Origin of the sequence: Microbacterium sp. GCS4 (assembly GCF_001262495.1) — a bacterium.
Classification (GTDB): Bacteria; Actinomycetota; Actinomycetes; order Actinomycetales; family Microbacteriaceae; genus Microbacterium.
The window spans coordinates 677018-730891 of sequence record NZ_LGYE01000002.1; the positions used below are offsets into that span (position 1 = coordinate 677018).

The 53874-nt window shown below is 69.9% G+C and carries 58 protein-coding genes and 3 tRNA genes (2 of these 61 only partly in view); 27 read left to right on the forward strand and 34 right to left on the reverse strand.

Annotated elements, in window-relative coordinates:
- A protein-coding gene (locus tag AKH00_RS10495) for an ABC transporter ATP-binding protein (protein ID WP_050722642.1) crosses the window boundary here: on the reverse strand, positions 1–335 show its 5' end (the start). It extends 769 nt beyond the left edge of the window; only the first 335 of its 1104 coding nucleotides appear in the window; it begins with the start codon at positions 333–335; its stop codon lies off the left edge, out of view.
- A 230-nt stretch (positions 336–565) separates the two neighbouring features.
- Here AKH00_RS10495 and AKH00_RS10500 point away from each other — a divergent pair, with 230 nt between their 5' ends.
- From AKH00_RS10500 to AKH00_RS10510, 3 genes are all read left to right on the forward strand, one after another.
- Entirely contained in the window at positions 566–1519 is a 954-nt protein-coding gene (locus AKH00_RS10500) for a DsbA family protein (RefSeq protein ID WP_050722643.1), read from the forward strand.
- 42 nt (positions 1520–1561) lie between these two features.
- Positions 1562–1634, forward strand: a tRNA-Thr gene (locus tag AKH00_RS10505).
- An 84-nt stretch (positions 1635–1718) separates the two neighbouring features.
- Entirely contained in the window at positions 1719–2672 is a 954-nt protein-coding gene (locus AKH00_RS10510) for an aldo/keto reductase (protein WP_050722644.1), read from the forward strand.
- A 7-nt stretch (positions 2673–2679) separates the two neighbouring features.
- Here AKH00_RS10510 and AKH00_RS10515 read toward each other — a convergent pair whose 3' ends face one another.
- The 5 genes from AKH00_RS10515 to AKH00_RS10535 form a co-directional block, all read right to left on the reverse strand.
- A complete protein-coding gene (locus AKH00_RS10515; protein WP_050722645.1) occupies positions 2680–3378 on the reverse strand; it encodes a response regulator transcription factor in 699 nt (232 codons plus the stop codon).
- The gene (locus tag AKH00_RS10520; RefSeq protein WP_050722646.1) at positions 3375–4661 is read right to left on the reverse strand and encodes a sensor histidine kinase; all 1287 of its coding nucleotides are present in this window, start codon (positions 4659–4661) and stop codon (positions 3375–3377) included. Before AKH00_RS10520 ends, AKH00_RS10515 begins: the two co-directional genes overlap by 4 nt.
- Before the next feature lie 37 nt (positions 4662–4698).
- Positions 4699–5511: an integral membrane transport protein gene (locus tag AKH00_RS10525; protein WP_050722647.1), complete on the reverse strand. Its 813-nt coding sequence runs from the start codon at positions 5509–5511 to the stop codon at positions 4699–4701.
- The gene (locus tag AKH00_RS10530; protein WP_050722648.1) at positions 5508–6419 is read right to left on the reverse strand and encodes an ABC transporter ATP-binding protein; all 912 of its coding nucleotides are present in this window, start codon (positions 6417–6419) and stop codon (positions 5508–5510) included. Before AKH00_RS10530 ends, AKH00_RS10525 begins: the two co-directional genes overlap by 4 nt.
- 113 nt (positions 6420–6532) lie before the next feature.
- A complete protein-coding gene (locus AKH00_RS10535) occupies positions 6533–7159 on the reverse strand; it encodes an SOS response-associated peptidase family protein (RefSeq protein ID WP_050722649.1) in 627 nt (208 codons plus the stop codon).
- Positions 7160–7280: 121 nt separating this feature from the next.
- Here AKH00_RS10535 and AKH00_RS10540 point away from each other — a divergent pair, with 121 nt between their 5' ends.
- On the forward strand, positions 7281–8192 hold the full coding sequence (locus AKH00_RS10540; RefSeq protein WP_050722940.1) for a DMT family transporter: 912 nt from the start codon (positions 7281–7283) through the stop codon (positions 8190–8192).
- 1 nt (position 8193) lies between these two features.
- Here AKH00_RS10540 and AKH00_RS10545 read toward each other — a convergent pair whose 3' ends face one another.
- Together AKH00_RS10545 and msrB are read right to left on the reverse strand one after the other, a co-directional pair.
- Positions 8194–8841 carry a nitroreductase family protein gene (locus tag AKH00_RS10545; RefSeq protein ID WP_050722650.1) on the reverse strand — a complete coding sequence of 216 codons (648 nt, stop codon included), beginning with the start codon at positions 8839–8841 and terminating at the stop codon, positions 8194–8196.
- Positions 8838–9242, reverse strand: coding sequence for a peptide-methionine (R)-S-oxide reductase MsrB (gene msrB, locus AKH00_RS10550; RefSeq protein ID WP_050722651.1), 405 nt, complete (start codon positions 9240–9242; stop codon positions 8838–8840). The genes AKH00_RS10545 and msrB overlap by 4 nt, the downstream gene beginning before the upstream one ends.
- Before the next feature lie 67 nt (positions 9243–9309).
- On the opposite strand from msrB, the gene AKH00_RS10555 reads away from it, so the two are divergent.
- The 4 genes from AKH00_RS10555 (at position 9310) to groL (ending at position 12959) form a co-directional block, all read left to right on the forward strand.
- Complete coding sequence (locus tag AKH00_RS10555; RefSeq protein ID WP_050722652.1) at positions 9310–10302, forward strand: DUF2332 domain-containing protein; 993 nt, start codon at positions 9310–9312, stop codon at positions 10300–10302.
- Positions 10303–10311: 9 nt separating this feature from the next.
- The gene (locus AKH00_RS10560; protein ID WP_050722653.1) at positions 10312–10569 is read left to right on the forward strand and encodes a DUF3263 domain-containing protein; all 258 of its coding nucleotides are present in this window, start codon (positions 10312–10314) and stop codon (positions 10567–10569) included.
- A 69-nt stretch (positions 10570–10638) separates the two neighbouring features.
- Complete coding sequence (locus AKH00_RS10565; protein ID WP_327037267.1) at positions 10639–11217, forward strand: LytR C-terminal domain-containing protein; 579 nt, start codon at positions 10639–10641, stop codon at positions 11215–11217.
- Positions 11218–11339: 122 nt separating this feature from the next.
- Positions 11340–12959 carry a chaperonin GroEL gene (gene groL, locus AKH00_RS10570; protein ID WP_050722654.1) on the forward strand — a complete coding sequence of 540 codons (1620 nt, stop codon included), beginning with the start codon at positions 11340–11342 and terminating at the stop codon, positions 12957–12959.
- Between the two features lie 110 nt (positions 12960–13069).
- Here groL and AKH00_RS10575 read toward each other — a convergent pair whose 3' ends face one another.
- The 6 genes from AKH00_RS10575 to AKH00_RS10600 all read right to left on the reverse strand — a co-directional run bounded on the left by AKH00_RS10575 (position 13070) and on the right by AKH00_RS10600 (position 19675).
- The gene (locus tag AKH00_RS10575; RefSeq protein WP_050722655.1) at positions 13070–13357 is read right to left on the reverse strand and encodes a WXG100 family type VII secretion target; all 288 of its coding nucleotides are present in this window, start codon (positions 13355–13357) and stop codon (positions 13070–13072) included.
- A 137-nt stretch (positions 13358–13494) separates the two neighbouring features.
- Complete coding sequence (locus AKH00_RS10580) at positions 13495–15192, reverse strand: sensor histidine kinase (protein WP_082297546.1); 1698 nt, start codon at positions 15190–15192, stop codon at positions 13495–13497.
- A 58-nt stretch (positions 15193–15250) separates the two neighbouring features.
- A complete protein-coding gene (locus AKH00_RS10585; RefSeq protein ID WP_050722656.1) occupies positions 15251–15937 on the reverse strand; it encodes a response regulator transcription factor in 687 nt (228 codons plus the stop codon).
- 56 nt (positions 15938–15993) lie between these two features.
- Entirely contained in the window at positions 15994–17634 is a 1641-nt protein-coding gene (locus AKH00_RS10590) for a DNA repair helicase XPB (RefSeq protein ID WP_050722657.1), read from the reverse strand.
- Positions 17635–17679: 45 nt separating this feature from the next.
- Positions 17680–19392: a helicase-associated domain-containing protein gene (locus tag AKH00_RS10595; protein WP_050722658.1), complete on the reverse strand. Its 1713-nt coding sequence runs from the start codon at positions 19390–19392 to the stop codon at positions 17680–17682.
- Between the two features lie 10 nt (positions 19393–19402).
- Positions 19403–19675 (reverse strand): hypothetical protein, encoded by a 273-nt coding sequence (locus AKH00_RS10600; RefSeq protein WP_050722659.1) that lies wholly within the window; start codon positions 19673–19675, stop codon positions 19403–19405.
- 159 nt (positions 19676–19834) lie between these two features.
- On the opposite strand from AKH00_RS10600, the gene AKH00_RS10605 reads away from it, so the two are divergent.
- Both AKH00_RS10605 and AKH00_RS10610 read left to right on the forward strand, forming a co-directional pair.
- Complete coding sequence (locus AKH00_RS10605) at positions 19835–20215, forward strand: cold-shock protein (RefSeq protein WP_050722660.1); 381 nt, start codon at positions 19835–19837, stop codon at positions 20213–20215.
- The gene (locus AKH00_RS10610) at positions 20199–20978 is read left to right on the forward strand and encodes a DUF3027 domain-containing protein (RefSeq protein WP_082297547.1); all 780 of its coding nucleotides are present in this window, start codon (positions 20199–20201) and stop codon (positions 20976–20978) included. The genes AKH00_RS10605 and AKH00_RS10610 overlap by 17 nt, the downstream gene beginning before the upstream one ends.
- 87 nt (positions 20979–21065) lie before the next feature.
- Here AKH00_RS10610 and serC read toward each other — a convergent pair whose 3' ends face one another.
- The gene (gene serC, locus AKH00_RS10615) at positions 21066–22178 is read right to left on the reverse strand and encodes a phosphoserine transaminase (RefSeq protein WP_050722661.1); all 1113 of its coding nucleotides are present in this window, start codon (positions 22176–22178) and stop codon (positions 21066–21068) included.
- Positions 22179–22276: 98 nt separating this feature from the next.
- Here serC and AKH00_RS10620 point away from each other — a divergent pair, with 98 nt between their 5' ends.
- The 4 genes from AKH00_RS10620 to AKH00_RS10635 all read left to right on the forward strand — a co-directional run bounded on the left by AKH00_RS10620 (position 22277) and on the right by AKH00_RS10635 (position 24972).
- Complete coding sequence (locus AKH00_RS10620) at positions 22277–22978, forward strand: metal-dependent transcriptional regulator (RefSeq protein ID WP_050722662.1); 702 nt, start codon at positions 22277–22279, stop codon at positions 22976–22978.
- A gap of 315 nt (positions 22979–23293) precedes the next feature.
- On the forward strand, positions 23294–24037 hold the full coding sequence (locus AKH00_RS10625) for a M23 family metallopeptidase (protein ID WP_050722663.1): 744 nt from the start codon (positions 23294–23296) through the stop codon (positions 24035–24037).
- Between the two features lie 327 nt (positions 24038–24364).
- Complete coding sequence (locus tag AKH00_RS10630; protein WP_050722943.1) at positions 24365–24862, forward strand: HNH endonuclease; 498 nt, start codon at positions 24365–24367, stop codon at positions 24860–24862.
- A gap of 36 nt (positions 24863–24898) precedes the next feature.
- A tRNA-Arg gene (locus AKH00_RS10635) sits at positions 24899–24972 on the forward strand.
- 18 nt (positions 24973–24990) lie between these two features.
- Here the strand turns inward: AKH00_RS10635 and AKH00_RS10640 are convergent.
- From AKH00_RS10640 to idi, 8 genes are all read right to left on the reverse strand, one after another.
- A complete protein-coding gene (locus AKH00_RS10640) occupies positions 24991–27177 on the reverse strand; it encodes an MMPL family transporter (RefSeq protein WP_050722664.1) in 2187 nt (728 codons plus the stop codon).
- 91 nt (positions 27178–27268) lie between these two features.
- Positions 27269–28144, reverse strand: a complete 876-nt coding sequence (locus AKH00_RS10645) for a prenyltransferase (RefSeq protein ID WP_050722665.1) — start codon at positions 28142–28144, stop codon at positions 27269–27271.
- Positions 28141–28509: a lycopene cyclase domain-containing protein gene (locus tag AKH00_RS10650; protein WP_050722666.1), complete on the reverse strand. Its 369-nt coding sequence runs from the start codon at positions 28507–28509 to the stop codon at positions 28141–28143. The genes AKH00_RS10645 and AKH00_RS10650 overlap by 4 nt, the downstream gene beginning before the upstream one ends.
- A complete protein-coding gene (locus AKH00_RS10655; protein WP_050722667.1) occupies positions 28506–28850 on the reverse strand; it encodes a lycopene cyclase domain-containing protein in 345 nt (114 codons plus the stop codon). Before AKH00_RS10655 ends, AKH00_RS10650 begins: the two co-directional genes overlap by 4 nt.
- Positions 28850–30445 (reverse strand): phytoene desaturase family protein, encoded by a 1596-nt coding sequence (crtI, locus tag AKH00_RS10660; protein ID WP_050722668.1) that lies wholly within the window; start codon positions 30443–30445, stop codon positions 28850–28852. Before crtI ends, AKH00_RS10655 begins: the two co-directional genes overlap by 1 nt.
- Positions 30442–31347: a phytoene/squalene synthase family protein gene (locus tag AKH00_RS10665; RefSeq protein WP_050722669.1), complete on the reverse strand. Its 906-nt coding sequence runs from the start codon at positions 31345–31347 to the stop codon at positions 30442–30444. Before AKH00_RS10665 ends, crtI begins: the two co-directional genes overlap by 4 nt.
- A complete protein-coding gene (locus AKH00_RS10670; RefSeq protein ID WP_050722670.1) occupies positions 31344–32423 on the reverse strand; it encodes a polyprenyl synthetase family protein in 1080 nt (359 codons plus the stop codon). Before AKH00_RS10670 ends, AKH00_RS10665 begins: the two co-directional genes overlap by 4 nt.
- A gap of 2 nt (positions 32424–32425) precedes the next feature.
- Positions 32426–32947: an isopentenyl-diphosphate Delta-isomerase gene (gene idi, locus AKH00_RS10675; protein ID WP_050722671.1), complete on the reverse strand. Its 522-nt coding sequence runs from the start codon at positions 32945–32947 to the stop codon at positions 32426–32428.
- A gap of 97 nt (positions 32948–33044) precedes the next feature.
- Between idi and AKH00_RS10680 the strand changes: the two genes are divergently transcribed.
- A complete protein-coding gene (locus tag AKH00_RS10680; protein WP_082297548.1) occupies positions 33045–33689 on the forward strand; it encodes a MarR family winged helix-turn-helix transcriptional regulator in 645 nt (214 codons plus the stop codon).
- A gap of 1 nt (position 33690) precedes the next feature.
- Here AKH00_RS10680 and AKH00_RS10685 read toward each other — a convergent pair whose 3' ends face one another.
- Together AKH00_RS10685 and AKH00_RS10690 are read right to left on the reverse strand one after the other, a co-directional pair.
- Positions 33691–34047, reverse strand: a complete 357-nt coding sequence (locus AKH00_RS10685; protein ID WP_050722672.1) for a histone-like nucleoid-structuring protein Lsr2 — start codon at positions 34045–34047, stop codon at positions 33691–33693.
- Between the two features lie 84 nt (positions 34048–34131).
- Positions 34132–34989 carry a LuxR C-terminal-related transcriptional regulator gene (locus tag AKH00_RS10690; protein WP_050722673.1) on the reverse strand — a complete coding sequence of 286 codons (858 nt, stop codon included), beginning with the start codon at positions 34987–34989 and terminating at the stop codon, positions 34132–34134.
- A gap of 110 nt (positions 34990–35099) precedes the next feature.
- Between AKH00_RS10690 and AKH00_RS10695 the strand changes: the two genes are divergently transcribed.
- On the forward strand, positions 35100–35447 hold the full coding sequence (locus AKH00_RS10695) for a DUF485 domain-containing protein (RefSeq protein ID WP_050722674.1): 348 nt from the start codon (positions 35100–35102) through the stop codon (positions 35445–35447).
- A complete protein-coding gene (locus tag AKH00_RS10700) occupies positions 35444–37051 on the forward strand; it encodes a solute symporter family protein (protein WP_050722675.1) in 1608 nt (535 codons plus the stop codon). The genes AKH00_RS10695 and AKH00_RS10700 overlap by 4 nt, the downstream gene beginning before the upstream one ends.
- Before the next feature lie 85 nt (positions 37052–37136).
- On the opposite strand, the gene AKH00_RS10705 is transcribed toward AKH00_RS10700, so the two are convergent.
- Positions 37137–37652, reverse strand: coding sequence for a methylated-DNA--[protein]-cysteine S-methyltransferase (locus AKH00_RS10705; RefSeq protein ID WP_050722676.1), 516 nt, complete (start codon positions 37650–37652; stop codon positions 37137–37139).
- Positions 37653–37849: 197 nt separating this feature from the next.
- Here AKH00_RS10705 and AKH00_RS10710 point away from each other — a divergent pair, with 197 nt between their 5' ends.
- Together AKH00_RS10710 and AKH00_RS10715 are read left to right on the forward strand one after the other, a co-directional pair.
- Positions 37850–41569 carry a DEAD/DEAH box helicase gene (locus AKH00_RS10710; RefSeq protein ID WP_152926156.1) on the forward strand — a complete coding sequence of 1240 codons (3720 nt, stop codon included), beginning with the start codon at positions 37850–37852 and terminating at the stop codon, positions 41567–41569.
- Complete coding sequence (locus AKH00_RS10715) at positions 41562–41777, forward strand: hypothetical protein (RefSeq protein ID WP_050722678.1); 216 nt, start codon at positions 41562–41564, stop codon at positions 41775–41777. Before AKH00_RS10710 ends, AKH00_RS10715 begins: the two co-directional genes overlap by 8 nt.
- A gap of 22 nt (positions 41778–41799) precedes the next feature.
- Here AKH00_RS10715 and mscL read toward each other — a convergent pair whose 3' ends face one another.
- The 3 genes from mscL to AKH00_RS10725 are packed head-to-tail and all read right to left on the reverse strand — an operon-like array spanning position 41800 to position 43192.
- Positions 41800–42225: a large conductance mechanosensitive channel protein MscL gene (gene mscL / locus AKH00_RS10720; protein WP_050722679.1), complete on the reverse strand. Its 426-nt coding sequence runs from the start codon at positions 42223–42225 to the stop codon at positions 41800–41802.
- Between the two features lie 43 nt (positions 42226–42268).
- The gene (locus AKH00_RS17665) at positions 42269–42580 is read right to left on the reverse strand and encodes an FmdB family zinc ribbon protein (RefSeq protein WP_082297549.1); all 312 of its coding nucleotides are present in this window, start codon (positions 42578–42580) and stop codon (positions 42269–42271) included.
- Between the two features lie 15 nt (positions 42581–42595).
- A complete protein-coding gene (locus tag AKH00_RS10725) occupies positions 42596–43192 on the reverse strand; it encodes a 5-formyltetrahydrofolate cyclo-ligase (RefSeq protein WP_050722680.1) in 597 nt (198 codons plus the stop codon).
- Positions 43193–43232: 40 nt separating this feature from the next.
- Between AKH00_RS10725 and galU the strand changes: the two genes are divergently transcribed.
- The 4 genes from galU to AKH00_RS10745 all read left to right on the forward strand — a co-directional run bounded on the left by galU (position 43233) and on the right by AKH00_RS10745 (position 45836).
- Entirely contained in the window at positions 43233–44120 is an 888-nt protein-coding gene (gene galU / locus AKH00_RS10730) for a UTP--glucose-1-phosphate uridylyltransferase GalU (RefSeq protein ID WP_050722681.1), read from the forward strand.
- A gap of 44 nt (positions 44121–44164) precedes the next feature.
- Positions 44165–44776, forward strand: a complete 612-nt coding sequence (locus AKH00_RS10735) for a GNAT family N-acetyltransferase (protein ID WP_050722682.1) — start codon at positions 44165–44167, stop codon at positions 44774–44776.
- A gap of 70 nt (positions 44777–44846) precedes the next feature.
- Entirely contained in the window at positions 44847–45713 is an 867-nt protein-coding gene (locus AKH00_RS10740; RefSeq protein WP_050722683.1) for a hypothetical protein, read from the forward strand.
- Between the two features lie 50 nt (positions 45714–45763).
- Positions 45764–45836: transfer RNA gene (locus AKH00_RS10745), tRNA-Ala, on the forward strand.
- Positions 45837–45889: 53 nt separating this feature from the next.
- On the opposite strand, the gene AKH00_RS10750 is transcribed toward AKH00_RS10745, so the two are convergent.
- The 4 genes from AKH00_RS10750 to AKH00_RS10765 form a co-directional block, all read right to left on the reverse strand.
- Entirely contained in the window at positions 45890–46642 is a 753-nt protein-coding gene (locus AKH00_RS10750; RefSeq protein WP_050722684.1) for a ThuA domain-containing protein, read from the reverse strand.
- The gene (locus AKH00_RS10755) at positions 46635–47711 is read right to left on the reverse strand and encodes a Gfo/Idh/MocA family protein (RefSeq protein ID WP_235556740.1); all 1077 of its coding nucleotides are present in this window, start codon (positions 47709–47711) and stop codon (positions 46635–46637) included. Before AKH00_RS10755 ends, AKH00_RS10750 begins: the two co-directional genes overlap by 8 nt.
- Before the next feature lie 160 nt (positions 47712–47871).
- Positions 47872–48786 (reverse strand): arginase family protein, encoded by a 915-nt coding sequence (locus AKH00_RS10760; protein WP_050722685.1) that lies wholly within the window; start codon positions 48784–48786, stop codon positions 47872–47874.
- A 91-nt stretch (positions 48787–48877) separates the two neighbouring features.
- Positions 48878–50155: a DUF445 domain-containing protein gene (locus tag AKH00_RS10765; RefSeq protein WP_050722686.1), complete on the reverse strand. Its 1278-nt coding sequence runs from the start codon at positions 50153–50155 to the stop codon at positions 48878–48880.
- A gap of 126 nt (positions 50156–50281) precedes the next feature.
- Between AKH00_RS10765 and AKH00_RS10770 the strand changes: the two genes are divergently transcribed.
- Genes AKH00_RS10770 through AKH00_RS10780 form a run of 3 tightly spaced genes read left to right on the forward strand, consistent with a single transcriptional unit; the run spans position 50282 to position 51284 of the window.
- Positions 50282–50566, forward strand: a complete 285-nt coding sequence (locus AKH00_RS10770; RefSeq protein ID WP_082297581.1) for a type II toxin-antitoxin system prevent-host-death family antitoxin — start codon at positions 50282–50284, stop codon at positions 50564–50566.
- 3 nt (positions 50567–50569) lie between these two features.
- A complete protein-coding gene (locus AKH00_RS10775; protein ID WP_050722687.1) occupies positions 50570–50977 on the forward strand; it encodes a type II toxin-antitoxin system VapC family toxin in 408 nt (135 codons plus the stop codon).
- A gap of 34 nt (positions 50978–51011) precedes the next feature.
- Positions 51012–51284 carry a metal-sensitive transcriptional regulator gene (locus tag AKH00_RS10780; protein WP_050722688.1) on the forward strand — a complete coding sequence of 91 codons (273 nt, stop codon included), beginning with the start codon at positions 51012–51014 and terminating at the stop codon, positions 51282–51284.
- A 34-nt stretch (positions 51285–51318) separates the two neighbouring features.
- Here the strand turns inward: AKH00_RS10780 and AKH00_RS10785 are convergent, their stop codons facing one another.
- Positions 51319–52866, reverse strand: coding sequence for an amino acid permease (locus tag AKH00_RS10785; protein ID WP_050722689.1), 1548 nt, complete (start codon positions 52864–52866; stop codon positions 51319–51321).
- Positions 52867–53022: 156 nt separating this feature from the next.
- Between AKH00_RS10785 and AKH00_RS10790 the strand changes: the two genes are divergently transcribed.
- Positions 53023–53874, forward strand: partial view of a glutamine synthetase family protein gene (locus AKH00_RS10790; RefSeq protein WP_050722690.1) — the 5' portion only. 504 nt of this gene lie beyond the right edge of the window; the window shows 852 of its 1356 coding nt (coding positions 1–852); the start codon lies at positions 53023–53025; its stop codon lies beyond the right edge, outside the window.

Below are 53874 nucleotides of genomic sequence, written 5' to 3' on the forward strand. Positions count from 1 at the left end.
CGCTCCTCCTTGCCGACGCCGGCGATCTTGAGCGCGAAGCCCATGTTCTCGGCGACGGTCATGTGCGGGTACAGCGCGTAGTTCTGGAAGACCATCGCGATGTCGCGGTCCTTCGGCGGGACGTCGGTCACGTCGCGGTCGCCGATCAGGATGCGGCCGGCGTTGACCTCTTCGAGGCCGGCGAGCATGCGCAGAGACGTGGACTTACCGCAACCGGAAGGGCCGACGAGGACGAGGAACTCGCCGTCTCCGACCTCGAGGTTGAGCTTGTCGACGGCCGGACGGGTGCCGCCCGGGTAGAGGCGGGTGGCCTCGTCGAAAGTCACAGATGCCATTGTGTTTCTCCTTCACCGGCAGGTACGTGCCGGACGATCCGTAGTGATAGAGCGGCGGTTCGACCCGCCGTGACCCCTCATCGGGTCGGATTCAGTATGGCAGAATCCGGGTCGTCTGGGTATTTCTCAGCCAGGCTGGTTAGCATCGTTGTCGGCCGTGATCGCACGGCGTGCGCCGCCCGATCGGCGCTCGGGGCCACCCTGCCCCACCGAGACTGTCAAGAGGAACGATGTCGAGCGACGAGACGCCGAACGTCCCCACCCCTCGCAATTCGCGCGAGGCGGTGCGGGAGAAGGCACAGAAGGTGCACGCCCAGCAGTCGAGGGCGCGCGTGATGCGACGAATCATCGTCGGCGCGATCGCTGTCGTCGCCGTCGGAGCGATCGGCACCGCCGTCACACTCGCCGTCTCCGCTCAGGTCTCCAAGCCGCAGCTCTCGCCGGGCGGCATGGACGACGACGGCATCCTGATCTCCGACGTCAGCGCGACCGTCGCGTCTGAGGACATGTCCGCGTCCCCCGCTCCGGACGCGACGGATGCCGGTGGCGAGGCCGCGCCGACCCCCGCGCCGACGACGTCGAGTGCCGTCGACATCCACGTCTACGTCGACTACCTGTCGCCGGACGCCGGGGAGTTCGAGCGTGCGAACGCCCGCCAGCTGGTCAATTGGATCAACGAGGGTGCCGCGACCGTGACCTACCACCCGGTCGCGCTGCTCACCGCCAGCTCGAACGGAACGAAGTACTCGCTGCGGGCCGCTGGCGCCGCCGCCTGCGTGGCGACGCACTCGCCGGCACAGTTCTACGCCTTCAACCACGACCTGCTCGACGACCAGCCCGAGGTCAACAGCGACGGATACTCCGACGCCGACCTCGCGGACATCGCCGGTGCGGTCGGGTCGGACAACGTCAAGAGCGTCCGCTCGTGCATCGAGGACCAGGACTATGTGAGCTGGGCCAAGGAGGCCACGTCGCGCGCGCTCGAGGGTCCGCTCGTCGGCTCCGACGACCTCGTGCTCACCTCGGCGCCCATGATCGTCGTGAACGGCGAGGCCTACGTCGGCGCGCTCGACGACCCGGTGGAGTTCTCGCAGTTCGTCCTCACCGTGTCGAACGACGCCTCGCAGGACGCCGCGACTCCGTCGCCGACGCCCACGCCGACCGCGACGACCCCCGCGTCGTAGTTCGTCACCCTCCGGCGCCGCTCGCTAAGCTGGGTGGCGTCCGCCGACTTGGCGCAATTGGTAGCGCACCGTACTTGTAATACGGGGGTTACGGGTTCGAGTCCCGTAGTCGGCTCTGTTCTTCGGATCGTCGCACGTCGAGTGCGACACACTCCGTCACACGCGAAATACCCAGCCCGCCACGCGGGTTGTCCCCGGTATGACTCGCATCGGAACCAGTGACCTGTCCGTCTTCCCGCTCTCGCTGGGCGGCAACGTGTTCGGCTGGACGGCCGACCGCAATGCGTCCTTCGCCGTGCTCGACGCCTTCGTCGACGGCGGCGGTGACTTCATCGACACGGCCGACTCGTACAGCGCGTGGATCGACGGCAACTCCGGCGGTGAGAGCGAGACGATCATCGGCGAATGGCTCGCGTCGCGGAAGCCCTCCGATGTGGTCGTCGCGACCAAGGTGAGCCAGCATCCGGACTTCCGCGGCCTGGCTGCCGCGAACGTCCGCCGCGCCGCCGAGGCCTCCCTCACGCGTCTGGGTGTCGACGCGATCGACCTGTACTACGCGCACTTCGACGACGAGAGCACGCCGCTCGAGGAGACCGTCGGCGCGTTCGGCGAGCTGGTCGCCGACGGCCTCGTGCGCAACGTCGCGGTCTCGAACTACACCGCCGAGCGCATCCGCGAGTGGGTCGAGATCTCCGACCGGCTCGGCGTCGCCCGCCCCGTCGCGATCCAGCCGCACTACAACCTCGTGCACCGCAACGATGTCGAGGAGACGATCATCCCGGTCGCGCAGGAGTTCGAGCTCGGCCTCGTGCCCTACTACTCGCTCGCGAGCGGGTTCCTCACCGGCAAGTACCGCTCCACGGATGCCGAGGGGCAGTCCTCTCCGCGCGCGGGCGGCGCCGCCAAGTACGCGACCGAGGCCGGTCTGCGCATCATCGACGCGCTCGAGGAGATCGGCGCCGCGCACGACGCCTCGATCGCCGCCACGGCGCTTGCATGGCTGCGCGCGCAGCCGACGGTCGTCGCCCCCATCGCGAGCGCCCGCACGGTCGAGCAGGTCCCCGACCTCCTGGCCGGCGCCCGTCTCGACCTGACATCCGAGGAGGTCGCGGCCCTGAACCGCGTCTCGGAGTGGACGCCGGCAGCGAACTGAGCCGGACTCAGGACTCGGTCGGCGGCGCCTCGTCGTCGCCGACCAGTCCCAGACGGTGCGCGAGGATGACGGCATGGATGCGGTCGCGCGCGCCCAGTTTGGACAGCACACGCCCCACGTGCGTCTTCACGGTCGACTCGCTCACGTAAAGCGCGCGGGCGATCTCGGCGTTCGTGAGTCCGCGCCCGATCTCCAGGAACACGTCGCGCTCGCGGTCGGTCAACCCCGCGGAGGGGTCAACGAGCGGGGCGTTCGCGCCCGACTGCTCGGCGCCGAGCTGCGGCGTCACGTGCTCGAGCAGCATCCTGGTCACACGCGGGGCGAGTGCCGCATCGCCGCGATGCACCGCACGGACGGCGGAGAGCATCTCCTGGCGGTGCGCGTCTTTGAGCAGGAATCCGCTCGCCCCGGCGCGGATGGCACCGAACGCGTACTCGTCGAGGTCGAAGGTCGTCAGCACGAGCACACGCGTCTGCGGATGCTCGCGCACGATCGCCTCGGTCGCCGCGATGCCGTCGAGCCCCGGCATCCGGATGTCCATGAGGACCAGGTCGGGCGCGAGCGCGGCGGTCTGCGCGATCGCGGCGTGCCCGTCGGCCGCCTCGCCGACCACGACCATGTCGGCCTCGGCCTCCAGCACCATGCGGAAGCCGAGGCGGATGAGCTCCTGGTCGTCCACCAGGAGGATCGAGATCGGGGTGCTCATGAGCGCTCCTTCGAGGCGGGGACGGGTGAGGGGTCGGTGGGGAGGGAGTCGGACCCACTTCGGGGGAGGACGGCGTGCAGCATCCATCGTCCGCCCGGCACCGGGGCGGAGACGATGCGCCCGCCCACGTGCGCCGCGCGCTCGGACAGTCCGCGCAGGCCGTACCCCGACGTGCCCTTCGTCCCGGATGCGCCGTCGTTCGCGATCTCGACGGTCACGTCGTCTGCACCGTGGGCGACTCGCACGGCGATCGCCGTGGCGGCGGGAGCATGGCGCATCGCGTTGGTCACGCCCTCCTGCACGATGCGACCCACCGCGTGTGCGACGGCGGGCGGCAGCTCCGCGCTCCCGCTCACCGAGAGCGTCACCGGGAAGCCGGCCCGCTGCGCGGTCGCGACCGTCTCGTGCGGCTCCGCAGGGGCCATCGGGGCGAGCGGCAGCGGGGACTCGGCGTCGCGCAGCACGCCGAGCATCGACCGCATCTCGGTGAGCGCGCTGCGAGCCGTCTCCGCCGTGGCCGTCGAGGCCGCAGCAGCCTGGGCACGGTCACTCGTGGCAGCCGCTCCTTCGGACAGGGCGACGATCACGGTCAGCGAGTGCGACACGATGTCGTGCATCTCGCGCGCGATGCGGGCGCGCTCCGCGGCGGCGGCGAGCTGGGCCTGCTGATCGCGCTCGACGAGCAGTTGACGTGAGCGATCGATCACGGCGGCGATGTAGCGCTTGCGGCCGCCGACGTTCACGCCGATGAGCGTGCCGATCAGCCCCAGCACGAGCGCTGTGGCGACGGTGTTGATCGCGATCCGGAACGTCACGCCGCCCGCGAGCAGCATCAGACCCGAAAGGCTGGTGAGAGCCGCGAGCGCGGTGCCGAACCCGATCCAGGCCGTGCGCGTCGAGCGGTACACGGCCAACGAGTAGCAGGTGACGAACATCAGCGGCGTTCCCGCGGGCTGCGGTGCGAACAGCAGGAGAGCCTCGACCCCGAAGGAGGCGACGAACGGCACGAGGGGCGCCTGGCGGCGCCACATCAGCGTCACACAGGCGGCGATGATGGCGATCGGGGCGATCGCGGCGAACACGACGCGCAACGGCGAGGCGTCGCCCGTCTGCGAGAACGGAGCAGCGGGGAGGAGCGACAGCGCGAGGCACAGCAGTGTGATGAGGACGTCGGCGACGACCGGATGCCGTGCCCAGAAGCGCCGGAGGACTCCGGGGGGACGCGGCAGCCGCAGCTCCTCCTCCTCGCGGAGGGAGGCGCTGCGGCTGCGGATGCGGGTCACGCGGCGACTCTACGCGGCCGTGCCGAGGAGTGCGCGCTCACGCATCGCGTGTGCGCAGCACGATCCACGCCACGATGAGTCCGCCCACAGCCCAGATGCCGAGCGTGAGGAAGGCCACGGGCTCGTCCAGCGTCGCACCCTCGGGGAGGATCGCGCTCTGCGCGGCGGCGACCGGCAGGTACGCGGCGGCGTCGATGACCCACGCCCACGCCTCGCCCGCGAGGGCGAAGAAGTTCGCGACGATCGGCAGCACGAACAGCAGGCCGACGGTCGCGGCGATCGCCCCGGCGCCGGAGCGGAGGATGAACCCGAAGGCCACGCCGATCAGGGCGAACACCGCCATCGACAGCGAGGAGACGACGATCGGGAGCAGGGAGGCCGAGGGGTCGCCCCAGTCGATGCTCTGCTCACGCGGCGCCACGATCGCGGACACCGCGACCGCGGCGGCGGAGAAGATCACGAGCGACGACACGAACAGGAACACCGCGACGACGAGGGCCTTCGCGAGCAGCGCGGAGCCGCGGCGCGGATTGGCCGTGAGCGTCGAGCGGATCATCCCCGTCGAGTACTCCCCGGTCACGGCGATCGCGCCGAGGATGCCGGCGAGCAGCATCGTGAACTGGATCGGCATCACGACGGCCTGGATGGGCTCGAAGCCCGGCATGTCGATGGCCTGCGCGATGAGGACCGCGATGCCGATCGTCAGCACCGCGGCGAGGCCGATCGACCACCACGTGGAGCGGAGCGTCGCGAGCTTGATCCACTCGCCGCGCACGGCGCGGAGGAAGGTGAGGCGTCGACCCGTGTCGACCTGCGCGCGCGTGCGGGGCGCGGTCTGCGTGGTGGTCATGAGATCTCCTTGGTGCGGTACTCGACGGCCTCGCCGGTGAGGGCGAGGTACGCGTCCTCGAGCGATCCGGTGGTCGGCGTCAGCTCGTGCAGGGGGATGCCGCGGTCTGCGGCGAGGTCGCCGATCCGGGCGGCCGGGAGGCCGACGATGTCGAGCAGATCGGGGGCCGAGCTCACGATCTCGACGTCGGGGCCGCCGACCGCGGCGGCCAGGTCGGCGGCGCGCGGCGTGCGCACGCGGACGGTGTTGCGGGTCCACGCCCGCACGAGCTCGTCGAGCGGGGCATCGGCCAGCACCTGGCCGCGGCCCATCACGATCACGTGGTCGGCGGTCTGGGCCATCTCGCTCATGAGGTGGCTCGACAGCAGCACCGTGCGCCCTTCGGATGCCGCGTGGCGCACGAACTGGCGCACCCACCGGACCCCTTCCGGGTCGAGGCCGTTGACCGGCTCGTCCAGGATCAGCGTGTGCGGGTCGCCGAGCAGTGCCGAGGCGATCCCGAGCCGCTGTCCCATGCCGAGCGAGAACTTGCCCGCGCGCTTGCGGGCGACGGAGCCGATGCCGGCGAGATCGATGACCTCGTCGACGCGGGAGGCGGGGATGCCGTGGGTCGCCGCCATGGCGCGCAGGTGGTTGCGGGCGGTGCGGCCGGTGTGCACGGCCTTGGCGTCGAGCAGCACTCCGACCTCGGTGAGGGGTGCGCGCAGACCGCGGTACTCGCGGCCGCCGATCGTCGCGACGCCCGACGTGGGGCGGTCGAGCCCGACGATCAGGCGCATCGTGGTCGACTTGCCCGCGCCGTTGGGGCCGAGGAAGCCGGTCACCGAGCCGGGCTGCACCGTGAACGACACGTTCTGGACGGCTGTCTTGTCTCCGAACCTCTTCGTGAGGCCCTCTGCTGTGATCATGTCTCCGACGCTACGCGTCCGGTGCGGCGGCGCGCGTCCTCCCGTGGTACCGGATGCCGCAGCATTCCGGTGTCCTCTCCGGCACCTGAGGACGACGGGCCTCAGCCCTCCGGTCAGGGGCGCGGGCGGGCGCTCACCCGTGCCACGACCTCCTCGGACGCGGCGATCGCCTCGTCGATGATCTCCCGCGTCGGCTCGGCCGTGAGCCAGTCGTGGCTCAGGGACGCGGGGACGAGCAGCGGCATCCGATCGTGGATGCCGGCGAGGTGCTCGGGGGCCGGCCGCATGACGATCGAGTAGCAGGTGAACGAGGTGCCGTCGCTCGTGCGCCCGTGCTGCGTCACGGCGGCCATTCCGAACAGGGCGCCGTCGTCGACGAGGAACTCGTGCCATACGCGTTCGGGCTTCTTCATCTCGAACCAGCTCGTCGCGGGGACCAGGGCTCGGGTCTTGAGCCCGCCGGGGCGATCCTGCAGCCGTTCGGATCGCGTGTTGATGGAGGGGAACTTCGACGGCTCGCCGTTCACCAGGAATCCCCACCATGCCGGCTCGAGGGCCGGCGCGGCATCGGGCTGCGCGACGATCGGATTCAGGTTGCGGAGGTTCTTGCCGGTCGGACGCACGGTCTCGCCGGCGTTCTCCTCCGCCCATCCGCGCAGACCCTCGAGCACCTCCTCGTCGGCGGCTTCGAGGAGTTCGGTATCGGTGAACCGGGGATCAAGACCGTAGCTCGCGCACATGCCGTCAGCGTACGCCGGGGCGCCGACACTCGCACCGGCCCCGCGGGGGCCTGCGCGACGGCGTGCACGGGCGCGGGGGTAGTGTCGACAGGTGACCCCGATCCGCCGACTCCCCGCTCCCGTGGCGCTCGGCGGAGCAGTCGCGATCGGCGTGCTCACCGCCGTGCAGGCGCGGATCAACGGCGTGCTCGGCGTCCGTGTCGAGAACGGCGTCGTCGCCGGACTCATCTCCTTCGCGGTCGGCCTCCTCGCCCTCGTCGCCGTGATCGTCTGCATCCCGTCGGCACGACGCGGCGTCGGACGTCTGCGCACCGGCATCCGCGACCGCCGCATCCCGTTCTGGATGCTGCTGGGCGGCGCCTGCGGAGCACTGACCGTCTCCACGCAGGGCGTGACGGCCGGGGTGCTGGGCGTCTCGCTGTTCACGGTCGGCGTGGTCGCGGGGCAGACGCTGCACGGTCTCGTGCTGGACCGGATCGGATTCGGGCCGGCCGGCGTCGTCGCGGTCACCCCCGGCCGTGTCGCCGGCGGGGTGCTCGCGCTCGCCGCGGTCGCGATCTCGTTGAGCGGCGACGTGCTGCAGGCGGCTCCGCTGTGGATGCTGCTGCTGCCGTTCGCCGCGGGCGTCGGCATCGCCTGGCAGGCGGCGACGAACGGGCGTCTGGCACAGCGTGTGGGCTCGCCCCTCATCGCGACCTTCACGAGCTTCATCGCCGGCACGATCGCGCTCCTGCTCGCGGCCGGGGTGAGCGTCGCGATACGCGGGCTCCCGCAGCCGCCGCCCGCGGAGCCGTGGCTCTATCTGGGCGGGTTCCTGGGGTTCGCCTACATCCTGCTCGGCGCGCTCATCGTGGCGCACACGGGCGTGCTGCTGATGGGGCTGGGGTCGGTGCTCGGGCAGCTCGCGACCTCGATCGTGATCGACCTGCTCTGGCCGGCCGCGGCGGGGCCGGCGCTGTGGCAGATCGTCGGGATGGTCGTCGTCGCGGTGTCGTCCGTGGTGGTCGCCCTGCCGCGTCGCCGCCGCTCCTGAACTACTTCTTCGCCTTTTTCGCCTTCTTCTTGGCCTTGTCCTTCTCGGCCTTGTCCTTCTTCTTCTGCTGCGGGCGGACCTCCGCGTCCGCCTCTTCGGCCGTCGACTCCGCAGGCCGTGGCATCCGGGTGATGAGGGCGCGGGCGTCGACCTGCTTGCGTCGGCCGGGCCGCTTGCCCTCTGGTCTGCCGCCGACGTAGAGCCAGCCGAGCAGCTCCTCGTTCGCGGCGAGACCGTGCGCCTTCGCGACGGCCGTCGCGCGCGTGTAATGTCCGGTGCGCCACAGCACGCCCCACCCGGCCTCGTCGAGCAGCAGGCTCAGCACGTGCGCGACGCCCGAGGCGACGGCCTCCTGCTCCCAGCGCGGCACCTTGTCGCTCGTGCGGTAGCTCGCGACGACGGCGATCAGAAGCGGTGCGCGCAGCGGCTTGCTCGACGGCGAGGCGTCCCCCTGAGCCTCCGAGATCGCGGCGCCGAGCGCCTCGCGGTCCGCACCGCGCAGCTCGATCAGCCGCCACGGACGCAGAGAGGAGTGGTCGGCCACCCGACCGGCCGCTGCCACGAGCGGGATCAGCTCCTCGCGTGTGGGCGCCTGGTCGGTGACCTTCGACCAGGACTGCCGCGCGCGGACGGCGTCGAGTGCGGTCATGCCTCGTCTGGCGTGAAGTTCAGCGCGATCGAGTTCATGCAGTAGCGGTCGCCGGTCGGCGTGCCGAATCCGTCGGGGAAGACGTGCCCCAGGTGCGAGCCGCAGTTCGCGCAGCGCACCTCGGTGCGCACCATGCCCAGGCTCGTGTCCTCGATGAGCTCGACCGCTTCGGGGCGGATCGACTCGTAGAAGCTGGGCCAGCCGCATCCGGAGTCGAACTTCGTGCCGCTCTTGAACAGCTCGGCGTCGCACGCGCCGCAGGTGTAGAGGCCGGCGCGGCCCTCGTCGAGCAGCTCGCCGGTCCAGGCGCGCTCGGTCGCGGCCTCACGCAGCACGGCGTACTGGTCGGCGCCGAGCTCCTCGCGCCACTCGTCTTCGGTCTTGTCCACGCTGTACGACATCGGTCCTCCTGGGGGTCTGCACCCATTCTCTCGCGTCCGGCGGGAGTCGGCGCGGCAGAATGGTCATATGACGGATGCCGTGCAGCAGCGTTACGCCCGTTTCGCCGCGCAGGAGGCTCCGGGCCGCAGCGAGCTCTATGCCGAGTGGGCCTCGGGGGTCGCCGAGGACCGGGCGATCCGCGACATCCTCGCGCGCATCCCGGACACCCGCCGGCAGCCGCCGCTCGTGTTCGCCGTCACGCGGATGCTGGGCGTGGGACTCGTCGGGTACGCAGACTGGCGGGCCTTCGTGATCGCGCACGCCGAGGAGATCGTCGCGGAGTGCTCCGCGCGTCGCCTGCAGACCAACGAGCCGTTGCGGCTCGCGCCTCTGCTGCCGGTGCTGGCGGAGATCGAGGGACCGATCGCGCTGCTCGAGATCGGCGCATCCGCCGGGCTCTGCCTCTATCCCGACCGCTACTCGTACCGGTTCGTCTCGGATGACGGACGCGTCCTCCGCGCGCTCGATCCGCACGACGGCCCGTCGACCGTGGTGCTCGAGAGCCGCGTCGCGGGCCCGCTGCCGGCGATGCGGATGCCGGAGATCGTGTGGCGCGCGGGAATCGACCTGGCTCCGCTCGATGCGCGTGATGCCCGCGACCGCGCCTGGCTGCAGGGGCTCGTGTGGCCGGGGGAGCAGGGTCGCGAGCAGCGTGTCGCCGCCGCGCTGGACATCGCGGCGGCCGATCCGCCGCTGCTGCTCGCCGGCGATGCGGGGGCGCGTCTGGACGAGCTCGTGGCGCTCGCGCCACGGGACGCGACTCTCGTGATCACGACCCCCGGTGTGCTCGTGCACATCCCGCGCGAGCAGCGGATGGCGCTCGTCGACCACATCCGCTCCCTCCCTGCGCGCTGGATCACGATCGATCCGCCCGCCCTCCTGGATGTGTGGACCCCGCCCGTCCGGAGCGAGGAGTGGTCGGGATTCGTCGTCGCGCTCGACGGGTTCGTGCGGGCAGAGGCGGACCCGCTCGGCCGGTGGTGGGAGTGGCGCACGGGCGCGGAGCCGACCGCGACGTAGTCTGAGCGCATGCGCGGAGAACTCAGCGAACGGGATCGGCAGATCCTCGCGCTCGAGACCCTGTGGCCGCGTCACGGCGGCGCGAAGGATGAGGTCATCCGTGCGCAGCTCGGCATGAGCGCCGCGCGGTACTACCAGCTCCTCGGCCGGCTGATCGAGTCGGACGACGCGCTGCAGTACGACCCGATGCTGATCGGGCGGCTGCGTCGGATCCGTGACGCCCGTGCGCTGCAGCGGTCGACGCGGACCCCCGGATTCGTCGGCTGAATCGCGGCGCGCCGGATGCTCCGGCGGCGGAGATGAGGATGCACAGCCTCGTGCCGTTAGCATCGAGGGGTGTCTAAGCCGAACCGCGATCGATTCGACGACGTCCCCCGCTCCTCCGGACGCGTGGGCGCGCACCGCGCCGAAGCGCCGGGGATGAACGGCTGGATCGTGCTCCTGTGGTCCTTCGTGGCTGCTCTCGTGCTGATCATCGGCGGCATCTTCGGGTCTCTCGTGGTGATGGGGCGCATCACCCTCTTCCCCGAGGCCGTCCCGACCGCCACGCCCACGCCGGAGGAGACCGGCGTCGTCGACACCGCGTACTCCGTGCTGATCCTCAACGCCACGGCCGACGAGGGACTCGACGAGCAGATGCGCGAGACCCTCATCAACAACGGCTGGGCGGCCGACGTCGTGTTCGCGAGCGACAGCACGAGCCAGGACTTCACCACCACCACGGTCTACTACGTGGCCGACGAGGACGAGCTCGCGGCGATCGGACTCGCCGGGCTCATCGGCGGGGCCGACGTGCAGCAGAGCGACTTCTACGCGGCGATGAACGACACCGAGCAGAAGCAGCTGACCGTGGTGATCGGTCTCGACGACTCGGCGAACCCGCCCTCAAGCCCCGAGGAGACCCCGGCTCCGTAGCGCCGCCCGCAGTCCCTCCCGGCGGCTTGCACTCGATGGGGTCGAGTGCCAGAATGGCGTTAGCACTCTCTCACTCTGAGTGCTAAACCCCACGTCTACGTCCAGGAGGGACGACAAAACTCATGGCAAAGATCATCGCTTTCGATGAGGAGGCCCGCCGCGGCCTCGAGCGCGGCCTCAACATCCTCGCCGACGCCGTCAAGGTGACCCTCGGCCCGCGAGGCCGAAACGTCGTGCTCGAGAAGAAGTGGGGCGCCCCCACGATCACGAACGACGGCGTCTCGATCGCCAAGGAGATCGAGCTGGACGACCCGTACGAGAAGATCGGCGCGGAGCTCGTCAAGGAGGTCGCCAAGAAGACCGACGACGTCGCCGGCGACGGAACCACCACCGCCACGGTCCTCGCTCAGGCGCTCGTCCGCGAGGGCCTGCGCAACGTCGCGGCCGGTTCGGACCCCATCTCGCTCAAGCGCGGCATCGAGAAGGCCGTCACGGCCATCACCGACGAGCTGCTCGCCTCGGCGAAGGAGATCGACTCCAAGGAGCAGATCGCGGCCACCGCGTCCATCTCCGCCGCTGACCCGGCCATCGGTGAGCTCATCGCCGAGGCGATCGACAAGGTCGGCAAGGAAGGCGTCGTCACGGTCGAGGAGTCGCAGACCTTCGGCACCGAGCTCGAGCTCACCGAGGGCATGCGCTTCGACAAGGGCTACCTGAACCCGTACTTCGTCACGGACCCGGAGCGCCAGGAGGCCGTCTTCGAGGACCCGTACATCCTCATCGCGAACCAGAAGATCTCCAACATCAAGGACCTTCTGCCCATCGTCGACAAGGTGATCCAGGACGGCAAGGAGCTCGTCATCATCGCCGAGGACGTCGAGGGCGAGGCTCTCGCGACGCTCGTGCTGAACAAGCTCAAGGGCATCTTCAAGTCCGTCGCCGTCAAGGCTCCGGGCTTCGGCGACCGCCGCAAGGCGCAGCTGCAGGACATCGCGATCCTCACCGGCGGCCAGGTCATCACCGAAGAGGTGGGCCTCAAGCTCGAGAACGCGACGCTCGACCTCCTGGGCCGTGCGCGCAAGGTCATCGTCACCAAGGACGAGACCACGATCGTCGAGGGCGCCGGCGAGGCCGACCAGATCGAGGGACGCGTCACGCAGATCCGTCGCGAGATCGAGAACACCGACAGCGACTACGACCGTGAGAAGCTGCAGGAGCGCCTCGCGAAGCTCGCGGGTGGCGTCGCCGTCATCAAGGCGGGCGCGGCCACCGAGGTCGAGCTCAAGGAGCGCAAGCACCGCATCGAGGACGCCGTCCGCAACGCGAAGGCAGCCGTCGAGGAGGGCATCGTCCCCGGTGGTGGCGTCGCGCTGATCCAGTCCGGCACCAAGGCACTCGACGCTCTCGAGCTCTCGGGCGACGAGGCGACCGGTGCGAACATCGTGCGCGTCGCGATCGAGGCTCCGCTCAAGCAGATCGCCCTCAACGCCGGCCTCGAGCCGGGTGTCGTCGCGAACAAGGTCTCCGAGCTCCCCGCGGGCCAGGGTCTCAACGCCGCGACCGGTGAGTACGGCGACATGTTCGCACAGGGCATCATCGACCCGGCCAAGGTCACCCGCTCGGCGCTGCAGAACGCGGCATCGATCGCCGGCCTGTTCCTCACGACCGAGGCCGTCGTCGCCGACAAGCCCGAGAAGGTCTCGGCTCCGGCCGGCGACCCCACGGGCGGCATGGACTTCTGATCCCCTGACGGGCTCCGGTCCGACAGCGGTCAGAACTCGCAACTGACAACAGAGACGCCCCGGCTTCGGCCGGGGCGTCTCTGTTTGTGCGTGCGTCGTGACGAAGGCGCTCAGCGGAACAGCGACGCCGAGAACGCGTCGGCGTCGGCGTACTGCGTCGCCGCGCTGCCGAGCGAGTGCCCGATCGATTCGAGCGACTGCTCGACGTGCAGCTGTGCTCCACGCCACTGGTCGGCGCAGCCCTGGAATGCGTTCGACGCCGTGCCGACCCAGCTGGACTGCAACTGCGTCAGCTGGCTCATGAGCGTTGCGGCATCCGTGCGCAGGCGCTCCATGGTGGCCAGGGCGGCGGCCTGCGCGGATGCGACCGCATCGGTGTCGACGGTGAAGACGGACATAGGATCTCCTCTCAATGGAGCCTCCGACGTTACGAGAGCGCCCGGCCACGGCATCCGCTCCCTGCGTCTCCGGCCCGATGCCTGTGCACAACAGGCGCCGTGAGGAGGCGGTGGAGGAGAGATCGTGCGGGGCGGACTCAGAGGTCCAGCGGGTCGAGGGGCTGCGTGTCCTCCAGCAGATGCGCCGGAGTGGCCCGGGACGGGGCGAGGGGGAGAGTCACGGTGAAAGTGGCTCCGCCGCCCGGCGTCTCCGAGACGGCGACGCTGCCGTGCAGCGCCTTCACGATCGAGGCGACGATCGCCAGCCCGAGCCCCGATCCTCCGGTCTCCCGCGCGCGCGAGGTGTCGGCGCGCCAGAACCGCTCGAAGATCTGCTCGCGGATCTGCGGCGGGATCCCCTCGCCGTGATCCACGATCGAGATGCTGCCTGTTCCACGCACGCGGTCCGCGTCGACGACGATCTCGAGCGGGCTCTCCGGGGGCGAGAACCGGCGGGCGTTGCCCAACAGGTTCGTGACCACCTGGCGCACCTTGTTCTCCTCGCCGAGCACGATCGGCGGTGTGCGGACGGGGATGTCGGTGGCCTCGGTGAAGTCGATTGCCGGCACCTGGGCGGAGGGCGTGCGCGAACGCCGACGGAGGCGGCCGAGGGCCCCGAGAGAACGGGCGGCGCGCGGTGCGGGACTCGGCCCCTCGGGAAGGATCGGGTTCGAGCGGGTGGTCACATCGATCAGGGGGGCCTCGACGGTGCGGTCGATGACGGTGACGGTGCGCGCCGGTGCCGCGACACGCAGGTCCAGGGCGGCGTCGCGGGCGATCGGGCGAAGGTCCAGCGCCTCGATCTCGGGTTCGCGCTCCTCGTCGAGGCGGGCCAGGGCGAGGAGGTCCTCGACGAGCACGCCCATCCGGATCGCCTCCTTCTCGATGCGCTCCATTGCCCGGGCGGTGTCCTCCTCGCCCTTGATCGCACCCATCCGGTACAGCTCCGCGTAGCCGCGGACGCTCACGAGCGGGGTGCGCAACTCGTGGCTCGCGTCGCCGATGAAGCGTCGCATGTGCTGCACGGTGCGGTCCCGCTGCGCGAGCGAGCCGTCGACCCGGTCGAGCATCGTGTTGATGGCGTAGTTCAGACGCCCCACCTCGGTGGTGGGCTCGAGATCCGTGAGTCTCTGGCTGAAGTTCCCGGCAGCGATCGACATCGCCGTCGACTCGACCTGCCCCAGTCGGCGGAACGTCAGCGTCACGAGGCCGCGCGTGAGCAGCGCGGCGATGAGGATCGTGACGAGAGCGACCGTGACGTAGATGCCGAAGAACTGGCTGATGATGCGATCCGCGTAGTCGAGAGGCATCGCGACCATCTGTATGCGAAGTGCGCCACCGCCTTCGCCGGGGAACAGGGCCACCGCCGCGCGGAAACTCGACCCCTTCGTGCCGTCGAGCGAGAACACGCTGTCGGTGTTGTTCTGCGCGTCCAGGAGCGTATAGGTCGAGGGGAACAGCGGCGTGCCGTTGGTCGAGTTCCCGGTCGTGGCCTGCAGCACACCTTCGCCGTCGTAGATCGCGACGAAGAAGTCGCGCGGGGATTCGCGCGCCGTGTAGACGGTCTTGTCGTCCTCGGTCGAGACGTCGAAGTACCGCGGTGCGAGGTCGGTCGCCACGAGGGCGGGCAGCTGGCCCTCGATGTTGCCGACGATGGAGGTGCGGAGGATCGGCACCGTGCCGAGCCCGGCGACGAGAAGTCCGAGCGCGAGCACCGCGACGGTGACTCCGGTGACCTTCGCGCGCAGGCTGATCGCGCGCCACCAGCGGGTGACCGCGTCGGGCTTGTGCGCCATGCGGTCCTCCCTCCGGTCACGCGCGGTGCGACGACGGCCCCGCCGTCGTCGGCGAGACCTACTTGCCGACCTTGAGCATGTAGCCGAAGCCGCGCTTGGTCTGGATGACCGACTCCTCGGTGTGCGGGTCGATCTTGCGGCGCAGGTACGAGATGTAGCTCTCGACGATGCCGGCGTCGCCGTTGAAGTCGTACTCCCACACGTGGTCGAGGATCTGCGCCTTCGACAGCACGCGGTTCGGGTTGAGCATCAGGTAGCGCAGGAGCTTGAACTCGGTCGGGCTGAGCTCGATCGGCTCCTGGCCGACGTGCACGTCGTGCGTGTCCTGGTCCATCGACAGCTCGCCGGCGCGGATGATCGACTCCTCGTCGGCCTGCATCGTGCGACGGAGGATGGCCTGCGCACGCGCGACGATCTCGTCGAGGCTGAACGGCTTCGTGACGTAGTCGTCGCCGCCCGCGTTCAGGCCCTCGATCTTGTCGTCGGTGCCGTCCTTGGCGGTGAGGAACAGGATCGGCGCCGTGAAGCCCGCGCCGCGGAGGCGCTTGGTCACGCTGAAGCCGTTCATGTCCGGGAGCATGACGTCGAGGATGATGAGGTCCGGCTCCTCCTCGAGCACCGCCGAGATCGTGGCGGCGCCGTTGGCCACCGTCTTCACCTGGAACCCGGCGAAGCTCAGCCCCGTCGAGAGGAGGTCGCGGATGTTCGGCTCGTCGTCGACGACCAGGATGCGCGCATCAGTCATGACCCCATTATGGTGACTCCGGCCATGCGGATGCTGACTATTCGTCGGAGCGGCGGTCAGGCCGCGATGGCATCCGCGTCCACGATGGTGTAGCTGTAACCCTGTTCGGCGAGGAACCGCTGGCGGTTCTGCGCGTAGTCCTGGTCGATCGTGTCGCGCGCCACGAGCGTGTAGAAGCTCGCCGTGTGGCCGGACTGCTTGGGCCGCAGGAGGCGTCCCAAGCGCTGAGCCTCCTCCTGTCGCGAGCCGAAGGACCCGGACACCTGGATCGCGACCGAGGCCTCGGGGAGGTCGATCGAGAAGTTGGCGACCTTCGACACCACGAGCAGCTGGATCTCGCCCTCGCGGAACTGCCGGTACAGCTCCTCGCGCTCGTCGACGGGGGTGGCCCCGGTGATCTGCGGCGCGTTCAGCGCCTCGGACAGCGTGTCGAGCTGGTCGAGGTACTGGCCGATCACGAGGATCTGCTCATCGGGATGCTTCGCGATGAGCTCCCGCACCGCATCGATCTTCGCGGGGGCGGAGGCGGCGAGCCGGTAGCGCTCGTCGTCGGTGGCTGCCGCGTACTCCAGCCGGTCGTCCGGCGGAAGATCCACGCGCACCTCGTAGCAGACCGCGGGGGAGATGAACCCCTGCGCCTCGATCTGCTTCCACGGGGCGTCGAAGCGCTTGGGTCCGATCAGGCTGAACACATCGCCCTCGCGGCCGTCCTCGCGCACGAGAGTGGCGGTGAGTCCGATGCGACGGCGCGCCTGCAGGTCGGCGGTGAGCTTGAAGACCGGGGCGGGGAGCAGGTGCACCTCGTCGTAGACGATCAGGCCCCAGTCGAGGGCGTCCAGCAGCGCGAGGTGCGCGTACTGGCCCTTCCGCTTGGCCGTGAGGATCTGATAGGTCGCGATCGTGACGGGCTTGACCTCCTTGGCCTGGCCCGAGTACTCGCCGATCTCCTCCGGGGTGAGGCTCGTGCGCTTGAGGAGCTCGTCGCGCCACTGGCGCGCCGACACCGTGTTGGTCACCAGGATCAGGGTGGTCGTCTTGGTGGCGGCCATGGCACCCGCTCCCACGATCGTCTTGCCCGCACCGCAGGGGAGCACGACGACGCCCGAGCCGTCCTTCGAGAACGCGTCGACCGCATCCTGCTGGTACGGGCGGATCTGCCAGGTGCCCTCGTCCAATTCGATCTCGTGCGGGGTGCCTGGGGTGTATCCGGCGAGGTCCTCGGCCGGCCAGCCGATCTTGAGCAGCTCCTGCTTGATCTGCCCGCGCGCCCATGCGTCGACGACGTACGTCTCGGGGGACGGGTGGCCGATCAGCAGCGGCTGGATGCGCTTGTTGTTCGCGACCTGGGTGAGCACAGCGGGGTCGGTCGAGCGGAGGATCAGCACGCCCTCGTCGTCGCGCTCGATCACGAGCCGTCCGTAGCGGTTCACGGTCTCGCGCAGGTCGACTGCGACGGACGGCGGGACGGGGAAGCGCGACCAGCGGTCGAGGGTCTCGAGCATGTCCTCGGCGGTGTGCCCGGCGGCACGGGCGTTCCAGAGTCCGAGGCGCGTGATCCGGTACGTGTGGATGTGCTCGGGGGCACGCTCGAGTTCGGCGAAGATCGCGAGTTCGTGGCGGGCGCTCTCGGCATCCGCGTGGGCGACCTCGAGCAGCACGGTGCGATCGCTCTGGACGATCAGGGGGCCATCAGACATAGCAGACCAGTTTACCGGGCGTTCCCGAGGTCGGGGCGAGCGCGGTCACGGTGCGATCACGGTCGCGGAGCGGATGCTCGAGACCGGGAGGGTCCGCTCGACATCGGCCGCGCGATCGCGGCCCCGCAGGCGGCCGCCGCCGAGGCCGGTGGCCTCGAGCACGAGATCGCGGGTCGAGCCGTCCGGCATCCCCACGGTCACGCGGAGCACCGCCTTGGCGCGCACCGCCGCTTCGAGCTCGCGGTCGAGCCAGGCGGCGTCGGCGTCCGGCCCCTGATGCGAGCGCAGGGCGGCGATGAGTGCGGAGTGATCCGGCGTGCTCGGCGCAACGGCCGCGGCGAGATGCCGCTCGCCGGCGATCACGGTGCCGTGCTCGTCCACGAGGGTCGCCGGATAGCGCGCGTCCGTGAGCGCCCAGTACACGGTGTCGCGGCCGACGCGGGTCGTGAGCGATTCGACGTGCGCCGTCAGCGCGAGCGGCCGCAGTGCCTGGTCGACGGCCATCGCCCTGATGAGATTCTGGTCGACGCTCTCGATGCGCGTGCGCCCGGTCTCCTCGTCGGTCGACACGCGCACGAGGCCGTGGCGCTGGGAGGTCTGGGTCACGAGGTAGCGGAGCGGTTGCGGGATGCCGGTGAGCGAGATCTCCTCCAGGAACGACACGATCGACTCCTCGGTTTCCCCCTGGACGAGCGCGTGCGCGATCGACTCCGGAGCGAACCGGTACGTCGACGCCTGCGCAGCGGACTCGCGTGCCGCGATCGTGCGCAGTCGCACGTCGAGAGCCGGAGCGAGGGGGCCCGGGGAGATCGCGCTGAGGTCGTTCTGCAGAAAGATGCGGTCGACCTCGGCAGGCAGGTGGCTCACGAGTGCCGACGGATCCGCCGCCGCGCCGGAGCGGAGCGGCCGAGTCCAGGCGGGCTCCGAGCCGTCGTCGGCGATGAGTCCCAGCAGCCTGGCGTGCTCTCGCAGTGCCGCGGCGCGCTCACGCCACGCGGGGTCCCAGGGGTGCGCGTCATCCCAGGCGGAGGTCGGGATCCAGCCCTGATCGGCGGAGCGCAGACCCCGCGGGAGACCGTCTCGGAATGCGGTCGCGAGCTGCGACCACCGCTCCGCGGCGGAGGCGCGCAACCAGCGCTCTGCGGGCTCCGTGGTGTGCAGTCGTCGATCGTGGCCCACCACGAGTCCCGCGGTGGACGCGATCGCGAGCATGTCGTCGAGTTGCTCGGCGGGGAGACCCTGCTCGGCGAGCTGACGCTTCTCGCCGGCGTTCAGAGCCCCGCCGCTGAGCAGGGCCAGCGGGCGTTCGCGGGTGAGCATCAGGAGATCTGCGACGGTCGCGACGGTCGTGAAGGCCCGCTCGGCTGCGTGCGCCGCGGCGGAGTCGGACGAGGAGCCGGGGGTCGTCGAGTCGGCGGCCGGCGGTGCGGGACGGTCGCCCAGCGCCGCCACGACGGGCGGTGCCGCCGAGCCGTCCGGTCGCAGGAGCGCGAGCCGCCGCAGGGTCGCGACGGCCGCGGCATCCGCGTCGACTGGTGCTCCGCCGTCGGCGATCCGGCGCAGCGCGTCGGCCTCCGCGTGCGTGAGGGAGGGAAGCGCGCGCGAGATCGAGCCAGGATCGAGCAGGGCCTCCGCGGCGTCGAAGAAATCCTGCCATCCGGCGTCGGCGCGCACTCCGCGTGCCGCGAACAGGTCTGCGAGCTCGGCATCGCTCGCCGCGGCCAGCCAGTCGGCCAGCGGGCGGGCGTGCGTGCTCATGCCGGGGTCCTCAGGGCCGCGAGGCGCGGCCCTTCCGGATGAAGCTCATCGCGAGCAGCACGATGATCATCACGAAGGCCAACGGGAGGCCCCAGTAGGGGATGGCCGCGACGACGGGCCAGACGCCCGCCCCGAAGTCCTCCTGCTGCATGCCCACAGCGGTGCCGATGATGATCGCGAAGAAGCACACGATGGATGCCGCCGCGAGGCCGAGCGCCGAGAACGCCAGGACGCGATCGATGCGACGGACGGGAACCTCGGGTTCCGGACTCTGGGTGCTCATCCGTCTCAGCCTAGCCGTTGGGCGGCGCAGGCGGATCCGTGGCGTGACCGGGGATCGCTCGGTCACGGCCCGCATCCGAGGGGTCTCCGACCGGTAGGCTGGTGGGGCCGCATCCCGTGCGGCGATCCAGCTCCACACCGACTCAGCGAGGTTTCTCCCATGCCCACCGGCAAGGTCAGGTTCTACGACGAAGACAAGGGTTTCGGCTTCATCGCCTCCGATGACGGCCAGGACGTCTTCCTGCATGCCTCGGCGATGCCCGCCGGCACGGCTGTGAAGGCCGGCGCTCGGGTCGAGTTCGGTGTCGCCGACGGCAAGCGCGGTCTGCAGGCGCTGTCGGTGCGCGTGCTCGAGGCACCGCCCAGCCTGTCGAAGGCCAAGCGCAAGCCCGCCGACGACATGGCGATCATCGTCGAGGACCTGGTGAAGCTCCTCGACGGCATCGGCGGCGACCTGCGCCGCGGTCGCTATCCGTCCTCCGGCCACGGTCGCAAGATCGCGGCCGTCCTGCGCAAGGTCGCCGATGACCTCGAAGCCTGACGTCGACCCGCGTCTCGTCGAGGCGCACGATCTCGCACTCGAGGCCCTGCGCGAGATCACCCCCGAGTCCACCATCGGACCCGCAGCCGGCTATCTCCCCGAGGAGGACGGCTCGGTCTCCCTGCGTTTCGAGAACCGGCTCGCGGGCTACCCCGGCTGGTACTGGACGGTGACGGTGGCGCGCGTCGACGACGAGGAGCCGACCGTGCTCGAGGTCGAGCTCCTGCCCGGTGACGGCGCGCTCCTGGCACCGGAGTGGGTGCCGTGGGCCGAGCGGCTGGCCGAGTACCGTGCGCACCAGGCGGAGCTCGCCGAGCAGGCCGCGGTTGTCGCCGCCGCCGACGACGAGAGCGCCGAGGACGACGTCGACGACGAGGACGAGATCGACGACGAGATCGACGACATCGACGAGGACGAGGATGAGGATCTCGAGGACGACTCCGAGGAGGACGACGACCTCGACGACGATCTCGACGACGAGCTGACGAGCGAGCCGCGCCCCGTGCACGGCGGCGACCTCGACGGCGTGGACATCGACGAGCTCGACGACTCCGCGGACGACTCGGATGACGACGACGATTCGGAAGACGACGCCGATTCCGACGACGACTCGGATGACGACGCCGATTCCGACGACGACTCGGACGACGACACCGATTCCGACGACGACTCGGATGACGACGCCGACTCCGACGAGGACTCGGATGACGACGCCGATTCCGACGACGATTCGGAAGAGCTCGTTTCCGACGACGAGGAGTGAGTCTCCGCGAGAGCGAATCGGACGAACAATGAGAAGAGGAGGCCGCGCGATCGCGCGGCCTCCTCTTCTCGTCTGCGGATGCGCTGGTCAGGCGTCCCGGTTCTCCAACACGAAGTCGAGTGCCCGGGTGAGCTGACGGACGTCGTCCGGGTCGATCGATACGAAGGTCGCGACGCGGAGCTGGTTGCGGCCGAGCTTGCGGTAGGGCTCGGTGTCGACGATGCCGTTCGCGCGCAGGGTCTTCGCGATCGCTGCGGCGTCGACCGATTCGTCGAAGTCGATTGTGACGACGACGGGGGAGCGGTCCGCGGGGTCGGCCACGAACGGCGTCGCCACGTCGGAGGCCGTCGCCCAGTCGTACAGGATGCCGGAGGACTCGGCGGTCCGCGCGCCCGCCCAGGCGAGTCCGCCGTTCGCGAGGATCCAGCTCAGCTGGCTGTCGAGCAGGTGCAGCGTGGTCAGGGCCGGGGTGTTGAGGGTCTGGTTCAGGCGCGAGTTGTCCACGGCGTTCTTCAGGCTGAGGAACTCGGGGATGTAGCGGTCGGAGGCCGCGATGCGCTCGATGCGCTCGATCGCGGCCGGGGACACGGCCGCGAACCACAGCCCGCCGTCGGAGCCCAGGTTCTTCTGCGGGGCGAAGTAGTAGACGTCGGCCTGCGCGGCGTCGAAGTCGATACCGCCGGCGGCGCTCGTCGCATCGATCACCGTGAGCGCGCCCTCCGCGGCCATGCGCGAGATCGGTGCGCTGACACCCGTGGAGGTCTCGTTGTGCGGCCATGCGTAGACGTCGACGTCGGGGAGGACCTCGGCCACGGTGCGCGTGCCCGGCTCGGCCTTGCGCACGTCGGGGGTGGTGAGCCACGGAGCAGCGGCCGCGGCGGCGAACTTGCCGCCGAACTCGCCGAACACGAGGTTCTGGCTGCGGCGCTCGATTAGGCCGAAGGCCGCAGCATCCCAGAATGCGGTGGACCCGCCGTTCCCGACGATGATCTCGTACCCATCGGGGAGGCGGAACAGCGCGGCGAGCTGCTCGCGGACGCTGCCGACGAGGTTCTTCACCGGCGCCTGTCGGTGCGAGGTCCCGAGGAGGGTGGGGCCCGCGGCGAGCAGGGCGTCGAGCTGCTCGGGGCGCACCTTCGATGGGCCGCATCCGAAGCGGCCGTCGACGGGCAGGAGGTCACGGGGAATCTCGATCGGCATGCGTCGATTCTAGGCCGTGCCCCGCGCGGTGTCGGCCGCGTGACGCCCCGATGTCCGTGCGGGAATGTAGGCTTGCCTAAGAAGACCCGGAGGGCGACATGACCGACTTGATCGACACTACGGAGATGTACCTCCGAACCATCCTCGAGCTCGAGGAGGAGAACATCGTGCCGTTGCGCGCACGGATCTCCGAGCGCCTCGGCCACTCGGGGCCCACGGTCTCGCAGACGGTCGGCCGCATGGAGCGGGACGGCCTCGTGGTCGTCTCCGAGGACCGCACGCTCGAGCTCACCGACTCCGGCCGTCGCAAGGCCGTCGACGTGATGCGCAAGCACCGTCTCGCCGAGCGTCTGCTCTCCGACGTGATCGGGCTCGACTGGGCATTCGTGCACGACGAGGCGTGCCGGTGGGAGCACGTCATGAGCGAGCAGGTCGAGCGTCGTCTCGTCGAGCTGCTCGGCCACCCGACCGAGTCGCCCTACGGCAACCCGATCCCCGGTCTCGACCAGCTGGGCGATGCCCCTGCCCGCACGTTCGACGAGGGCGTCATCGGCCTCGTCCAGAAGCTCAACGCCGCGGGCGCCCCGGTCGAGGGGACCGTGCGTCGCCTGGCCGAGCCCGCGCAGGTCGACCCGGAGCTCCTCGAGCAGCTCCGCGACGCCGGAGTGGTGCCGGGCGCCAAGGGCGACTACCGCTTCAACGAGGGATACGTCCTGATCCAGATGGAGGGCAAGGACGACGGTCTCGAGCTGCCCGTCGAGCTCGCCTCGCACATCTTCCTCGTGGGCGAACCCGCCTGATCCTCCGGGTCGTGGCGGCGCTGTCCGGCGATTGCCAGGTTCACAGGGTGACAGGACCGTTATCTTCCGGTAACCTCGGACGGGTCGTCGGCGAGAAGCCCGCGGACGATACCCCTGGGGATTCGCCTTTCCGGCTCGTCGTCCTCGCGGGTGGAATGCACAACGTACCCGAGATACACACGTGCCCCGAGAGCAGAGTGCCGACGAGCCGACGCCACTGCGCGTGAGGCGCAGGAGGATCACGTTTTGGTCAAAGACATCCAGTCCGCGAACACACCTGAAGATCGAGCAGTCGCCCCGCGCACCCGTCCGCGGGTGAGCGCGCGCACCGTCGTCAAGCCCCTGCGCTCCGTCGCCATCTTCGGCGCGGTCGGGGCTCTCGTGGCCGCCGTCGCACTCCCCGCCTACGCGAACTCCCAGCCCGCGGAGTCCGCTGCCACCGTGCAGCAGCTCGCGGCCGTCGATGCCCAGTCGCTCGTGGTCGCCTCGCAGGCGACCGCCGCACCGCTCGCGCGCGGAACCTTCAGTGCGACGACTCCCGACGAGATCGAGAAGAAGAAGGCCGAGGAGGCTGCGGCCGCTCGCGCGGCAGCGGCGGCGCAGACCGCATCCGCCGGCAGCCGGACCTTCGACATCGGCAACTACGCGCTCGTCTCGCCCGGTTCGGGCGAGGTCCGCTATCCGCTGCCGCAGGGCTCGTACAGCGTCAGCCGCACGGTCGGCGGCGCGCACAACGGCGCCGACATGCTCGCTCCGCAGGGCACCCCGATCTACGCCGCGGCCGCGGGCGTCGTGCGTCAGTCCGCCGAGAGCATCGGCGGCTACGGCGTAGCCGTCATGATCGACAGCGTCGTGGGCGGACAGCGCGTGCAGACGACCTACGGTCACATGACCTACGGTTCGCGTCAGGTCCAGGCGGGCGAGACCGTGGCCGCCGGCCAGCTCATCGGCTTCGTGGGGAGCACCGGTCGTTCCACCGCCAACCACCTCCACTTCGAGGTCTGGGTCAACGGCGGGCTCTACGAGCCGATCGCCTGGCTCGCCGCGAACGCGGGCTGAGCCGCCCGTTCGACGTGGACGCGCGGTGGACACGCCTTCGAGTGTTCACCGGGAGTTCGGCCCCGAGGCCGCTGTGATGGGTTAGCCTGAACCCGTTGTCGCAGAGGCGGGAGAGGCTGATGGATCGAATACCGAGCATCCGCACCATGGATGCCCTCGGTCGTCACGTCCTTCAGCATCGTCCGCAGGGGCGCCGCGGTGCAGCCGCGCGCATGAGGCGCTGTCAGTAGACAGCGCCTTTTTTCGTCCCTGCGAACGCTTCCCCTCGGTGGCTTCGTGTGAGTCGAGAGTGCCGGGAAGCCGTCCCGGCGGATCGAGAGGATGGCGATGCGCACACTGGTACTGAACGCGGGATACGAGCCCCTGGCGATCGTGTCGTTCAAGAGAGCACTGGTCCTGGTCATGAACGACAAGGCGACCGTGATCGAACACATCGAAGACGATCCCGTGTGGGGCAGTCACGGGGTGTACGACCGTCCCGCCGTCATCATCCTCTCGCGCTATGTGCGCATCCCCGTGAGCAGACGCGTGCCGGTCACGCGTCGCGGGGTGCTGCGCCGCGACGACCACCGCTGCGGTTACTGCGGCAAGGCCGCCTCGACGATCGACCATGTGCTTCCGCGGTCGCGCGGCGGTGCCGACTCGTGGGAGAACCTCGTGGCCTGCTGCCTCCGCTGCAACAACGTCAAGAGCGACCGCACCCCGCAGGAGATGCGCTGGCAGCTGCGCTTCACACCGCGACCGCCGCACGGCACCGCCTGGACCGTGCGGGGGAGCGAGCGCAGCGACCCGCGGTGGGAGCCGTATCTGGCCCTCGCGGCGTGAGGGGCGGGCGAGTGGTCTCCCGTAGACTGGGATCACGCCTTCGTAGCTCAGCAGGATAGAGCAGCCCTCTCCTAAAGGGCAGGTCGCTGGTTCGAATCCAGTCGAGGGCACTCACTCCTGCGGTGCGGTCAGTCGCGTCCTCTCCGCCACAGCTTCGACGGCCACCAGATCACCTTGCCGAGATCGTAGGCGAGCGCCGGCACGAGCAGCGACCGCACGACGAAAGTGTCGAGCAGCACGCCGAACGCGACGATGAACGCGAGCTGCACCAGGAACAGGATCGGGATCACCGACAGTGCCGCGAACGTCGCCGCGAGCACGAGACCCGCCGAGGTGATCACGCCGCCCGTGATGGACAGTCCGCGCAGCACTCCCTCGCGCGTCCCGTGCGCGAGCGATTCCTCCCGCACCCGCGTCATCAGGAAGATGTTGTAGTCGATCCCGAGGGCGACGAGGAAAACGAAGCCGTACAGGGGGACGGCGGGGTCGGCGCCGGGGAAGTCGAACACCCCGTTGAACACGAGCGCCGAGACGCCCATCGCGGTGCCGAACGACAGCACGGTGGTGAGGATGAGCAGCACCGGAGCGAGGATCGAGCGCAGCAGCAGCATCAGGATCAGCATGATCACGACCAGGATCACCGGGATGATCAGGGTGCGGTCGTGGATGGACGCGTCGTTCGTGTCCACGGCGGTCGCCGTCACTCCGCCGACCAGGGCGTCGTGCTGGTGCAGCTCCGCGCGCAGGTCGCGCAGCGCGTCCGCCGCGGCATCCGAGTCCGCCGCTTCGGTGAGCGTGCCCTGCAGCAGCACGTCGCCGTCGACGACGGTCGGCTCCGGCGCCGCGGAGCCGGGCGGGCCCACGGCGGTGATGCCGTCGGCCGTGACGGGCGCCGAGCCGCTCGGCGAGTCCGCAGCCGTCACCGAGACGCCGTCGATGCGGTCATCGGCGAGCAGCACGTCGGCGGCCTCCTGCAGGCGGTCCTCGGCGACCACGACGTACACCGGGCTGCCCGAACCTCCGGGGAAATGCTCGCCCAGCGCGACCTGGCCGTCCCGAGCTTCCGAGGCGCCCAGCACGAGGTCGGACTGCGGCACGCCGTTCGCGTTCAGCTGCAGCACACCCGAGGCGCCCGCGAGCAGCACGAGGGTCGTGGCGATCCAGATCACCCGCGGCCGCTTCGTGATGAGACCGGCGAGGCGGGCCCACAGCCCGGTCGTGCGCATGCCGTGCTCCTCGGCCACGACCTCGGGCTCGAAGCGGGGCCGCCGCGGCCAGAACACCGCCCGCCCGAACAGCAGCAGCAGCGCAGGCAGCAGGGTCAGCGCCGACAGCATCGCGAACACGATCCCGATCGCCGCGACCGGACCGAGGGTGCTGTTGGACTTGAGGTCGCTCAGCAGCAGGCACAGCAGGCCGGCGATCACGGTGCCGCCGGAGGCGACGATCGGCTCGACCGACCCCTTCCACGCGGCCAGCAGCGCCGCGCCCTTGTCCTGCGCGACGCGCAGCTCCTCGCGGAACCGCGCGACGAACAGCAGCGCGTAGTCGGTCGCCGCGCCGATCACGAGGATGAACAGGATGCCCTGGGTCTGGCCGCTCAGCAGCAGCACCTCGAACTTCGCGAGCCACCACACCACGAGCAGCGCGACGCACAGGGCGAACAGGCTCGTCGAGAGCACGACGAGCGGCAGCAGGAACGAGCGGTATACGAGCACGAGGATCACGAGCACCGCGAGCAGCGCGACGCCCAGGAGCAGGCCGTCGATCCCGGCGAAGCCGGCCACGAGGTCGGCGCTGAAGCCCGCAGGTCCCGTGATGTACACCGCGACGCCGTCGGGGGCCGCGGCGCGCAGCTCCTCTCCGAGTGCGGTCACGGTGTCGGCGAGCTCGGCGTCGCCCGAGATCGGGATGAACGCCTGCACGGCCTCGCCGTCATCGGACGTCAGTGCCGGGGACACGTCCGCGCTGACGCCCTCGACCGAGGGGGCATCCGCCACGGCATCCGATATCGTCTGCAGCTCGGCGTCCGTGAGGGATGCATCGCCGACGAACACCGCGATCGCGGGGATCGTGTCGCTGTCGCGGAAGTCCGCGAGGAGCTTCTGCACCTGCGTGGCGTCGGAGGAGTTGGGCAGGTAGCTCGTCTGGTCGTTCGAGGAGACCTCGTCGACCTTGCCGAACAGAGGTCCGCCGAGCCCGGCGCCGACCAGCCAGACGAGGATCAGGGCGACGGGCAGCAGGACCCGCATCCAGGAGTGCCGACGGGATCGCTCTCGCATCTGGGGGATCTGATCGGTCGCGGGGCGGGACATCGAAGGCCTCTCGGTGCTGCGGGTGATTCGGGGAATGCGGGTGATTCGGGGATGCGGGAGATACGGGGAATGCGGGGGAGGGATGCCGGGGTCAGGAGACCCAGGCGAGGATGAGGATCATCGTGGCGAGGAAGCCCGCGATGTAGTTGAGCGCGATGAACCGGCGCCACGCGCGGTTCGTCGAGGCCGAGGTGTCGTCGGTCACGGTCCACCACGGGGCGGCGTTCACGATGTACGGGACCGCGAGCACCGCCGCGAGAGGACCGGGCCACGAGGTGAAGAGCATCGCGACGCCCGCGAGCACCCACAGGCCGATCGCGAGACGCACGGTCGCGCGAGCACCGATCACGGTCGCGATCGAGCCGATGCCGCCCTCGCGGTCGGGCGCGATGTCCTGCACCGCGCCGAAGGCATGCGCGGCCATCCCCCACAGGAAGAACGCCACGAGCACGATCACGAGGGTCGGGGTGATGGCGGCGCCCGCGAGCGCGAGGCCCACGATCGCCGGAGTGACGAAATGCAGGCTCGAGGTGGTCGAGTCGAGGAACGGCCGCTCCTTGAAGCGCAGGCCGGGTGCCGAGTACGCGATCACGGCGAACACGCTCACCGCGAGCCAGATCCACGACGCCGGATTCCCGACGATGACGAGGTAGATCAGGAAGGGGAGGTTCGACAGCACGGCGGCCCACAGGGTCGCGCGGTGGATGCGGGGAGCGAGCAGCGCGCCCTCGATGCCGCCCTTGCGCGGGTTCGCGAGATCGGAGGCGTAGTCGAACACGTCGTTGATGCCGTACATCGCGAGGTTGTACGGCACGAGGAAGTAGAGCGTGCCGATCACGAGCGTGAGGTCGACCTCGCGCGTCGTCAGCAGGTAGGCGGCCGCGAACGGGAAGGCGGTGTTGATCCAGCTGATCGGACGCGAGGACAGGAGGATCTGTGCGGCGTCGTGCGTGCGAGAGGTGCTCATCCGCTGTTCTCCTCGTCGGTCGTCGTCGCGCTCTCTCGGTCTCCGACCCCGACCTGCGCGTCGCGTCGGGCGCGGAGCAGCATCCACAGAGCCGGAAGCAGCACGGCGCCGGCCAGCGGGTAGGCGAAGTCCTCGATCGGCGCGAGGCCGATGTGCACGTCGAGCAGGTGGCCGGTGGAGTAGTGGAAGAGTCCGCTGGCGATCATCACGGTGTCGAACACCGCAGTGAGGACGAACAGGACGGCGATCGTGACGGCGATCGCGGCCGGTCGCGCGCGGCGACCCCGGGGCGTCGCGAGCGTCAGCGCGATCGCGGCGACGATCGCGGCCGCCGTGAACCAGGCGGACAGCTGAAGATAGGTCATGGTGTCCGGTCCTCCCGCGCGCGACGGTGCAGCGCGTCGAGCACGCGGACGGCTCCCGTGAAGACGACCATCGTGCACACCACGAGGAAGACCAGGAACACCGGCTCCTCGAGCGGCAGCTCGGGCGCCAGCAGGATGCCCGTCGCGATCACGCCCTCCCCGCGGAAGAAGATGCCTCCGGCGATGCCGGCGACGTCCCACGCCAGGAAGAACACGAGTCCGACGAGCACGACCACGGATGCCGCGAGTGGATCCCGCCAGAAGAACAGACGGAACCTCCAGTCCAGGAGCAGCATGCATCCCAGGGTGACGAGGAGAGCCGCGAGGTAGACGAGGCCCATCACGCTGTCCCGCTCGTGGAGCGGACGGGAACCGGGAGCGGGCCGCCGGAGTGGTCGCCTCGGATGCGCTTGAGCACGATCTCGGCGCTGATGAGGCACATCGGCACGCCGACCCCCGGCGCCGTCGTCCCGCCCGCGTAGTAGAGGCCCGAGACGTGGCGCGAGGCGTTATGGGCTCGGAACATCGCACTCTGCGACAGGATGTGCGCGGGCCCCAGCATCCCGCCGCGCCAGGAGTGGTAGTCGTCGCGGAAGTCGGCGGGTCCGAGCGTCTCGCGCACGACGATGCGCTCGCGGAGGTCGTCGATGCCCGCCCATGCGGAGATCAGATCGATCGCGGTGTCCGCCGCGCGCTCCACGAGCTCCGAGCCGCCGCCGTCCGATCCGCCTGCGCCGATTCCGACGTCGGCGGGGATCGGCACGAGGACGAAGAGGTTCTCGTGCCCCTCGGGCGCCACAGTCGGGTCGGTCGCGCTCGGGCGGCACACGTAGGTGGATGCGGGGGAGGGGATCGCGGGATGCTCTCCGAAGATCGCGTCGAAGTTCGCATCCCAGTCATCCGTGAAGAACAGCGAGTGATGGGGGAGCTCGGGCAGCGCGCCCTTCACGCCGAGCATGACGAGCACGGCGCCGGGGCCGCTCGTACGCCGCTGCCACCACGACTCCGGATAGGTGCGCAGATGCGGCGGCAGCAGCACCGTCTCGGTGTGATGCAGGTCTGCGGCCGAGACGACGAGGTCGGCCTCGATCGCCCGGGCGCTGCCATCGGCGGCGCGCCACTCCACGCCGGAGACCGCCGTGCCGCGGCCGGCACCCCTGGTGCGGATCGCCGTGACCTCGGCATCCGTCACGATCGTCGCGCCCGCGTCGATCGCGGTCTGCGCGATGCGCTCGATCACCCGCCAGAAACCGCCCTGGGGGTAGCTGACGCCCTCGTCCAGATCGAGCGCGCTCATGAGGTGGTACATCGCCGGCGCGGTGCGCGGATCGGTGCCGAGGAACACCGCGGGGTATCCGAGGAGCTGCCGCAGCACAGGGTCGCGGAAGCGCCGAGCCGCGAAGGACTCCAGCCGCGTGCCCAGCAGGGTGGCGAGGCGGGGGAGCGCGCCCAGCACCTCGCGCGCGGCGAGCGTGCGCAGACGCGTGAAGGGGTTGTAGAGGAAGTACCGCTCGGCCATGGTGCGCGCGTCGTGCGCCGAGTCGAGGTAGTCGGCGAGCCGTGCCGCGGCGCCCGGTTCGCGCGACTCGAACAGCGCGGAGACCGCGGCGCGCCCGGTCGGGACGGTGATCGGCTCGGTGGTGCGCCCGTCGGCTCGGGGTGCGCGGAAGACGCGATACCCGGGATCGAGGAGTGCGAGATCCAGCTGCTCTTCGGTCGACGTGCCCATCATGGCGAAGAAGTGGTCGAAGACCTCGGGCATCAGGTACCAGGAGGGACCGGTGTCGAAACGGAAGCCCTCGCGCTCGATCGTGCCCGCGCGTCCGCCGACGCGGCCGTTCTTCTCGAGGATCGTCACCTCGTGGCCGTCGCGCGCGAGGAGACCTGCGACCGCGAGGCCTGCGACGCCGGCGCCGATCACCACGACCCGGCTCATCGGTCGCGCTCCGTCGCGGTCACGAGCACGGCGCGCGCCGCGAGCAGCGCCTTGACGGGATCGGGCACGCGGACCCGCCTCTCGTAGAGCGTGGCGGCCGGGGTGCGGGCGACGCGGCGCATGAGGGCCTCGAACAGGGCGTGGGCACTGCGCACCGCCGCTCGCGCGTCCTTCGGGAGCAGCGGGATCGACCGCCGCGCGTCATCGAGCTGCCCGCGGATCGTGCGCACCCACTCGTCGCGGTCCGCGTCGGTCAGCCGCCCCGACTCCGCGAGATACCCGCGCTGCAGGCGGTCCGTGTCGTCGGCGAGATCGCGCAGGAAGTTCACGTTCTGGAACGCCGCACCGAGCTGACGCGCGCCGTGCTCGAGCGCTGCGCGTTCCTCGTCCGACCGCGTCTCCTCGTGCAGGAACACCCGCAGGCACATCAGACCGACGACCTCGGCCGACCCGTACACATAGCGCTCGTGCGCGTCGGCGTCGAACGCCGTGAAGTCCGACGGCGCGGAGATGTCGGAGGCCATCGAGTCGAAGAAGGGCTGCGTGAGGTCCTCGCCGATGCCGCACTCCCTGGCCGTGCGCGCGAAGGCGTGCAGGACGAGGTCGGTGCTGTAGCCCTCCCTCATCGACCGGTGCGTGGCCGCGATGTACGACTCCAGAGCCGCGGACTGGGCGGAGGCATCGAGTCCCGCCTGCGCCGCGACCCCGTCGACGATCTCGTCGGCGATGCGGACCATGGCGTAGATGTTGCGCACGTGCTGGCGGTGACGCTCGCCGAGCAGACGGGTGGCGAGGCCGAAGGAGGTCGAGTACGCGCGGATGACATCGGTGGATGCCGTGTCCGCGGCGCGGCTGAAGCGGCCCAGACCCTCTGTCGACGACTCCTCGCGGTCGGCGCTCATGCCTGGCGGCCTTCCAGTCGGGTCACGGTGTGCAGGATGGCCCCCGCCGCGTCCGGGCCGATGTCGCCCGACAGCTCGGCATCCGCCAGCAGCGAGTGCACGGCGTCGAGCTGGTCGCCGACCAGATCGATCGCGAAGCCCTCCGCACCGCATTCCCGCAGCAGATCGCGGATCTCCCCTGCCTCCTGCAGGCTGAGATCGGATGCTCCGAAGCGGCGCGCGATGCGGGGCCAGGCGGCGGTCGAGCGGGCGTACGCGATGATCGCCGTCTCCTTGCCCTCGCGGAGGTCGGAGAACGCGTCCTTGCCGTGCGCCCGGTGGTCGCCGAACACGCACAGCAGGTCATCCTGCAGCTGGTAGGCGAGGCCGATGTGACGCCCGACGCTCGTGAGCGTGCGCTCGGCATGCGGTGAGGCACCTGCGAGCAGTGCCGCCGCGCGCAGCGGGAGGGAGAACGAGTAGGTCGCGGTCTTGTACACGCTCATGCTCAGCACGGTGTCGAGCTCGGGGGCGACGATCCCGTGGCTCAGGGCGACGTCGGTGTGCTCCCCCGCGACGGTCTCGAGGATGGTCTGCTCCATGAGCTCGAGCAGCCCGAGGCGAACCTGCTCGGGGACGTCGGCGCGGGCGAAGCCCATCACGGCCGCAGTGAGCAGCAGGTCTCCCATGAGGATCGCGCTCGACCGCGCCCAGTGCAGGGCACCGTCCTCGGTCGCGCTCGGCGCGCTCGCCGCGAGCGAGCCGATGAGGTTGGGGCGACGGCGACGCGTGAGGTCGCCGTCGATCACGTCGTCGTGGAGCAGGAAGGCGTAGTGCAGCAGCTCGATGTGCGCGGCGACGTCGATCGCCGCGAGGGGAGGGTCGGCCTCCGTGTCGTCCGTGAGAGCGCGATGGATGTCGAGGAGCAGCCGCGGGCGCACGAGCTTCCCGCCCAGGGAGTGATCGGCCGCCGCGCGCCAGAGCGCGGCGAACTCGGCGCCGTAGCGCTCGGCGTGATCGCCGTGATGCGTGAACCGCCGACGCAGTGCCTCCTCGATCCGGATCCCCATGTCCTCGTGGATCGCCGTCGGCGACATGGTCAGACCGCCCCGCGGGAGCGGAGCAGGGGCAGCTGCTCGACGAGCCAGGGGCTGAAGGCGAAGGGCGTGGCCGCGACGGCGGTCGCGAGTTCACCCGGATCGACCCAGGCCCATTCCGCGACTTCCTCGTCGGCGGGCGCCAGCGGCCCGTCAGCCCGGGCGACGTGCACGGGGCAGATCTCGTTCTCGACTATCCCGCTGGCGTCGACGGCGCGGTACCGGTACTCGGGGAGAACGAGGGAGATGTCGGCCAGCTCGAGGCCGAGCTCCTCGCGGGCTCGCCGCTCGACGGCATCCGCGATGGCCTCGTCCGGGCGGGGATGCCCGCAGAAGCTGTTTGTCCAGACTCCGGCCCACGTGCGCTTGGAGAGCGCGCGGCGTGTGACGAGGAGGCGGCCTGCGTCATCGAGGACGTAGCACGAGAACGCGAGGTGGAGGGGGGTGTCGGTCGTGTGGACCTCGTCCTTCGAGATCACTCCGATCGCGTGTCCTTCGGGGGAGAGGAGGGTGACCTCGTCCATGCGGTGTTCCTCCTCGGTCTCGCCGGCGTCATGTCATTTTCGCTAGCTTGGCTAATTATCAACATAACATGAATCCAATGGTGTGTAGCATGATGGCATGAACGACGGAGTCGGCGCCAGCCCCTTGAGCGGGGTGGCAACGAGCGCGCCCGCGGCCGGCGACGCGATCTCCCCGGACGGACTGGCCCACGCGGCCATCTACGACGTCGAAGCGAGCGATCCGCGCAGCGTCCTGATCGACCGCACCGGTGTGGCGCCTGCGGACCTGCGGCAGATCGCAGAGCTCATGGGAGCGCTCGGTGAACTGCGCGACGCCGAGCAGAAGCTGTCGCTCGCGTCGCGGCGGTACATGCGGCTCAATGAGACCGACATGAGGGCACTGCACTATCTGATCGTGTGCGCGAACCGCGGGGCAGTGGCCACACCGGGCGGCATCGCGACGCACCTCGGCATCTCGACCGCATCCACGACCAAGCTCCTCGACCGGTTGGAGAAGGGCGGCCACATCGTACGCTCACCGCATCCGACGGATCGTCGCGCGCTCGCGATCACGATCACACCGGAGACCCGGCGCGCGGCCATGGAGACGGTCGGCGCGCAGCAGGCGAAGAGGTTCTACTCGGCGGCGCGGCTGTCGGCTGAGGAACGCGATGTCGTGATCCGGTTCCTCACCGACATGGCGCAGGAGATCGCGCTCCGGGATGAGCCGTGGGCCCAGGCCGGAGACGCGACCTCCGAGTGAATCAATGCGCGGCGTTGTACGCCTCGACGACCGGCGCGGGGATCCGGCCCCGCTCAGACAGCGAGTATCCGTTGTCGTTCGCCCACGCACGGATCGCCGCGACCTCGGGGTTGCGCGAGGCGCGCTTGCGCGGCGCTCCCGATCGGGAGGACGACCGCGGAGCGGCGGCCGAGCCGGCGCGGCGGCCGGCCGTGATGTACGGCTCGAATGCCGCACGCAGCTCCTCCGCGTGCGCCGCATTCAGGTCGATCTCGTAGGAGGTTCCGTTGAGCGAGAAATGCACGGTCTCGCCTTCGCCGACTTCCAGTACGCTGCCGTCGATGTCATCGACCAGCTGATGCACAATTCTTTTCGCCATGCACAAGACAATACCGCCGACGTCGAAATGCGCCACTCACATTTCGCCGCAATTCGTTTCTCGTCAGCGGATCGAATATGCGCTTCAGGGCAGAAGCCCTGCTCGCCGCGCTTTCGCGACCGCGGCGTGCCTCGTCGACGCATCGAGTTTCGACATCGCCGTGCCGAGGTACGCCTTGACGGTCCCCTCGCGCAATCCGAGCTGCGCGGCGATCTCGGCATTGGTCGCGCCGAGGGCGGCGCACGCGAGCACGTCTGTCTCCCGTCGCGACAGGTGCACGGTCGGGACGGGGCCGGTCGAGACAGCGGGAGTGTCCCCCGCGAGGGCCACGAGGCGGCTCTCCACCTGCGCGATCCGCGCGCGCAGCCCTGCGTCGTCCACCGATGCGGCGATGCTGCGGAGCTCCGCGAAACTCTCCCGCAGCTCCTCGCGCTGCTGCGGCGCGACCCCGTCGGTGACCGGCGTCGCCTCGCGCAGGCGCCGGGAGACCTCGTCGCGGATCCGGAGCTCCTCCGCCACGGACTGCGCGACGCTCATGGCCGGGGCCGTGGTGACACCGTCCTCGGGTGTACGGTCCCAGGCGCCGGCGTAGAGGACACCTCGGGGCCGACCGGCTACCACGATCGGCAGAGCGAGTAGCGTGCGCAGTCCCTCACCGAGCACGAAGACGTCGTAGTCGTGCGTGATCTGCTGGGAGGAGCCGTAGTCGTTCGTCATCCTCGGCCGCAGCTCGATCATCGCGCGACCACCGAGACCGCGTTCCGGCCGAACCCGCAGCCCGTCGAGGCTGTGCGTGCGGTTGCCGACGATGCTGGTGACGCTCACCACGCCCTCGTCGATCAGGCCACCGAAGGCGACCGGGAATCGGGTGCGCTGAGCGAGCTCGCGCACCGCCCTGGCGACGAGCTCCGTCTCGGATTCGATCCCGGCCACAGTGCTCACGAGTACCTACTTTCGGGGGTGACGACGCCGTTCCCCGTTTCGTAGCGTCGACCCTACCACTCGCTCGGCGCGACCGGGCGGGCCCGACGACCATGAGGCAAGGAGGCCCCATGACCGACCACACAACGGGCGATTCGGCAGGTGCGATCGATTACGTCGCCGTCGAGGAGTCGCCACGATTCCGCACTCTCAAGAGAACCCAGAGATCGTTCATCTTCCCTCTCGCCGCGTTCTTCCTCGTCTGGTATTTCGTCTATGTGCTGCTCGCCGCATTCGCGACCGATTTCATGTCGCAGCGGGTCTGGGGTGACATCACCGTGGGCCTGCTCTTCGGACTCGGACAGTTCGTGACCACGTTCGCGATCACGATGGGATATGTCGCTTTCGCGAATCGCAGACTCGACCCGATCGCCAGTGAGATACGCGAGGAACTCGAGAAGGCGCAGGAGGGAGCATGAACGTCGAGAGCAATCCGATCCTCAACATCTCGATCTTCCTGGCCTTCGTCGCGGTGACGCTCTTCATCGTGATCCGCGCGAGCCGCAACAACAAGACCGCGGCCGACTACTACGCCGCCGGGCGCTCGTTCACCGGGCCGCAGAACGGCTTCGCAATCGCGGGGGACTACCTGTCCGCGGCATCCTTCCTCGGCATCTGCGGTGCGATCGCCATCAACGGCTACGACGGCTTCCTCTACTCGATCGGGTTCCTCGTGGCCTGGCTCGTGGCACTGCTGCTGGTGGCCGAGCTCATGCGCAATACCGGCAAGTTCACGATGGCCGACGTGCTGTCGTTCCGTCTCAAGCAGCGCCCCGTGCGCATGGCCGCCGCGATCACGACCCTCGCCGTGTGCTTCTTCTATCTGCTCGCGCAGATGGCGGGAGCGGGCGGTCTCGTCTCGCTGCTGCTCGGCATCGACGGACGGGTCGGGCAGTCGATCGTGATCGCCGTGGTGGGTCTGCTCATGATCCTCTACGTGCTGATCGGCGGCATGAAGGGCACCACCTGGGTGCAGATCGTGAAGGCGTTCCTGCTGATCGGCGGCGCCCTCGCGATGACGATCTGGGTCCTCGCGATCAACGGCTTCAACCTCAACACGCTGCTCGAGGCCGCGGTCGCGAACTCCGACAAGGGCGAGGCCATCCTCGGCCCGGGGCTGCAGTACGGGGCGAACCCGTGGGACTTCTTGTCTCTCGGCATGGCCTTGGTGCTCGGCACGGCGGGTCTGCCGCACGTGCTGATGCGCTTCTACACCGTGCCCACGGCCAAGGAGGCGCGGCGGTCCGTGGTGTGGGCGATCTGGCTCATCGGCGGTTTCTACCTCCTGACGCTCGTGCTCGGGTACGGGGCCGGGGCGCTGGTGGGAGCCGATGTGATCGCCGCAGCGCCGGGTGGGCCCAATTCCGCCGCGCCGCTGCTCGCACTCCACCTCGGCGGACCGCTTCTGCTCGGGTTCATCTCGGCGGTGGCGTTCGCGACGATCCTCGCCGTGGTCGCAGGTCTCACGATCACGGCGGCCGCCTCGTTCGCGCACGACATCTACGCGAACGTCATCCAGAAGGGCAAGAAGGATGCCGAGGGGAAGCCCGTCGAGGCCGACCCGAACGCCGAGGTGCGCGTGGCCCGTCGGACGGTGATCGTGATCGGCATCCTCGCGATTGTGGGCGGGATCGGCGCGCAGGGGCAGAACATCGCCTTCCTCGTGGCTCTGGCCTTCGCCGTCGCGGCGTCCGCGAACCTCCCGACGATCCTGTACTCGCTGTTCTGGCGTCGGTTCACGACGCGGGGTGCGGTGTGGAGCATGTACGGCGGGCTGGGTTCGGCGATCATCCTGATCGTGCTGTCGCCGGTGTTCTCGGGATCGCCGACCTCGATGATCCCGGGAATCGACATCGTGCTGTGGCCCATGAACAACCCGGGGATCGTCTCGATCCCGCTCGGGTTCCTGCTCGGCTGGCTCGGCACGATCACGAGCCGCACGAAGGAATCGCGGACGCTCGCTGCGGAGATGGAGGTGCGCTCCCTCACCGGATTCGGCGCCGAGAAGGCGGTCGATCACTGACGCGGTCCCAGGCACGAGGACCCCGACGGCCTACACGTCGGGGTCCTCGTCGTCTCCGGTCCCTGCTGTCCGACGAGCACCGGCGTCAGCGGTGGCTCTCCAGGTCGAGCAGGTAGCGCTTGCGCTCCGGGTGCGCGCCATAGTGCCCCGGCGACCCGTCGGAGCGGACCACACGGTGCACCGGGACGATGATGGAGAAAGGGGTGTTGCGGCAGGCCGTGCCGACCGCGCGCGCCGCGCCGGGATGGCCGGCGAGGACGGCGATCTCGCCGTAGCTCACGGTCTCGCCCCACGAGATGGTCCTGATGGTCTGCAGCGCGTGTCGCGTGAAGCCCTCGGCGAGGCGCCAGTCGAGCGCGAGGTGCTCGTGGAACGCCACGGGGGCGCCGTCGAAGTAGTCGTCGAGCAGTGCCGTGAGCTCCCCGGCCGCGCCGGGGTCCGCCTCCGGCACTGCTCGGAGACGCTGTGCGACGCCCTCGAGCAGCCACGGGACGGACGGATCGTCGGCCTCGGAGAGGTCGAAGCGGACGATGCCCTCCTCAGAGAACACCGCGAGGGCGTCGCCGAAGGGCGTCGGAGCGAAGTCGTAGCGGAACGTCATGACTCCATCCTGGCGTTCCACCCTCGCGCTCGGACCTGCTCCGGGCGGTCGTTCCCGCAGCGGGGGAGAAGCCGACTCGACCGGTCGACTGTGAAGGGCGAGTCGTACGGGTGCCGCTGCGGGCGCAGAGCGGCGGAAATACGGTGAAACCCGCCCGGGATACCGCCGTCTCGCCGGGTCGCGCCTAGGGTGTGAGTGTGTGGCGACGTGAAGGCAGGTCTGCGGATGACGCAGCGACCGACGCCTCGGTGACCCTCGGCGAACTGCACGACTCCTTGTCGGGTGTCGACGTCGCCCACGCGGCAGAAGCCGAGCGCACCCGTCTGCGCGCCGAGGCCGCCGATCTCGGCGGCGCATCGCCCCTCGTGACGTTCCGCGACACAGTCGAGTCCGGCATCGACATCTCCAAGGCGCATCCGGGCAGTCTGCCCCAGTTCATCACCGGCAAGTCGACCCTCCTCTCCAACCTCTTCCGCGACGAGGTGGGCCTGCGCACCGCCCGTCTCGCGGCCGAGCGCATCACCGCCAAGAACACGGAGCTGCGCACCGTGCGCGGGATCGAGGCCGTGCATCTCGCGGTGGGAGTCGCCGGATGGCGCATCGGCGGCGCCGACTTCGCTGCCCCCGTCCTGCTGCGTCCCCTCGCGATCCGCCGTCACCACTCCGATTTCGAGCTCAAGCTGCAGGGGGCCTTCGACGTCAACCCCGAGCTCGTGCGCATCGCCCGCGAGCACTTCGGCATCTCGATCGACGCCGAAGCCCTCGCCGCACTGGCCTACGACGGCGGCATCTTCAAGCCGCAGCCCGTGATCGACAGCCTGCGCACCACGACGCGCTCGATCGACACGTTCACGGTGCTGCCGCGCCTCGTCGTCTCGACCTTCGCCGACGTCGGCGGGGCGATGTCGCGCGACGGATCGACACTCGACCACACGGTGCTCAACGCCCTCGCCGGACACGTAGGGGATCGCGAGCAGGTCTCCGCACGCCGTCCCGCCCCGCACCACACGGGTCCGGACGACCGCGCACCCGCCTCCGACAACCTGCTGCTGGACGCGGATGCCGAGCAGGAGGCCGTGCTCGCGCGCATCGCCGCCGGACATTCGCTGACGGTCGCGACGCTGCCGGGCACCGGTGGCACTCAGACCGTGATCAACGCCGTGGGGGAGCTCGTCCGCAGCGGCAAGCGCGTGCTCGTCGTCTCGGCGCGGCGCTCGACGCTCGACGGCGTGCGTCACCGTCTCGCAGGCATCGGCCTCGACAGCCTCGCGGTGTCGCCGGCCAGCGTGCGCCGCGACCTCGTGCGCGCCATCGTTCGCAACGAGAAGGCCACGGCCCCCAAGGTCTCCGACGTGGACGATGCGCTCGTGCGCCTCCGCACGGTGCTCCGCGACTACCGCCGCTCGCTCACCGCACCCGTCGCCGGCACGCAGGCCACGGTGCTCGATGCGACGCGCCACCTGACGCGGCTCGCCTCGCTGCCGCATCCGCCCTCCACGACCGCGCGACTGAGCGCCGAGACGCTGCGCCGTCTCGCGGATGACCGCGCCTCCGCCGGCGCCGCGCTCGCGCAGGCCGCGCGCCTGGGCGAGTTCCGCTTCGGGCCGGACGACTCGCCCTGGTACGGAGTCACGTTCACGAGCACCGAGGCGGCACGCGCGGCCCATCAGCTCGCCGGTCGCTTGAACTCCGACAGCGTGCCCGCCCTGCTCGAGCGCGGATACGCGCTGATCGCGCAGACGCACATGCGTCCGTTCGCGACGATCGACGAGCTGGGGGAGTACCTCCGGCTGCTGCAGGGCATCCGGGACTCGCTCGACCGATTCAGCCCGACCGTGTTCGAGCGACCGCTGGGCGAACTGATCCAGGCTCACGGCTCCCGGCGCGACGCGCCGGGGATGTCGAGCGCCACCCGTCGACGCCTCAAGCGGCTGGCCAAGGAGTACGTGCGCCCTGGCGTGCACGTGACCGAGATGCACGAGGCCCTGCTGCGGATCCAGACGCAGCGCACCCACTGGCAGCGGTGCGTCGATTCCGGCGTCGCGCCCGAGATCCCGCTCGGCCTCGGCGACGTGTACGTCGCCTGGCAGCGTGTCGCGGCCGAGCTCGCCGAACTCGACGCCGCGCTCGGACGTCGTGAGCCGCTGTCGACGCTCCCGGTCGCACGGCTCGTCCGCATGCTCGCGGGCCTGGCGGCCAAGTCCGACGTGTTCGACAACCTCGTGGAGCGCGCGCAGCTGCGCGATCGCCTGGCAGACCTCGGCCTGGAGCCCCTGCTCACGGAGCTCTCGGTGCGGCATGTCGCGGAGGACCGCGTCGGCGACGAGCTCGAGTTCGCGTGGTGGCAATCCCTCCTCGAACGCGCTCTGCAGGACGACCGGGCGCTGCTCGGCGCGAACACCGCCGTGGTCGATCGTCTCGAGCGCGACTTCCGCCTCGTCGACGAGGCCCACGCGGCGATGGCCGGTCCGTTGCTCGCGTGGCAGCTCGCGAACCAGTGGAGGATCGCGATCGTCGACGAGCCGCAGGAGTCGCAGCACCTGCGGCGCGCCCTCAAGCAGCCGACCACCACCACCGCCGAGATCGTCAGCTCCGCACCGACCCTGGTCGACGTGCTCGCGCCGGTCTGGATCTCGTCGCCGTACCTGGTGCCCGAGATCCCCGACTCCGTCGAGTTCGACACCGTGCTGCTCGTCGACGCCGCCGCGGTGAACCTCGCCGAGGCCGCGCCGGCGATCCGCCGCGCCCGCCAGGTCGTCGCGTTCGGCGACCCCGTGACGCAGCGCCCGACGCCCTTCCACGTCGCGGTCGACCCCGGAGCCGACTGGGAGCCCGAGGTCGAGTTCGACGACACCTCCGTGTTCGAGCGGCTGTCGGAGCTGTTGCCCGTCATGACCCTCACCCGCAGCTATCGCGCGGGAGGCGAGGACCTCGTCGAGCTCATCAACGACGCGTTCTACGGCGGCGAGATCGTGTCTCTGCCGTGGGCCGGCTCGTATCTCGGCCGAGGCAGCCTCACGGTCGACTACGTGGAGGGCGGTGTGGGAGCGCCGGATCCGATCTCCGGCGCTGTCGAGAGCCCCGACGCCGAGGTCGCCCGCGTGGTCACGCTCGTCGTCGAGCACGCGGTGCACCGTCCGGAGGAGTCGCTCATGGTCGTGACCGCGAGCCGACGTCACGCCGAGCGCGTGCGCGCCGCCGTGACCTCCGCGTTCGCCGGACGATCCGATGTCGCCGACTTCGTCGGGCGCGACACGGCCGAGCCCTTCGCGGTGCTGACGCTCGAGGAATCGGTCGCGGAGAGCCGGGATCGTGTGATCCTCTCCCTCGGCTTCGGCCTCACGAAGCACGGCCGCGTGCTCAGCGACTTCGGCGACCTGTCCACGCCTGACGGCGAGCGTCTGCTCACGGTCGGGATGACCCGCGCGCGGCGCTCGATGGTGATCGTGTCGTCGATCCGGCCTTCGTCGTTCGACGACGGCCGGCTCGAGTTCGGCGCCGCCACGCTGATGTCGATCCTCGGCGGCCTCGCCGTCCGCGGTCGGGAGGCCCGGCTCGAGGACCTCGCTGATCCGCTGACCCTCGCTCTCGCGCGGGAACTGCGCCGACTCGGAGCAGCGGTCGACGTCGACTACCGGGGACTGCTGCCGCTCGTCGCCCAGCACGCAGGCAAGGCGGTCGTGATCGAGTCCGACCCCGAGACCCGTGGGGAGTCGCTGCGCGAGACCCTGCGACTGCGCCCGCATGTGCTCCGCCGGCTCGGATGGCACTACGTGCGGGTGCACGCGTTCGACCTCTACAGCGACCCCGTGACCGCCGCGATGCGCATCGCCGGGGTTCTGGGCATCTCGCCTACGGCTGTGCGCGCCGAGGACGACACGCAGCCGATCGACATCGTCGATCCGCGCCATGACTGACGACTCGCATCGACCGGAGCGGCGGACGGAGCCGCGTCAGAAGGTCGAGCGCGTGCGGGGCGCGCGACGTGCGCGGCTCACCCCGGTGGTCGGCACCGATACGGCGCCGGAGACAGCAGAACGGCGGGAGCCCCCGGCATCCGGTCCGAAGGGCCCGAAAGGCCCGAACGACGATCGGATGCTCGGCGACGTCCCGCCGCACTACTGACGGATCCGCTCCGCGTCTGTCCTCAGTCGCGGGCGGCGTTGCGCGCGAGCAGATCGCGGATCTCGACGAGCAGCTCGGCCTCGGTCGCGGCGGCGGGCTCCTCCTGCGGCTCCTCGGCCGGGGTTCCCTTGCGTGCTTCGACATGCTTCTTGAAGGTGTTCATCGGCAGGACGAACACGAAGTACACGACCGCGGCGACCGCGAGGAAGCTGATGACCGCCGAGATGAGGTCCCCGAGAGGGAACACGACCTCGTTGCCGTAGATGTTCGTGACCTTCGGCCCGAACTGCCCGGTGGCGTCGGCCTCGAAGAACAGTGCGACGAGCGGGTTGATGATGCTGTTCACGATCGCGGTCACGATCGCGGTGAACGCGGTGCCGATGACGACGGCCACGGCCAGGTCGATGACGTTCCCGCGGAGTAGGAAGTCCTTGAAGCCCTTGAGCATGAGATTCTCCGTTCGGTCAGTGAGATCGGGGGATGGTCGGGGGTCAGGAGGACGAGGATGCTGCGGCCGGGGCCGCAGGAGCGCTGGACGACGAGCTCGACGACGCGCCGGAGGAGGACGAGCCAGACGAGGACGAGCCAGACGGCGACGAGCTCGACTCCTTCTTCGCGCCGGACCCGCCGCGCGAATCGGTGCGGTAGAAACCGGAGCCGTTGAAGGTCACGCCGATCGATCCGTACTGCTTGCGCAACTCGCCCCCGCACTCGGGGCAGACGGTGAGCGCGTCGTCGGAGAAGCTCTGGACGGCGTCGAAGGCATGACCGCACGAGCGGCAGGCGTAGGCGTAGGTGGGCATGGGTCCTCGGGGGTGTCAGCGTCGCTCGGGCGACAGGAGAAGGGTGCGGGTGGGGGTGACGACTCCCGTGACAGGCTGGTCGTGCACCTCTCTCGGCAGGGAGTCGAGCACCTCGGAATCATAGATGACCGCGTAGACGGGCGGGCACTTCTCCATGGATCCGATGGTCTTGTCGAAGTATCCGCGACCCCAGCCCATGCGCATGCCGGTGCGGTCGACGGCCGCCGCCGGGATGATCATGAGGTCCACGTCGTTGACGGCGATCGGTCCGAGGAGCTCTCCGGTGGGCTCGGGGAGGCCGTACATGCCCTCGGTGATCTCGTCGTCGTCGGTCGCGACGGCCCAGTCCAGCAGGCCGTCGGCCCGGGTGACCGGGAGCAGGACGCGTATTCCGCGCCGCACCGCGGCCAGGACGAAGTCGCGGGTTCCCGGCTCTGTCGTGGTGGACAGGAAACAGGAGATCGACTCCGCGCCGAGCTGGGCGACCAGCTCGTCCAGGCGCAACGCGATCGCGGAGGCGGCGCTCTCGCGCTGCGCATCGCTCAGCAGTTGACGCCGCTCGCGAAGCTCGGCGCGCAGCGCACGCTTCTCGTGCTCGACGTCGTTCGACATGCCTCCGAGTCTACGGCGGCGGCCCCGGTAGGCTGTGGAGATGGGCCACCACAAGATCAAAGCCGTCATCCCCGCCGCAGGACTGGGCACGCGATTCCTGCCAGCGACGAAGGCGATGCCGAAGGAGATGCTGCCCGTCGTCGACAAGCCGGCGATCCAGTACGTGGTCGAGGAGGCCGCGAACGCCGGGATCGAGGACATCCTTGTGATCATCGGCCGCAACAAGAACGCGATCTCCAACCACTTCGACTCCGTGCCGGAGCTCGAGGTGAAGCTCATGGAGAAGGGTGACACCGGTCGCCTCGAGCGTGTCATGAAGTCGAGCGACCTCGCCGACATCCACTTCGTCCGCCAGGGCGAGCCCAAGGGACTCGGCCACGCCGTGCTGCGCGCGCGCACCCACGTCGGCGACAGTTCCTTCGCGGTCCTCCTCGGCGACGATCTCATGGACGAGCGCGACCCGCTGCTGACCGAGATGATCGCCGAACACGAACGCACCGGCGCCGCCGTGATCGCCCTCATGGAGGTGGATCCGTCCAGCATCCACATGTACGGCGCCGCCGCCGTCGAGGACATCGAAGGATCGGATGCCGTGCGCATCACCGGTCTTGTCGAGAAGCCGGCGCAGGAGGACGCGCCCTCGAACCTCGCGATCATCGGACGCTACGTGCTGCCCGCTTCCGTGTTCGACGTCCTCGAGCGCACCGAGCCGGGCAAGGGCGGCGAGATCCAGCTGACCGATGCGCTGCAGGTCCTCGCGACCGACCCCGACGGGCCGGGCGTCGTCGGGGTGGTCTTCCGCGGGCGTCGCTACGACACGGGTGACCGCGTCGACTACATCAAGGCGATCGTCCAGCTCGCCGCCGACCGCGAGGATCTCGGCCCCGAGCTGCGTCCCTGGCTCAAGGAGTTCGCGGAACGCCTCTAGGCGCTGCGCGGCGTCGGGACGCGGGAATGGAACAGGCCACGGGGATGCGGCACGGCGCGATCGAACTGCGTCTGGTGCGCTCGCGCGACGCGCGCGCGTTGCAGCACGAGCTGCTGTCGAACCGTGCCTGGCTGCAGCCGTGGGAGGCGACGGTGCCGTACGGCTCGGTGTCGTTCGACATGCGCCTGAGCATCCGACGTCTCCTGCAGCAGTACCGCGACGGCGCCGGATACCCGTTCGTCATGGAGTACGACGGCGAGATCGCCGGCCAGCTCAACGTGTGGGGCGTCGCGCGAGGGTCGCTGTGCTCGGCGACGATCGGCTACTGGGTGAGCGAGCGCTTCGCCGGACGCGGCATCACGCCGACCGCGGTGGCGCTCGCGACCGACGCGTGCTTCACGGAGTACGGACTGCACCGCATGGAGATCTGCATCCGCCCCGAGAACGCTGCGAGCCTGCGCGTGGTGCAGAAGCTCGGTTTCCGGTACGAGGGTCTCCGTCGGCGCTACATCCACATCGACGGGGACTGGCGAGACCACTATGCCTTCGCGTTGACGAGGGAGGATGTGCCCCAGGGGGTGCTCGCGCGGTGGCTGGGCGGAGAGGCTCCGCTGCACGCCGCGGACATCCCGCCCTCGGACCGTCTGACCATCTGAGGCGAACCCGCCCGCGACACGCGCCCCGACTGCACGGGCGGACGAACCCGACTCCCGTACCGTTGTCGACATGGACGGGCCGGTGCTGAGCGGGGGAGTGATCGTTCTCGTCGCCGTGCTCCTGTGGCTGCTCTATCTGCTGCCGTCGTGGCGCGGACGCTTCCAGTACGACGCCGCCGAACGCAACGCCGTGCGGCTCAACCAGGCGCTGCGTGTGCTCGCCGAGACGAGCGAGACCCCCGATGAGGTGCGCCTCGAGCTCAACGCCCGCACCGCACTCGCGCAGCAGAAGCTCGCGAAGCGGCTGCAGTCCGAGAAGGAGGCGGCGGAGCTCGTCGCGCTCCGGCAGCAGCTCGCTGCCGCGAAGGCCGACCCCGTGGTCCGTCAGGCGCGGGCGCGTCGGCGCGTGCGGGTGGCCGCCACGACCCTGCTTCTGGCCGGACTCGCCGTCACGGGTCTGGGCGTCTGGCAGCTCGTCGTCGCACAGACTCAGATCCTCGTGTGGCTGGGCGGCGTGACGGTCGTCGTCGCCGCTCTTCTGCTCCAGCGGATGGCTTCGGTCGCGGGACGCGCCGTGCGCCGGACAGTGGTGAGCGAGCCGCGCGTCGAGGAGCGCGTGTCGCCGCCCCTGCACGACCAGGGACCCGCGACGTGGACGCCGCGTCGGCTTCCCGAACCCCTCGTGTCGGTCGCCGGCTCCCGTGCGCAGGTCGCTCGTGCCGAGATCGACGCGCAGGAGGAGATGCGCAAGGCCGCTCGTCTCGCCGAGCTGCGGGAGAGGGCGGAGCGGATGGCTCCGGCCGCCCCGGTGCGCATTCCCGCTCCGGCGGCGAAGGAGCCCGCAGCATCCTCGCCCTACGCGGCGATGGGATTCGTCGACGATGCGGAGATCGAGGCGCACGTCCGCGAGATGCTCGCCCGTCGCGCCGCCGGGTGACCTGCGCGGCGCGGACACGTCCCTCGTCGTGATAACGTTGAGGACATCAAGGGCCTATGGCGCAGTTGGTAGCGCGCCTCGTTCGCATCGAGGAGGTCAGGGGTTCGAATCCCCTTAGGTCCACCGAGGAAGAAGCCCCTCCGAGTTCGCTCGGAGGGGCTTCTTCGTGCACAGGCTCAGCGCTCGCCGTGGAGGAACCAGTCGGTCGCGTGATAGTCGGCGGTCAACGGCGTGCGCGCCACCGTGGGGCGCGCCCACTCCACGCCGTTCGCGAGCACGCGGCGCACATCGGGGTGGTGGTAGACGGGGAAGTCCTGGTCGCCGGGCGAGAAGTAGAACACGCGCCCGTAGCCGCGCGTGTAGGTGACGCCGGAGCGGAAGACCTCACCGCCCGCGAACGTCGAGAGGAAGATCGTCTCCTCGGGTTCGGGGATGTCGAAGTGCTCCCCGTACATCTCCTGCGCGGGGATGACGATGGGGTGGGGGACGCCCTGGGCGATGGGGTGCCGGGGCGCGATCGTCCAGACGAGTTCGCGCTCGCCGTCGCTGCGCCACTTCAGCGCGCAGGACGTGCCCATCAGCCGCTGGAAGATGCGCGAGTAGTGGGCGGAGTGGAGGATGAGGATCCCCATGCCCTCGAGGACGTGGCGGTGCACCCGGTCGACGACCTCGTCGGACACCTGGTCATGTCCGATGTGTCCCCACCACAGCAGGACGTCGGTGTGCGCCAGGGTCTCCTCGGACAAGCCGTGCTCGACATCCTGCAGGGTCGCGGTCGTCACGACGACGTCGTCGCCGAGGGTCTCGCGGAGGCCGTCGGCGATGGTCGAGTGGATGCCGTCCGGGTAGTTCCGCAGCGTGGCTTCGTGACTGGTGGTCTCGTGCAGGTTCTCGTTCCAGACGAGAACCCTGAGTGCGGTGTCAGGCATGTGCCTGCTCCTTTCGGTCGTCGAGTGGGGTGGGGACGATGACGGCTTCGAAGAGCCCGGATTCCGCGGAGCGGGTGGCCGCTTCCATGAGGGCGATGCTGCCGACGTTGTCGCGCCCGTGGTGTCCGGTCGACTCGCCGGTGAGGATGTCGTGGGCGAAAGCGTGCAGGCTCCCCGCGCGGTCGACGAGTCCGGTCGCGGCGAGCGGCAACGCTCGGCGCTCCGCAGATGCGACGTCGCGTACCTCGACGACGTCTCCTGCACCATCCTCGATGGGGCCGAGCCTGCTGGTGAAGAAGATCTCCCCGTCGGCACCGTCGATCCGCCATTCTCCGGCCCACCCCGTGGGCTTGCCGCGACTGACCCAGCTGCCGCGGTACGACACGGTGATGCCGCTGTCGAGCTCGATGATCACGGCGGCGGCGGCCTCATCGTCGTACTTGCTGAACGACGGTGCGGAGGACTTCGCGAAGACGGCGCGCGCCTCCTCCCCGGTCACCATCCGGAGAAGATCGAAATGGTGGATCGCCATGTCGTGCAGCAGCGGATGCGGGAACGCGTAGTGCGGATGCGCGCCTACCGCGAGGTCGTTGTCCCACTGGCGGAAGTCGATGTCGATGGACACGACCTCGCCGACGGCCCCCCGCGCGAGCAGGTCGCGCGCGGCCCGCGGAGCAGGATAGTACCGGTAGTTCTGGCTGACGTGGATCAGCAGCCCGGCGTCATCCGCGGTCGCGACGAGAGCGGCGGCCTCCTCGGCGGTGGCCGCGAACGGCTTCTCGACCAGGACGTGCTTGCCGGCGGCGAGGGCCTCGCGGGCCAGCGGCGCGTGCGTGACGGCCGGGGTCGTGAGGAGCACCGCATCCGACTCGACCGCGTCCAGAGCCGCTGCGAGCGACGCGAAGCCGAGGGCGTCGGGGAGGCCGAGCTCCGCGAGCACGGTGCGGCGCGTCTTCTGGTCGGGCTCCACGAGCGCGGCGACCGTGATCAACTCCTCGTTCGGCACCACGTTGCGCGCCCAGTTGCCGCCCCATCCGCCGAGTCCGACGTGGATCAATCTCACCGTCACAGGAGTTCCCTTCATTCGCCAACGATCGCCGTTCGCGGGGCTCACCCGCGAGCAGACTCCTTCGATCCTATGGTCGAGGGCGTGCTCGTTCGGCTCGTCGGCGGGGTGTCGCCAGGGCCATGGATTCCGTTGAGGGTGACGGTACGAGCCCGTTTTCGGCTCAGCGGACGGCGAGCCCCGCGAGGAGCTCCAGCACGCACAGCGCCGCGAGACGGACGGTGCGTGCGTCCTCGGCATCCGCGGTGGCATCCACCTCGGCGAGGTCGGCGCTGACGACACGGGCATCCGACGCGATCGCTCGGCTGAGAGCCCGCAGCTCCCACGCCGCGAAGCCGCCGGGCACGCTCGCGGGGCAGCCGGGGGCGACGGAGCGGTCGCACGCGTCGACATCGATGTCGAGGTGGACGCGGGGATCGCGCCCTGCGCCCGCGACCTCCAGCGCCTCAGCGACGACGTCGTCGAGGCCTCGGCGGCGCACCTCGTCGAGCGTGATGACCCGGATGCCCCAGTCGGCGGCTCGGCGGGCGTAGGCTGCGGAGTTCGCGAAGTCGGCGATGCCGATCTGCACGATGCGCGCCGGGTCGATCCCTGCCGTGTCGACGGATGCCGAGGTCGGAGTGTCCTCGACCAGTCGTCGCACGGGGGTGCCGTTCGAGACGCCGTCGCGCAGGTCGAAGTGCGCGTCGATCGTGATCAGGCCGGTCGCGCGGGAGCCGAGCGCCACGGGGTAGGTGAGGGAGTTGTCGCCGCCGAGCGCGATCACCAGGCGTGCGGCGTCCGACAGCTCACGGACGCGAGCGATGGTCGCCGCCTCGCCCTCGTCGCCGTCCGGCTCGACGATGTCCCCGGCATCCGCGATGCGCAGCACCTCGTCCAGGTCGACCGCGGGCGGTCCCATGAGCGTCGCGCCGTAGCGGGGGAGGGCCTCGCGGATCGCCGCCGGCGTCGCGTGCGCGCCGGTCGGCGACAGAGAGGTGCGCCACGTGGGGACGCCGAGCAGGACCGCGTCGGCTGCGTCGTCGAACGCGGGCCAGGATCCGGCGCGCGGCCAGAGGGGATCGTGCGAGAGCGCCATGCGTGTGTCTCCTGTCAGGCTCCGGGGATGAGGGCGTGCACGACCGTGACGATCACGAGTTCGTGCGAGAGCACCATGCGCGTGTCTCCTGTCAGGCTCCGGGGATGAGGGCGTGCGCGACGGTGAAGATCGCGAGCCCCGCGAGGGCGCCGACGACCGTGCCGTTGAGCCGGATGTACTGCAGGTCGCGGCCGACCATCAGCTCGATCTTCTCCGTCGTCTCCGCCGGGTCCCAGCGCTCGACCGTGTCCGTGATGATCGATGCGATGTCGTGGCGATAGCGGTCGACGAGGAAGACTGCGGCGTCGGACACCCAGGTGTCGACGCGGCGCTGCAGCGCGGCATCCGTCGTCAGCCTGTCGCCGATCTCCTGCAACGCCTGGGCCGCGCGACGCCGAAGCCCGCTCTCGGGGTCGGAGAGAGCCGTGAGCAGGCCGTTCTTGGCGGTGTTCCACGCTTCGGCGGCGAGGGCGCCGACGCGGGGGCTGTCGAACAGCGACGCTTTGGCGTTCTCGAGCTTGGCGCGCGTCGCGGGGTCGTGCTGCAGACTGTCCGCGAGGCGAGCGAGGTATCCGTCGACCGCGATCCGGGCCGGATGCCGCGGGTCGGCCTGTACGGCGCGGATGAACTTGACCGCCTCGTTGTAGGCGGTGTCGTCGACGAAGCGGTGAGCGAGCTTGGGCACCCAGCCGGGCAGACGGCGCGAGATGAGGCCCGAGAACGAGGCGGCGTTCGCATCGAGCCAGCGTCCGATGCTGTCGGCGGCCAGGTCGACAGCGCCGTGATGGGCGTCGGCCTCGACGATCTTCTCGAGCCACGCGCCGGCGGGCGGCCCCCACTCGGGCGAGACGAGGTGCTCGCGCGCGAGGTCGGTGATGAGGTCGCGGACGTCGTCGTCGCTGAGCGCATTGAGCACGGCGGTCGCGATGGTCGAGCCCTCGGCGGCGATCCGCTCGGCGTGCGCGGGCTCGCGCAGCCACTCCCCGGCGCGCTGTGCGATCGCCGTGGTCGACAGCTTCGCGCGTACGACGGAACCCTCGAGGAAGTTGGTCTCGACGAACTCGCCCAGCGAGCGGCCGATCTCGTCCTTGCGGCTGGGGATGATCGCGGTGTGCGGGATGGGCAGCCCGAGCGGGCGACGGAACAGCGCGGTGACGGCGAACCAGTCGGCGAGGGCGCCGACCATGCCACCCTCGGCGGCTGCGCGCACGTAGCCGAGCCACGGCTGCCGTTCCTGCAGCCAGAACGCGATCACGAACAGCACCGCCATGAAGATCAGTGCGCCGAGCGCCACGGCCTTCATGCGACGCAGCGCGAGGCGTCGTTCCTGGTCGGCGGGGGAGAGCAGCGCCATCGGTGTTCGCGGCATGACGTCATCCTTTCACGCGGATGAGTCCGCGAGCGTGCGTGCCGGGATCCCGCGTCTGGCCCGCCAGACGGATGCGCCTGTGTAGTACAATCACTACATTCCGAATCGAGGTGCATCGTGTTCACCATGACCGCGAGAGAGTTCAACCAGTCCGTCGCGCGTGCCCAGCGCGTCGCCGACGAGCAGCCCGTCATGATCACGAAGCGCGGCGAGCCGGCGTACGTGCTGCTCTCGATCGCCGAGTACGACCGTCTCGCGCCGGCGGTGTCCACGGAAGGGTCCCGCTCGATCCTGGACCTCATCGAGCCCCTCCCCGACGATGCAGATCCCGACGATCTCTTCGGCCAGATCATGGACGAGATCACCGCCGAGCGGAAGAACGACTTCGGTCGTCCGCCGATCGAGTTCTGAACGATGTTCCTGCTCGACACCAATATCGTCTCCGAACTGCGGCGTCCCCGCCCGCACCCGGGAGTCGCGACGTGGTTCGGCTCGACGCCGAGGTCGGCGCTGCGCATCAGCGTCATCACCGACCTCGAGCTCGAGCGCTGGGTGCTGCTGTCCCGACGGCGGGACCCGGTGGCCGCGACCTCACTGGAGCGCTGGCTGGACTCGGTGAGGCGAGAGATGCCGCGTGCCGCGATCGAGGTCGACGCAGACGTCGCCCTTCTCGCGGCCGCGCTCCAGGTTCCGGACCGTCGCCAGCTCTCCGACGCCCTGATCGCCGCGACCGCGCTGCACCACGGCCTGACGCTGGTCACCCGCAACACCAAGGACTTCGACATCCCCGGCCTGTCGGTGCTGAACCCCTTCGGCGACTGAGCGCGGGTGCCGTCGGGGCGCGTACTCTCGAAGCGTGATCGAAGACATCAAGAAGCGCGCGCTGCACCGCACCAGCATCCTCGAGGGTCAGATGCGCGGCGTCGCGCGGATGATCGAGAGCGAGGAGTACTGCATGGACATCATCACGCAGTCCCGCGCGATCCAGCGTTCCCTGGAGTCCCTCAACCGACTGCTGCTCGAGAACCATCTGCGCACCCACGTGACGCACATGTTCGAGGAGGGCGGCGAGGAGCGCGACAAGGCCGTCGACGAGCTGCTGAAGGCGTTCGACTTCAGCAGCAAGTGACGGCCTCGCCGCGCTCGCGGCTGTCGGTGCGGACCTAGCGGCCGCCGCCGAACACCTCGCCCTCCATGGCGTCGTAGCCCTCGGCCTGCGGGTCGCCGTGCGATCCCCCCGACAGCGCGTACTCCTCCTCGGGAGAGAGCACGAGACGGTGCCGGAAGAACAGCCCGAACCCGAGCAGGATCACGACGTAGACGATCGCGATCGCGATGATCGCGGGTCCGAAAGTCGGATTGAGCAGGAACCCGAGGAAGATCAGCGCCGCGATCACCAGTGCGATCGCCGCGCCGGGCACGCCCCACGGGCTGCGGTACGGACGGTCGACGTTCGGGTACTTGCGGCGCAGGATCATGAACGAGATCAGCTGCAGGGCGTACGCGAGCACCGCTCCCCAGACGGCGATGTTGAGGACGATCGCTCCGGCGACGGTTCCCGCGCCCTCGGCGTCGAGCGCCGCCAGCACGTCGAGGACGATGAGCGCGATGAAGCCGATCGCCGCGCCGACGACGAGGGCGACCCACGGGGTCTGGCGCTTGCCGGTCAGTGAGAGGAACCGCGGGTAGTAGCCGGCGCGGGACAGCGAGTACATGTTGCGGCCATAGGCGAACATGATGCCCTGCAGCGAGGCGAGGAGGCCGATGAGCGCGAAGAGCGCGAGGACGGCGGCGAGCTGGTCGCCGACGATCGCTCGGAAGCCGTCGAGAAGAGGTTCTCCCGCGGTTCCCGTGGCCTCGGCGCCGATCACTCCGGTGTTGAGGAACAGCACGAGCAGTCCCGTGACGATCAGCGTGCCGCGCGCCCAGAATCCGGCCTTCGGGATGTCCCTGGTCGGGTTGTGCGACTCCTCCGCGGCGAGCGGGAGCTCCTCGATCCCGAGGAAGAACCACATCGCGAACGGCAGGGCGAAGAGGATGGGCAGCACGCCGTGCGGGAGGAACGTCGACTGGCCCTCGTCGGGGACGATGTCCCACAGCGCATCCCAGCTGAAGGCGCCGGAGAACAGGGCCATCGCCGAGAACACGAGGATGATGCCGATCGAGATGACCGAGACGACGATCGCGAAGCGGAACGAGATCGCCGCGCCCGCGGAGTTGAGGGCGATGAAGACGACGTAGAGGATCAGGTACCACACCCATCCGGGCAGCACGAGGCCGAGCAGCTCGCTCGTGATCCCGTTCGCGTACGAGGCCGAGAAGTAGACGATCACGGCGGTGGTGGCGACGTACTCGATGGTCTCGGCGGCTCCCGTGACGAGGCCGCCCCAGGGGCCCATGGCCGAGCGGGCGAATGAGTACGCCCCGCCGGTGTGCGGCATCGCGGCGGCCATCTCTCCGATCGAGAAGATCATGCCGTAGTACATGATCACGAGGACCACGAACGCGATCAGCATTCCTCCGAAGCCCGCGAAGTCGATCCCGAAGTTCCACCCCGAGAAGTCGCCCGAGATGACGGCGGCGACGGCGAGACCCCAGAGCCCCCAGACGCCGGCCGACCTCTTCAGCGTCCGTTTCTCGAAGTAGTCGCTACCGGCACGTGTATAGGTCGCTCCGGCGACCTTGCGGGATTCATTGCTCTGACCAGACATCCGCTCTCCGTTCGAATGCGCGCAGGCACCGGGTGCACCTTGCGGATGATTGTGACAGTCAATGGTGGTTTCGTCTACCTTTAAACCTCGAGGTGTTCTAGGGTGAGGGCGAAGCTGGTCGGCCGATCGCTTCACCGCAGCAGAACGGAGCGTGGGATGTCGGGCAATCTGAGCATCGACCAGCTGGACGCCGGCATCGCCGCCGGCGAGATCGACACGGTGATCGTCGCCTTCGCGGATGCACAGGGCAGACTGGTCGGCAAGCGCGTCTCGGCACGGCTGTTCCAGGAGGACATCCTGCACCACGGCGCCGAGGCCTGCGACTACCTGCTGTCGGTCGATGTCGACATGAACACGGTCGACGGCTATGCGATGTCGGGCTGGGACCGCGGCTACGGCGACATGGTGCTGCGCCCCGACGCCGAGACGATGCGACGTGTCCCGTGGCTCGAGGGCACGGCTCTCGTGATGGCCGACCTCGTCTGGCAGAACGGAGAGCCCGTCGGCCCCTCGCCGCGCGCGATCCTTGACCGGCAGCGCGACCGGCTCGCCGAGCGCGGCTGGACCGCCTTCTCGGGCACCGAGCTCGAGTTCATCGTGTTCGAGAACACGTACCGCGACGCGTGGGCGCGCAAGTACGAGGGGCTCACTCCGGCGACCGACTACAACGTCGACTACAACCTGCAGGCTTCCACCCGCATGGAGCCGCTGCTGCGCGCCATCCGCAACGGCATGGACGGCGCCGGCATGTACTGCGAGGGCGTCAAGGGCGAGTGCAACCTCGGGCAGCAGGAGATCGCGTTCCGCTACGCCGAGGTCCGCGAGACCGCCGACCAGCACGCGATCTACAAGAACGGGGCCAAGGAGATCGCCGAGCAGCACGGCCAGGCGCTCACCTTCATGGCCAAGTTCAATGAGCGCGAGGGCAACAGCTGCCACATCCACCTGTCGCTGCGCGACCAGGACGGCACGCCGGTCATGGCGGGGGAGGGTGAGCACGGCTTCAGC

What these genes read in the sequence shown, in the direction of transcription:
- AKH00_RS10740 (WP_050722683.1), top strand. Translation starts at nt 44,847, where the DNA reads ATGGACGGGCCGGTGCTGAGCGGGGGAGTGATCGTTCTCGTCGCCGTG.
- AKH00_RS10595 (WP_050722658.1), bottom strand. Translation starts at nt 19,392, where the DNA reads ATGAGCACGCACGCCCGCCCGCTGGCCGACTGGCTGGCCGCGGCGAGC.
- AKH00_RS10630 (WP_050722943.1), top strand. Translation starts at nt 24,365, where the DNA reads ATGCGCACACTGGTACTGAACGCGGGATACGAGCCCCTGGCGATCGTG.
- groL (WP_050722654.1), top strand. Translation starts at nt 11,340, where the DNA reads ATGGCAAAGATCATCGCTTTCGATGAGGAGGCCCGCCGCGGCCTCGAG.
- AKH00_RS10610 (WP_082297547.1), top strand. Translation starts at nt 20,199, where the DNA reads ATGACCTCGAAGCCTGACGTCGACCCGCGTCTCGTCGAGGCGCACGAT.
- AKH00_RS10545 (WP_050722650.1), bottom strand. Translation starts at nt 8,841, where the DNA reads ATGACCGCACTCGACGCCGTCCGCGCGCGGCAGTCCTGGTCGAAGGTC.
- AKH00_RS10735 (WP_050722682.1), top strand. Translation starts at nt 44,165, where the DNA reads ATGCGGCACGGCGCGATCGAACTGCGTCTGGTGCGCTCGCGCGACGCG.
- msrB (WP_050722651.1), bottom strand. Translation starts at nt 9,242, where the DNA reads ATGTCGTACAGCGTGGACAAGACCGAAGACGAGTGGCGCGAGGAGCTC.
- AKH00_RS10575 (WP_050722655.1), bottom strand. Translation starts at nt 13,357, where the DNA reads ATGTCCGTCTTCACCGTCGACACCGATGCGGTCGCATCCGCGCAGGCC.
- AKH00_RS10760 (WP_050722685.1), bottom strand. Translation starts at nt 48,786, where the DNA reads ATGGCGCTCTCGCACGATCCCCTCTGGCCGCGCGCCGGATCCTGGCCC.
- AKH00_RS10585 (WP_050722656.1), bottom strand. Translation starts at nt 15,937, where the DNA reads ATGACTGATGCGCGCATCCTGGTCGTCGACGACGAGCCGAACATCCGC.
- AKH00_RS10785 (WP_050722689.1), bottom strand. Translation starts at nt 52,866, where the DNA reads ATGTCTGGTCAGAGCAATGAATCCCGCAAGGTCGCCGGAGCGACCTAT.
- AKH00_RS10700 (WP_050722675.1), top strand. Translation starts at nt 35,444, where the DNA reads ATGAACGTCGAGAGCAATCCGATCCTCAACATCTCGATCTTCCTGGCC.
- AKH00_RS10750 (WP_050722684.1), bottom strand. Translation starts at nt 46,642, where the DNA reads ATGCCTGACACCGCACTCAGGGTTCTCGTCTGGAACGAGAACCTGCAC.
- mscL (WP_050722679.1), bottom strand. Translation starts at nt 42,225, where the DNA reads ATGCTCAAGGGCTTCAAGGACTTCCTACTCCGCGGGAACGTCATCGAC.
- AKH00_RS10580 (WP_082297546.1), bottom strand. Translation starts at nt 15,192, where the DNA reads ATGGCGCACAAGCCCGACGCGGTCACCCGCTGGTGGCGCGCGATCAGC.
- AKH00_RS10620 (WP_050722662.1), top strand. Translation starts at nt 22,277, where the DNA reads ATGACCGACTTGATCGACACTACGGAGATGTACCTCCGAACCATCCTC.
- AKH00_RS10640 (WP_050722664.1), bottom strand. Translation starts at nt 27,177, where the DNA reads ATGTCCCGCCCCGCGACCGATCAGATCCCCCAGATGCGAGAGCGATCC.
- serC (WP_050722661.1), bottom strand. Translation starts at nt 22,178, where the DNA reads ATGCCGATCGAGATTCCCCGTGACCTCCTGCCCGTCGACGGCCGCTTC.
- AKH00_RS10590 (WP_050722657.1), bottom strand. Translation starts at nt 17,634, where the DNA reads ATGTCTGATGGCCCCCTGATCGTCCAGAGCGATCGCACCGTGCTGCTC.
- AKH00_RS10600 (WP_050722659.1), bottom strand. Translation starts at nt 19,675, where the DNA reads ATGAGCACCCAGAGTCCGGAACCCGAGGTTCCCGTCCGTCGCATCGAT.
- AKH00_RS10765 (WP_050722686.1), bottom strand. Translation starts at nt 50,155, where the DNA reads ATGCCGCGAACACCGATGGCGCTGCTCTCCCCCGCCGACCAGGAACGA.
- AKH00_RS10725 (WP_050722680.1), bottom strand. Translation starts at nt 43,192, where the DNA reads ATGTCGAACGACGTCGAGCACGAGAAGCGTGCGCTGCGCGCCGAGCTT.
- AKH00_RS10510 (WP_050722644.1), top strand. Translation starts at nt 1,719, where the DNA reads ATGACTCGCATCGGAACCAGTGACCTGTCCGTCTTCCCGCTCTCGCTG.
- AKH00_RS10555 (WP_050722652.1), top strand. Translation starts at nt 9,310, where the DNA reads ATGACGGATGCCGTGCAGCAGCGTTACGCCCGTTTCGCCGCGCAGGAG.
- AKH00_RS10560 (WP_050722653.1), top strand. Translation starts at nt 10,312, where the DNA reads ATGCGCGGAGAACTCAGCGAACGGGATCGGCAGATCCTCGCGCTCGAG.
- AKH00_RS10770 (WP_082297581.1), top strand. Translation starts at nt 50,282, where the DNA reads ATGACCGCGAGAGAGTTCAACCAGTCCGTCGCGCGTGCCCAGCGCGTC.
- AKH00_RS10695 (WP_050722674.1), top strand. Translation starts at nt 35,100, where the DNA reads ATGACCGACCACACAACGGGCGATTCGGCAGGTGCGATCGATTACGTC.
- AKH00_RS10655 (WP_050722667.1), bottom strand. Translation starts at nt 28,850, where the DNA reads ATGGGCCTCGTCTACCTCGCGGCTCTCCTCGTCACCCTGGGATGCATG.
- idi (WP_050722671.1), bottom strand. Translation starts at nt 32,947, where the DNA reads ATGGACGAGGTCACCCTCCTCTCCCCCGAAGGACACGCGATCGGAGTG.
- AKH00_RS10665 (WP_050722669.1), bottom strand. Translation starts at nt 31,347, where the DNA reads ATGAGCGCCGACCGCGAGGAGTCGTCGACAGAGGGTCTGGGCCGCTTC.
- AKH00_RS10685 (WP_050722672.1), bottom strand. Translation starts at nt 34,047, where the DNA reads ATGGCGAAAAGAATTGTGCATCAGCTGGTCGATGACATCGACGGCAGC.
- AKH00_RS10535 (WP_050722649.1), bottom strand. Translation starts at nt 7,159, where the DNA reads ATGTGCGCGAGCTACGGTCTTGATCCCCGGTTCACCGATACCGAACTC.
- AKH00_RS10715 (WP_050722678.1), top strand. Translation starts at nt 41,562, where the DNA reads ATGACTGACGACTCGCATCGACCGGAGCGGCGGACGGAGCCGCGTCAG.
- AKH00_RS10530 (WP_050722648.1), bottom strand. Translation starts at nt 6,419, where the DNA reads ATGATCACAGCAGAGGGCCTCACGAAGAGGTTCGGAGACAAGACAGCC.
- AKH00_RS10650 (WP_050722666.1), bottom strand. Translation starts at nt 28,509, where the DNA reads ATGACCTATCTTCAGCTGTCCGCCTGGTTCACGGCGGCCGCGATCGTC.
- AKH00_RS10645 (WP_050722665.1), bottom strand. Translation starts at nt 28,144, where the DNA reads ATGAGCACCTCTCGCACGCACGACGCCGCACAGATCCTCCTGTCCTCG.
- AKH00_RS10680 (WP_082297548.1), top strand. Translation starts at nt 33,045, where the DNA reads ATGAACGACGGAGTCGGCGCCAGCCCCTTGAGCGGGGTGGCAACGAGC.
- AKH00_RS10515 (WP_050722645.1), bottom strand. Translation starts at nt 3,378, where the DNA reads ATGAGCACCCCGATCTCGATCCTCCTGGTGGACGACCAGGAGCTCATC.
- AKH00_RS10525 (WP_050722647.1), bottom strand. Translation starts at nt 5,511, where the DNA reads ATGACCACCACGCAGACCGCGCCCCGCACGCGCGCGCAGGTCGACACG.
- AKH00_RS10670 (WP_050722670.1), bottom strand. Translation starts at nt 32,423, where the DNA reads ATGTCGCCGACGGCGATCCACGAGGACATGGGGATCCGGATCGAGGAG.
- galU (WP_050722681.1), top strand. Translation starts at nt 43,233, where the DNA reads ATGGGCCACCACAAGATCAAAGCCGTCATCCCCGCCGCAGGACTGGGC.
- AKH00_RS10705 (WP_050722676.1), bottom strand. Translation starts at nt 37,652, where the DNA reads ATGACGTTCCGCTACGACTTCGCTCCGACGCCCTTCGGCGACGCCCTC.
- AKH00_RS10500 (WP_050722643.1), top strand. Translation starts at nt 566, where the DNA reads ATGTCGAGCGACGAGACGCCGAACGTCCCCACCCCTCGCAATTCGCGC.
- AKH00_RS10775 (WP_050722687.1), top strand. Translation starts at nt 50,570, where the DNA reads ATGTTCCTGCTCGACACCAATATCGTCTCCGAACTGCGGCGTCCCCGC.
- AKH00_RS10605 (WP_050722660.1), top strand. Translation starts at nt 19,835, where the DNA reads ATGCCCACCGGCAAGGTCAGGTTCTACGACGAAGACAAGGGTTTCGGC.
- crtI (WP_050722668.1), bottom strand. Translation starts at nt 30,445, where the DNA reads ATGAGCCGGGTCGTGGTGATCGGCGCCGGCGTCGCAGGCCTCGCGGTC.
- AKH00_RS17665 (WP_082297549.1), bottom strand. Translation starts at nt 42,580, where the DNA reads ATGCCCACCTACGCCTACGCCTGCCGCTCGTGCGGTCATGCCTTCGAC.